Annotated in this window: 36 protein-coding genes; 11 read left to right on the top strand and 25 right to left on the bottom strand. The window is 66.2% G+C overall.

Annotated features, from left to right (window positions below):
• On the bottom strand, window positions 1-1,535 hold a 1,535-nt coding region (locus Q0326_RS05275; protein WP_298687856.1), incomplete at its 3' end, for a TonB-dependent receptor.
• A 330-nt stretch (window positions 1,536-1,865) separates the two neighbouring features.
• Complete coding sequence (locus Q0326_RS05270; RefSeq protein WP_298687854.1) at window positions 1,866-2,879, bottom strand: hypothetical protein; 1,014 nt, start codon at window positions 2,877-2,879, stop codon at window positions 1,866-1,868.
• Window positions 2,880-3,020: 141 nt separating this feature from the next.
• Between Q0326_RS05270 and Q0326_RS05265 the strand changes: the two genes are divergently transcribed.
• Entirely contained in the window at window positions 3,021-4,187 is a 1,167-nt protein-coding gene (locus Q0326_RS05265; RefSeq protein ID WP_363303723.1) for an FAD-dependent oxidoreductase, read from the top strand.
• On the opposite strand, the gene Q0326_RS05260 is transcribed toward Q0326_RS05265, so the two are convergent.
• The 4 genes from Q0326_RS05260 to Q0326_RS05245 all read right to left on the bottom strand — a co-directional run bounded on the left by Q0326_RS05260 (window position 4,184) and on the right by Q0326_RS05245 (window position 9,419).
• Window positions 4,184-5,014 (bottom strand): alpha/beta hydrolase, encoded by an 831-nt coding sequence (locus Q0326_RS05260; RefSeq protein ID WP_298687852.1) that lies wholly within the window; start codon window positions 5,012-5,014, stop codon window positions 4,184-4,186. The two genes, Q0326_RS05265 and Q0326_RS05260, sit on opposite strands and share 4 nt — an antisense overlap.
• Window positions 5,011-6,417, bottom strand: a complete 1,407-nt coding sequence (locus Q0326_RS05255; RefSeq protein ID WP_298687850.1) for an MFS transporter — start codon at window positions 6,415-6,417, stop codon at window positions 5,011-5,013. Before Q0326_RS05255 ends, Q0326_RS05260 begins: the two co-directional genes overlap by 4 nt.
• A gap of 139 nt (window positions 6,418-6,556) precedes the next feature.
• Entirely contained in the window at window positions 6,557-8,083 is a 1,527-nt protein-coding gene (locus Q0326_RS05250) for an MFS transporter (RefSeq protein WP_298687848.1), read from the bottom strand.
• A gap of 7 nt (window positions 8,084-8,090) precedes the next feature.
• Window positions 8,091-9,419 (bottom strand): NtaA/DmoA family FMN-dependent monooxygenase, encoded by a 1,329-nt coding sequence (locus Q0326_RS05245; RefSeq protein WP_298687845.1) that lies wholly within the window; start codon window positions 9,417-9,419, stop codon window positions 8,091-8,093.
• 405 nt (window positions 9,420-9,824) lie between these two features.
• Between Q0326_RS05245 and Q0326_RS05240 the strand changes: the two genes are divergently transcribed.
• From Q0326_RS05240 to Q0326_RS05230, 3 genes are all read left to right on the top strand, one after another.
• The gene (locus Q0326_RS05240; RefSeq protein ID WP_298687843.1) at window positions 9,825-10,931 is read left to right on the top strand and encodes an aldo/keto reductase; all 1,107 of its coding nucleotides are present in this window, start codon (window positions 9,825-9,827) and stop codon (window positions 10,929-10,931) included.
• Window positions 10,928-11,761, top strand: coding sequence for an alpha/beta hydrolase (locus tag Q0326_RS05235; RefSeq protein ID WP_298687841.1), 834 nt, complete (start codon window positions 10,928-10,930; stop codon window positions 11,759-11,761). Before Q0326_RS05240 ends, Q0326_RS05235 begins: the two co-directional genes overlap by 4 nt.
• 70 nt (window positions 11,762-11,831) lie before the next feature.
• Window positions 11,832-13,055 (top strand): MFS transporter, encoded by a 1,224-nt coding sequence (locus Q0326_RS05230; protein ID WP_298687839.1) that lies wholly within the window; start codon window positions 11,832-11,834, stop codon window positions 13,053-13,055.
• A gap of 167 nt (window positions 13,056-13,222) precedes the next feature.
• Here the strand turns inward: Q0326_RS05230 and Q0326_RS05225 are convergent, their stop codons facing one another.
• The 3 genes from Q0326_RS05225 to Q0326_RS05215 all read right to left on the bottom strand — a co-directional run bounded on the left by Q0326_RS05225 (window position 13,223) and on the right by Q0326_RS05215 (window position 16,702).
• Window positions 13,223-14,137, bottom strand: coding sequence for an alcohol dehydrogenase catalytic domain-containing protein (locus tag Q0326_RS05225; RefSeq protein ID WP_298687837.1), 915 nt, complete (start codon window positions 14,135-14,137; stop codon window positions 13,223-13,225).
• 285 nt (window positions 14,138-14,422) lie between these two features.
• Window positions 14,423-15,334, bottom strand: a complete 912-nt coding sequence (ppk2, locus tag Q0326_RS05220) for a polyphosphate kinase 2 (RefSeq protein ID WP_298687836.1) — start codon at window positions 15,332-15,334, stop codon at window positions 14,423-14,425.
• An 87-nt stretch (window positions 15,335-15,421) separates the two neighbouring features.
• Entirely contained in the window at window positions 15,422-16,702 is a 1,281-nt protein-coding gene (locus tag Q0326_RS05215; protein WP_298687834.1) for a hypothetical protein, read from the bottom strand.
• Window positions 16,703-16,909: 207 nt separating this feature from the next.
• Here Q0326_RS05215 and Q0326_RS05210 point away from each other — a divergent pair, with 207 nt between their 5' ends.
• The gene (locus Q0326_RS05210; RefSeq protein WP_298687867.1) at window positions 16,910-17,986 is read left to right on the top strand and encodes a nitronate monooxygenase; all 1,077 of its coding nucleotides are present in this window, start codon (window positions 16,910-16,912) and stop codon (window positions 17,984-17,986) included.
• A gap of 9 nt (window positions 17,987-17,995) precedes the next feature.
• On the opposite strand, the gene Q0326_RS05205 is transcribed toward Q0326_RS05210, so the two are convergent.
• The 7 genes from Q0326_RS05205 to cyoA form a co-directional block, all read right to left on the bottom strand.
• Window positions 17,996-18,529 (bottom strand): response regulator transcription factor, encoded by a 534-nt coding sequence (locus Q0326_RS05205; RefSeq protein WP_298687832.1) that lies wholly within the window; start codon window positions 18,527-18,529, stop codon window positions 17,996-17,998.
• The gene (locus Q0326_RS05200) at window positions 18,519-19,838 is read right to left on the bottom strand and encodes an ATP-binding protein (protein WP_298687830.1); all 1,320 of its coding nucleotides are present in this window, start codon (window positions 19,836-19,838) and stop codon (window positions 18,519-18,521) included. Before Q0326_RS05200 ends, Q0326_RS05205 begins: the two co-directional genes overlap by 11 nt.
• The gene (locus Q0326_RS05195; protein WP_298687828.1) at window positions 19,835-20,542 is read right to left on the bottom strand and encodes an SURF1 family protein; all 708 of its coding nucleotides are present in this window, start codon (window positions 20,540-20,542) and stop codon (window positions 19,835-19,837) included. Before Q0326_RS05195 ends, Q0326_RS05200 begins: the two co-directional genes overlap by 4 nt.
• Entirely contained in the window at window positions 20,539-20,901 is a 363-nt protein-coding gene (cyoD, locus tag Q0326_RS05190; RefSeq protein ID WP_298687826.1) for a cytochrome o ubiquinol oxidase subunit IV, read from the bottom strand. Before cyoD ends, Q0326_RS05195 begins: the two co-directional genes overlap by 4 nt.
• On the bottom strand, window positions 20,898-21,440 hold the full coding sequence (gene cyoC, locus Q0326_RS05185; protein ID WP_298687865.1) for a cytochrome o ubiquinol oxidase subunit III: 543 nt from the start codon (window positions 21,438-21,440) through the stop codon (window positions 20,898-20,900). Before cyoC ends, cyoD begins: the two co-directional genes overlap by 4 nt.
• A 101-nt stretch (window positions 21,441-21,541) precedes the next feature.
• Complete coding sequence (cyoB, locus tag Q0326_RS05180) at window positions 21,542-23,557, bottom strand: cytochrome o ubiquinol oxidase subunit I (protein WP_298687824.1); 2,016 nt, start codon at window positions 23,555-23,557, stop codon at window positions 21,542-21,544.
• Between the two features lie 12 nt (window positions 23,558-23,569).
• A complete protein-coding gene (gene cyoA / locus Q0326_RS05175; RefSeq protein WP_298687822.1) occupies window positions 23,570-24,655 on the bottom strand; it encodes a ubiquinol oxidase subunit II in 1,086 nt (361 codons plus the stop codon).
• A 118-nt stretch (window positions 24,656-24,773) separates the two neighbouring features.
• On the opposite strand from cyoA, the gene Q0326_RS05170 reads away from it, so the two are divergent.
• The gene (locus Q0326_RS05170; protein ID WP_298687820.1) at window positions 24,774-26,096 is read left to right on the top strand and encodes an MFS transporter; all 1,323 of its coding nucleotides are present in this window, start codon (window positions 24,774-24,776) and stop codon (window positions 26,094-26,096) included.
• Between the two features lie 163 nt (window positions 26,097-26,259).
• Here Q0326_RS05170 and Q0326_RS05165 read toward each other — a convergent pair whose 3' ends face one another.
• From Q0326_RS05165 to Q0326_RS05140, 6 genes are all read right to left on the bottom strand, one after another.
• A complete protein-coding gene (locus Q0326_RS05165) occupies window positions 26,260-26,673 on the bottom strand; it encodes a hypothetical protein (protein WP_298687818.1) in 414 nt (137 codons plus the stop codon).
• 46 nt (window positions 26,674-26,719) lie between these two features.
• Window positions 26,720-28,171, bottom strand: a complete 1,452-nt coding sequence (locus Q0326_RS05160) for an efflux transporter outer membrane subunit (RefSeq protein ID WP_298687815.1) — start codon at window positions 28,169-28,171, stop codon at window positions 26,720-26,722.
• Complete coding sequence (locus tag Q0326_RS05155; protein WP_298687813.1) at window positions 28,164-29,333, bottom strand: efflux RND transporter periplasmic adaptor subunit; 1,170 nt, start codon at window positions 29,331-29,333, stop codon at window positions 28,164-28,166. Before Q0326_RS05155 ends, Q0326_RS05160 begins: the two co-directional genes overlap by 8 nt.
• Window positions 29,326-32,553, bottom strand: coding sequence for an efflux RND transporter permease subunit (locus Q0326_RS05150; RefSeq protein ID WP_298687811.1), 3,228 nt, complete (start codon window positions 32,551-32,553; stop codon window positions 29,326-29,328). The genes Q0326_RS05155 and Q0326_RS05150 overlap by 8 nt, the downstream gene beginning before the upstream one ends.
• Window positions 32,554-32,693: 140 nt before the next feature.
• Entirely contained in the window at window positions 32,694-34,070 is a 1,377-nt protein-coding gene (locus Q0326_RS05145) for an ATP-binding protein (RefSeq protein WP_298687809.1), read from the bottom strand.
• Window positions 34,060-34,737, bottom strand: a complete 678-nt coding sequence (locus Q0326_RS05140; RefSeq protein WP_298687807.1) for a response regulator transcription factor — start codon at window positions 34,735-34,737, stop codon at window positions 34,060-34,062. The genes Q0326_RS05145 and Q0326_RS05140 overlap by 11 nt, the downstream gene beginning before the upstream one ends.
• 335 nt (window positions 34,738-35,072) lie before the next feature.
• Between Q0326_RS05140 and Q0326_RS05135 the strand changes: the two genes are divergently transcribed.
• From Q0326_RS05135 to Q0326_RS05120, 4 genes are all read left to right on the top strand, one after another.
• Window positions 35,073-35,588 (top strand): TadE/TadG family type IV pilus assembly protein, encoded by a 516-nt coding sequence (locus Q0326_RS05135; protein ID WP_298687805.1) that lies wholly within the window; start codon window positions 35,073-35,075, stop codon window positions 35,586-35,588.
• Entirely contained in the window at window positions 35,585-36,127 is a 543-nt protein-coding gene (locus tag Q0326_RS05130) for a TadE/TadG family type IV pilus assembly protein (RefSeq protein WP_298687803.1), read from the top strand. Before Q0326_RS05135 ends, Q0326_RS05130 begins: the two co-directional genes overlap by 4 nt.
• A 46-nt stretch (window positions 36,128-36,173) precedes the next feature.
• Window positions 36,174-37,709: a pilus assembly protein TadG-related protein gene (locus Q0326_RS05125; RefSeq protein ID WP_298687801.1), complete on the top strand. Its 1,536-nt coding sequence runs from the start codon at window positions 36,174-36,176 to the stop codon at window positions 37,707-37,709.
• A 465-nt stretch (window positions 37,710-38,174) separates the two neighbouring features.
• Window positions 38,175-39,086: a fatty acid desaturase gene (locus Q0326_RS05120; RefSeq protein ID WP_298687799.1), complete on the top strand. Its 912-nt coding sequence runs from the start codon at window positions 38,175-38,177 to the stop codon at window positions 39,084-39,086.
• Window positions 39,087-39,177: 91 nt separating this feature from the next.
• Here the strand turns inward: Q0326_RS05120 and Q0326_RS05115 are convergent, their stop codons facing one another.
• Complete coding sequence (locus Q0326_RS05115) at window positions 39,178-39,363, bottom strand: hypothetical protein (RefSeq protein WP_298687797.1); 186 nt, start codon at window positions 39,361-39,363, stop codon at window positions 39,178-39,180.
• A gap of 360 nt (window positions 39,364-39,723) precedes the next feature.
• On the opposite strand from Q0326_RS05115, the gene Q0326_RS05110 reads away from it, so the two are divergent.
• Window positions 39,724-40,443, top strand: coding sequence for a Crp/Fnr family transcriptional regulator (locus tag Q0326_RS05110; RefSeq protein WP_298687794.1), 720 nt, complete (start codon window positions 39,724-39,726; stop codon window positions 40,441-40,443).
• 12 nt (window positions 40,444-40,455) lie between these two features.
• On the opposite strand, the gene Q0326_RS05105 is transcribed toward Q0326_RS05110, so the two are convergent.
• Both Q0326_RS05105 and Q0326_RS18060 read right to left on the bottom strand, forming a co-directional pair.
• Window positions 40,456-41,763, bottom strand: a complete 1,308-nt coding sequence (locus Q0326_RS05105) for an Nramp family divalent metal transporter (RefSeq protein WP_298687792.1) — start codon at window positions 41,761-41,763, stop codon at window positions 40,456-40,458.
• A 151-nt stretch (window positions 41,764-41,914) separates the two neighbouring features.
• Window positions 41,915-42,427, bottom strand: a complete 513-nt coding sequence (locus tag Q0326_RS18060) for a formate/nitrite transporter family protein (protein WP_363303714.1) — start codon at window positions 42,425-42,427, stop codon at window positions 41,915-41,917.
• Between the last annotated feature and the right edge of the window lie 12 nt (window positions 42,428-42,439).

Here is a 42,439-nt window from a genome sequence, read left to right as displayed (position 1 = left end):
TCAAATCCGAGCGCCTCTCGCAACACTTTTCTGCCAACCAGGTGAGCAGTTACGGCGATGTTGATGTGGCCCTTGCGGTTGAAACCCTGGAGCTTGATCCCGCCTTCGTACGACCAGACCTTTTCGGGCTTGTACGGCGAGCCGAAATTGGCCGGGTCGGCGATCACGAGCGAATTGAAGCCACCGGCACGATAGCCTTTGGCGACCGTGCCGTAGATCATCGCGTCGCTGCTGATATCATATTGAAGATTGAAGCGGGGCGTCCAGACGCTCGCTTTGGTCTTCGTGTCGCTCGGCAGCAGCAGCGCGTTGGGGCCCGGCGCATTGGGCGAGGTGCCGTCGAAATATTTGCTGTCGTGCGAATGGCGGATGCCCGCCGAGAAGGTCAGATTGTCGAGCAGCTTGTAATCGGCCTGCGCATAAAAGGCGAGGCTCTTGGAGCGGGTCGCGAAGGTGGAGGGCAGGTAGCTGAGACCGAACGCTTCGAGATCGTCGTTCAGAAAGCTCTGCTGGGCATGCTCATTGTAATAAAATGCGCCGACGATCCAGTTGAGCTTATTGTCGAACCCCTTGCCCAACGCCTGGAGTTCTTCCGTAAACTGGTGCTGGGTACCGGCGCTGCTGCGAAAGAAGCCGGGGATCGTCGTATTGGTGAAGGGGCTTAGATAGCCACCGGAAAAGTCCAGCGCCCAGATGTCGTTCAAATGTTCATAGGCGGTAATCGAGCGCAGCGTCACGCCCCCGAGATCGTAGCCGATCTTTGCCGACAGGCTCTTTTGGCGCGTGTCCCCGATCGCGTCGCGGGGCGATCGCGTGTCGTAGAAGCTGTTCGAGGCCGACTTGCCGGTCGCCAGATCGAGCGGCACATAATAAAGGCCGTCGGTCAGGCTGGCGCCGTAGCGGCCGGTGATGACCGCTTCGAGATTGGGTACATCGATGATACCCAGCGCGACCTGGCCACCATATTTGCGATAGCGGCCGACTTTCTTGTCGAGCACTTCGTCATACTGCCAGCCTTCGTTGCGATCGTCGTAGAATCCCGAGGCGGCGACCGCGAGGTGACTGGCGATCGACGAGCCGATGCTCACCTTGGCCCGCGACTCCTGATAGCTGCCATAGCTGATGTCGGTGTTCAGCCAGGTCTTGCCATCCGGCTGGCGCGTGATCAGCTTGATCGCGCCGGTCATCGAGTTGCGCCCGTAAAGCGTGCCCTGGGGACCGCGCAGCACCTCGACCCGGACAATATCGGCAAGATCGTAATTCGCCGCGCTGAGGCGGGATTGGTAGACGTCGTCGATATAGAGCGCGACCGGGGACTCGGACGTGATCGTGCCGCCATTCTGCTCGAGCGCGCCGCGCATGCTGATCGTGATGGCGTTGGGGGACGCGCTGACCGGGGTAATGAGAAGACCCGGCGTGCTGGCGGCGATGTTCTCGACGCGCACCATCGCCCGCTCCTGCATCATCGCGCCGGTGAAGGCACTTATGGCGACCGGCGTTTTTTCCAGATTCTGTTCGCGGCGCTGAGCTGTCACGACGATGTCGCCGTTCGCCGTGGGCGATGTCTGCCCCGCCGGTGCGGGAGCCGCATCCTGTGCCTGAACGGGTGTCATCGATAAGCAGGAGAGTGACACGGTGGAGACGAGAAATAGAAGCCTTGACCTGCTCATCATGATCCCCCTTACCGGCTTTTGCCTGGACGGTTAGGGTGCGATGCAGCAATAGACGGGCGCAATCGGTAGGCGGCGGCTATTCGCTCTTCGGTTATTTGCGGAATGCCCGTGCGTTGCTTGCAGGTCTTCGCGTTGCGAATATGTGTTTTCTATCCGATAGGCGATCATTCCTATCGTCACTAAAGGTCGCGACTATCCGACAGGCGGAACGTCGGTCGATAGGACGCCGCCCCTCTTCATCTCGGCATCGCGCGACGCCGGTTCGTGAAAATCCAGGATCGCACCGTCGGGCGCGCGTACCGAAAAGGACAGGACAGGGCCGTAGGGCGCGGTTTCGACCAGGCCGAGGGGGGAATGGAATATCGCCCCGCGATCGGCAATCTCCTGCGCATAGGCGCGGATCGCCGAGACCGACAGCCGGAGCGTCAACAGGCCGACATTCGGCGCGACGGCACGGTCCGCATAATCCCGTCCTTCGAACCCGGCGATCTCGATGAGTTCGATCGAGCCGTCGTTCACACCTTCGGGATGCACGATGGCGACACGCCGTGCGCAGGTTCGCGCAGCCGGCATCGGTACGCCCAAGACGTCGGCGCCCGGCTCCACGGCATCGTCGATCGTCATGTCGACCATGGCCTTCCAGCCGAGCGTTCCGCAGTAGAAAGCCAGGGCGGCGTCGATGCTCCGCACCATCTGCGTCGAGTTGAAGATACGGGACATCGCCTCGAACGGCGGCAGCGCGAAGGACGGCGGCGTGTGCGGCTCGATGATGGCGAGCACGAGCCCGTCCGGGCCGATCGCGACGACCTGCGTCACGTCGAATTCGCCCATCACATAGTCGACGGGCTCGCCGAACGCGGTCCAGCCATACTCCTGCTGCAGCCGCCGGTAGGTCGATCGCACATCCCTGGAAAAGATATCGAGATCGAAGATGCCGCCGGTGTCCCATGTCCGTTGGCTGGGCCGGATCAGCGTGCGTTCCAGCCCATGGAAGCAGACGACGCGCAAGGCGCCGCGCGTGCCGCCGGGCGGCACGAGCAGGACCTGTTCGATCCGCGCGCAGCCCGCCGGCACCTGCCATGCCGCAGCCTGGCTTGCCGATGCGTCGGGCAGATCGACGCGGCGATAGCCTCCGAGCGCGACCAGCGGCGCGCAGGCGCGGTCAACGTCGAACACGCTCAGGATGACTTCCTCGATGCCGCTCAACCCGACCTCCTCCGTTCGCTCTTCCGCGCAGCTTCGCGCCCTGCATACCGCGCGTAAAAGGCCGCCGCCGCACTCTCCGCCTGTCGGCCACCGGCGTGCCGACGATGGCCGCGGGACGGGATACGGGAACAGTCTTCGCCGATGGCGAAGGCGGGAGACGGTGGAATGGGTCGTGTCACGATCGTTGGCGGGGGGATCGCCGGGATATCGGTCGCTTTGGCCATGCTCCGCGACGGCTGGACGGTGACGCTGTGCGAACAGGCGCCAGCCTTTGCGGCCAGTGGAGCCGGCCTCACGATCGCGCCCAGCGCGCGGGCCGGGCTTCGATTTCTCGGGCTCGAGGCGGCGTTCGAACAGAAGGCGGAGATGTCCTTTCCGCCGGTGATCCTCGACTGGGCGAGCGGCGCCGCGATGGCGCCCCCCGATATCGATCATAGGCATCTCGGCCAGACCCGCCGGCTCCTGCGCTCCGATCTCCATGCATTGCTGGTCGATGCGCTGCCGCGGGACGGCAGCTGTCAGATGCGGTTCGGCGCCCGCGTCGTCGACGTGGACGAGGGCGACCGCGCCGTCGCCGCGATCCTCGCCGACGGCAGCCGGATCGAGAGCGATCTGTTGCTGGGCGCCGATGGCATAAAGTCGCGGGTCCGCCGCTATGTCATCGGCGACGAGACACCGCGCTTCACCGGCTATGTCGCCTGGCGGTTCATGTTGCCCGCCGAGATCGCCGTACCGTTGCTGCGGGGACGAGCGGTGACGATCACGTGCGGCGCCGACGCCACCCTCACCTGCTACACGATCGGCAAGGGGCGATTGGTCAATTGCGTCGCGATCGTGCGCTCCGAGGGCTGGGGCGAAGAGGGGTGGAGCATCCCCGGCGACCCGGCGGAACTCGCCGCCCACTTCGCCACCGCGCATCCCGACGCACGCGCGATCGTCGCCGCGGCAGCGGAGGGCGCGCTGTTCACATGGGCGCTGTTCGATCGCGCCCCAGCGAGAGGATGGACGCGCGGCCGCGTCGCGTTGCTCGGTGACGCCGTGCATCCCGTGCTCCCCTTCCTGGGGCTGGGCGCCGGACTGGCGATCGAGGACGCGGTGATATTGGCGCGATCGCTGTCCGCCTATCCCCGCGCGGATGCCTTCCGCCGGTACGAGACGGGCCGAGCGCCGCGGGCCGCGCTGATCCAGCGCATGTCTGCCGATCAGGGCGACGCGTTCGCGCGGATCGGGGTGGAGCGCACGGTGGGCACGGCGCCCTTTTTCGATCGCTCGCTCTTCGACTATGATCCATCGACGGTGCCGCTTTAGCCGGGCAGGTCCGCCACGAAGTGCTCGACGGCCCTGGCAACGCCGGCCGGATCGGCGGTCGGCTGGAAATTGCCCCCCGCGGTGACGGCAACATGCGCATTCGGGAACAAGGCCGTGGCGCGATCGAAATGCACATGGAAGAAATCGTCGGGAGAGGTGAGCAGCAGCACCGGGTGGGTCACGCCACGGGCGGTCGCCGCTTCGTCGTATCGGGCGACGGCGCTGTACGCCTGCGGGCGACCGCGCCAGGCGCGCAGCATCGCCACGACCTCGTCATGGAGCAGTTCCACGCTGCAATCCGGATTGAAGCGGGCGGCATAATCCCAGTTCGTCTGCAGATGCTTCCCGTCGCGGCGCGGCGCGATCGGCTGGTTGTAATGCGCGGCGAATGCGGCGCGCTCTGCAGCGGTCATCAAGACGGGGCCGGCCAGCATCACGGACCGCACGCGCTCCGGCGCCTGTGCGGCGAGCGCCAGCGCGAGCGTGGCCCCGGTATGGTGGCCGAAGACGTGGACCGGGCCCGCCTGGAGCTGGTCCAGCACGTCGAGCATCACCGCGGCATAATCTTCGATCGACGGTGCGCCAGCGGGATCGAAGGAGCCGCCGAAGCCCGGCGTATCGATCGCAATCAGGCGATTGGGCAGCGTCAATGCCCGCATCAACGGCAGGTAGCAGGCCGACGACGACGCCGTCTGGTGCAGCAACAGAATGGGCGCGCCGGCACCCGCGATCTCGCGGAGGTGCACCTGGCCCGCCTGCACATCGACATAGCGGTTGCGGACCGGCCGCATTGCCTCGGAATCGCGCCCGGGGCGGGCGCCCGTCATGCCGGCAGACTCGCCACGGCGGCGCCCGCCATCGTTTCGCGGCGGACCGCGGCGAGATAGCCGGTGAAGGCGAGCGCGCTGAGCGTGAGGATTCCCGCCGGGATCAGCGAGTACAGCATGAGGATGCCCGTCATCGCCTCCTGGCTCTGCGCCTGTGCGCCGCCGGTGGAGGCGACGAACCCGCACAAGCTCATCACCACGCCGCCGATCAGCGGTGCGATCGCGAACGACAGCTTTTCGGTTGCCGAAAAGATGCCGGAGAACACGCCCTCGTTGACCTGACCGCTGCGCCGCCGGATCCGGTCGATCGTATCGGTCAACATCGACAGCACGAACAGCAGGAATCCCGAGTTGAAGAAAGCGAGCGGCAAGCCGCGCGCGAGCAGAATCACCTGCTGCGTGGAAAGCGGCCCGAGCAGAGGCAGGGTCGTCAGGACGTCGGTGCCGGGGCTGATCGTGAAGGCGGAAATGGTCAGCAGGATCCAGCCGATATTGGAAGCGGTGAAGCAGGCGGGGTTGCCGAAACGCCGCGCCAGCGCGAGCCAGATCGGCTGGCTGATCACGCTGCCGACCGACATGATCAGAACGAACGGGAGGATGAGGTTCACATTGCCGACATTGTAGAAGAATACGAACCCGATGACGGTATAGCCCGATGCCTGGCCGACGCATTGCAGCAGATAGGTGATCGTCAGCCACCGGAAGTCGCGGTGCTGGAACGCCTCGAACAGCTGGCTGAACAGCCCGCCCTGCTGCGCCGGGGTCGGCGTCCGGTCGATCAGGCGGGGCACGGTCAGCGCCGTCACGAGCATTGTCACGAGGCAGACGACCGAGAAGATCGCGGCCATCATGCGCCAGCCATGCGAACCGCCGCCGAACAGCGCGATCATCGGCTGCGCGAGCCCGACGCCGATAATCACCCCAAGGATCGCGAACGTCACCCGCGATGCGATGATCCTGGAGCGCTGCTGCGCGTCGCTCGACAGTTCCGACGCGATCGCCAGATAGGGCACCGAAAAGGCGCTGAAGCCGCACGAGGCGAGCAGGAAGATCGCGCTTACCGCAGCGGCGGCGGCCACCGGATTCGTGAAGCCCGACAGCGAGAACAGGCAGATGAAGCCGATGTTGGTCAGCAGCGCGCCGATGATCAGGAACGGACCGCGCCCGACACGCTCCTTGACCCGATCGGACCATATTCCCACCAGGGGATCGAAGATGATCAGCCACAGCTTCGGTATGATCACGGCGATACCCGCCATCCACGGCTCGACGCCCAGCAGCGTGGTCATGAAGATCGGCAGCAGCGCCGCCGGCGTGTCACGAAAAACCTGCGCCCCGGTCTGGCCGATGCCGTACCGGGCCAGCGTGGAGAAGGACAGGACGCGCGTATCTCGTTCCGGCATGCGGCGGATGTCCTTCATGGTACCGCGCTCCTGGAAGGCCGGTGCGCGTATTTGCTGCGAGTGCGAAGCTGCGACATTTGTCGCGTGCGGCTATGCCGTTCGCCGGAACTGTCCGGCAGTCGGATAAGCAAGCGCCCGTTCAGTCGATTTCCTCGTCGATGCTGCGCGCGGGCAAAAGGCACAGGCTGACGAGCAAGATCAGCGCCACGAGGAAGCAGGCGAGATAGACGCGTGCGATGCCGTCCGCATACGCCGATTCGACTAGGACACGCTCCGCAAAGGGCAGCGCCGCGAGCTTCGGCACGGCGTGCGGATCGAAGGCGAGGCCGCTACCGCGCAGTCGGTACGCGACATGCGCGGACAATATCGTGCCCAGCGCCGCGACGCAGGTGACACCGCCGGTCACGCGGCAGAAGGCGACCAGCGCGCCGGCAGATCCCGCCTTGCTCCGGCTCACGACCGTCTGCACGATCAGCACCAGATTTTCCGCGACCACGCCGAGCCCCCCGCCGATCAGCGCGACGCACAGCCCGATGAACAGCAGCGACGTGCCGGTCCCGATCGAGACGAGCAAACCGAAGCCTGCACAGATCATCGCGCCGCCGACGATCAGGACCGCCTTGTAGCGGCCGCGGCCCGAGATGAACCGAGCGGCGAGCAGCGCCGCGCCAACCGTGGCGACCGCTTCGGGAAGCGCCATGAGACCGGCGGTCTGCGGGCTGTATCCCCGCCCGATCTGGAGGTAGATCGCGAGGAAGACGGCCGACCCGAAATAGGCGAAGCCCGTGCCGGCCGCCGCGATCGTGCACAGCAGCACCGGTCGGTCGCGCAGCAGCTCGAGCGGCAGCATCGCGGCGGGGTGTCGCAGTTCGACCAGGATACCGGCCGTGAGCGCCACCAATGCCGCCGCAAGCGTCAGACCCGCTGGCAGCGACCCCCAGCCCCGATCCGGCCCGACGAGCGATACCCACAGCATCAGCGTGACAAGCCCGCCGGACACGAGCAGCGCGCCCGGCCAATCGATCCGTCGACTGCCCTGCGCGACGGGCGGCGGCAGACGGAGCGTGAACTGGGTCATCAGGATCGCGACGATCGCGGGCGGCACGCCGACGAAGAAGCAGGCCCGCCAGCCGAGATGCTGCGCAAGCACCCCGCCCAGCGTCGGTGCGCCGACGGTCGCGACGGACATCGCCGCGCTCCGGTAGCCGATCCAGCGCGCGCGGTGTCGCGGGGTGGTGATCTGCGCGGCGATCGCCTGCATGAACACGATGATGCCCGCCGCGCAGACGCCGATCCCGATACGACAGACGATGATCACCCATGTCGCACCGGCGAAGCCTGCGATCATCGACGAGACGACATAGCCCGCCACGCACAGCTGCAGCAGCCGCTTTTTATCCAGCATGTCCGACATGCGGCCCCAAAACGGGGTGCAGACCGTGATCGCCAGCATCGAAGAGGTGACGATCCACGTGTAGGAGGCCTGCCCGCCATGAAGCTCGGCCACGATGCGTGGCATCGCGGTGAGCACGACGAGGTTCGACAGACCAGCGACGAACAGCGAGAGCGTCAGCCCCGCCATCGCGAAATTCACGTCGCGACGGCTCATCGCGGCGGGGATAGGCGCGGTCTGCTCGGGGGTGATCGCGGCGGCGTTGATCGGCATGTGTCCGTCAGACCAGGAGGTTTTCGCGCATCGTGGGGCCGGCATATTCTTTGCGCATCAGCCCCCGATACTGGAGGACCGGGACGACCTCATGGACGAAGCGCGCGAAGCCGCCCGGCACGCCGGTTTTCGGGACGACCATGAAGCCGCCATTGGCGCCCGAGCCGAAATGGGCTTCTTCCATCTTGTCGACGATCTCCGTCGGTGTGCCCGTCCAGCCATCGTCGGACGTCAGCCATTGCTGAGAATATTCCGCGATCGTCGTCTTATCGTCCGAATTGCGGACGGCATCGTCGATGTAGCTCCAATTGGGGCCGACCCCGAGCTCCTTGATCTCGGCGACGGTGTCGTGGACGGTCCGCTGCGGATCGAGACGATAGCCGTCGACGCCCCACCATTGGCTCAGGAACACCATACCCATCTGTTCGGGGATGGATTGCAGCAGCATCGCGCGATTGTGTCGCGCCTCTTCCGGACCGGATACGACATCGAAGCGCGCGGACCAGAGCACGCCGACGTCGCGCGGGGTGCGGCCGGCCGCAATCGCCGCGTCGTCGAGCTTCTGGCGATGCGCGGCCATCTTGGGAATGTCGTAGGGGATGGCGAATTGCAGATCGGCATAGCGCCCGGCGAGCTTCATGCCCGAGGCCGAGGCGCCGGCCTGGATCTGGACGGGACGCCCCTGCGGTGAGGGCGCGCAGGGCAGCGGCCCCATCACCTTGAAATGCTCGCCCACGTGGTCGATCCGGCGCACCTTGGTGGGATCCGCGACGCGCCCGGTCTCGCGATCCCACAGCATGGCATCGGGATCGACCGAACCGTACAGCTTGTCGAGCACCTCGAGAAATTCCTCGGCGCGGCGGTAGCGCCATTCATGATCCGGCGTGGTGTCGTAGCCGAAATTCTGGGCTTCCTGCGGAAAGCCGGAGACGACGGCATTATAGGCGATGCGGCCGCGGGTGACGTGATCGACGCTGGCGAAGAGCCGCGCGACATTGAACGGATGATGATAGGTCATCGACATGGTGGTGACGAAGCCGAGATGCTTGGTCACGCCCGCCATCGCGATCGCCATCGGCAGGGGATCGTGGCGCGGCCAGGCGACACCCCATTCCACCGTGTCGTCGGGCGCGCCGTTGAACAGCGGCGTACCGGCGACATCCGCGAAGAAGGCGCCGTCGAAGCGGCCATGTTCGAGCAGGCGCGCAAGGTCGAGGTAGAGATCCGGGGATCCGTAGGGCGCATAGCTGTTCCAAGATCCCGGATAGCGCCATTTGCCCAGGGTATGGATCAGCGACAGATCAGCGACGAGGTGAATAAGCTCGGATTGCGCCATGAATGCCCCCTGGTCGATCACCGCCACCGTTGCGCGACGATCGGTTCGAGGATGCAGGCCGGTTCGGACCGACGAAGCCTGATTCCCAAGATTGACCGAGAGGCGGGCAAAAGCGCGGCCGATCGTGCCGAACCCAGTTCCGCAATCCGTAGGCGAGGCCATGATCGCCGGGCCGTGAGCCGGGCACCATGGTGCCGCCCGCGGCCATGACGGCACGGTACGCCAAGCGGCGACAGGAGGGGGCAGACCGCATCTTGTAGGACGGACCGTTCATCGGCGCGACGAGCAGAGGATCGTCCCCGGCATTCGCTGTTCGCCCATCGCCCTTGCGTGGCAGAAGCTGGGTTCGGACCGCCATTGTCGTTCGAAATCAGAACTATCCGACCAGCGGTCGAGTTCGGCAAAATGCCTCGCGAACCAGATCGCATCGATCATGATCCGGCCGGGGCGCGCGTGCCGCACACGACAGGGGATGCGATCATGCAATATGCGAGGCTGGGACACAGCGGGCTGATCGTATCGCGCTTGGCGTTCGGCGCCGGCTCGCTTGGGGTCGGCGAGACACTGCCGGGGCTGCGCAAGAATCTTGGCCAGGCGCAGGCCGATCGACTCGTCGCACGGGCGATCGACGCGGGCATCACGCTGTTCGATACGTCGGACGCCTATGTCGGCGGCCAGTCGGAGCTGCTGCTCGGCCATGCGCTCGGCAAGAAGCGCACGGACATCGTGCTCACCAGCAAATGCGGTCTGCGCGTCGGCACTGCGCCGACCGAAGCCGGGCTGTCGCGGCGGCATATCCTGGAGGCGGTCGAGGCCAGCCTTCGCCGGCTGGGCACGGACTGGATCGACGTTTATCACCTGCACAGCATCGATCCCTTGACGCCGCTCGGGGAGACGATGCGCGCGTGCGAGGCACTGATCGCGAGCGGGAAGATACGTTATCTCGCGGTGTCGAACTGGCCGGCCTGGATGGCAGCGACGTTGCTTGGGCTGCAGAAGCAGCATGGCTGTTCGCCGATCGTGGCGATGCAGCTCTATTATTCGCTCGTCGGGCGCGACATCGAGACCGAGCTTGTTCCCTTCGCGCAAGCGGCCGGGCTCGGGATGCTGGTCTGGAGCCCTCTCGCCGGCGGATTTCTGACCGGCAAATATACCCGCGCCGATCCCAATCCGGCCGGCGCACGCCGTTCCACCTTCGCGCAGCCGCCGGTCGATCTCGAACGCGGCTATGACGTGATCGACGCGATGGTCGAGATCGCCGCCGCGCGCGGTTGCACGCCGGGGCATGTCGCGATCGGCTGGCTGCTCGCCAAGCCGTTCGTCACCTCGATCATCTTCGGAATCAGTCGGGAAGAGCAGCTCGACGACAATCTGAAATCGGCCGACATGTGCCTGACCGACGACGAAGTCGCGACGCTCGATGCGTTGACGATGCAGCCCACCCGCTATCCCGACTGGCTGCTCCGCATGGTCCCCGATCCGCGGACCCGCAGCCTGCTGGGCCTGTCGTGATACGCGTCCGCCGGCGCTTCTTCGACCTCGGCGAGCGGCAGATCCACTATCGCTATAGAGACGGCGCCGGCGTGCCGATCGTCGCGCTGCATCATCTTCCCGGCTCGGCGCGGCAAATCGAACCGATCATCGCGGCGCTCACCGGCAAGACGGTGGTTGCGCCCGACCTCGCCGGCACCGGCGACAGCGATCCTCACCCCGGATCCGCGCCGACGATCGCGGACTATGCCGCCGATGTCGTCGATCTCGTTCGCGGCCTCGGCTACGGGCAGGTCGATCTGTACGGGTCGCATACCGGCGCATGCCTCGCCGTCGAGATTGCCGCCACGGTGCCGGATCTGGTGCGTCGCGTGATCCTGGATGGCGTGCCGATGTATGCCGAAGCCGAAGCCGAAGACTTGAAGGCGCATTATGCGCCGGTCATCGAGCCGGATATCAACGGCGTCCACCTCATCCTGGCGCACAATTTCTGTCGCGACCAAATCCTGTTCTGGCCTTGGTATGAGCATTCCGCGCAGGCGGCGCGACGGGCGGGCCTGCCGTCGCCGCGCGATCTCCATGGCTGGGTGCTCGAGGTGCTCAAGGGCCTTGGCGGTTTCCCGCTCGGCTATCGCGCGGTGTTCGGCTACCCGATGGCGGCGCGGCTACCGGCAGTGCGACAGCCGACATTGTGCGTGTCGGCCGCCGCGGACACACTGGCCGAAGCATCGCGCCGCGCCGCAGCGCTGCTTCCCGACGGCGACCTTGTCCTGATCCGCGACACCGGCGAGGCGATGGCGCCGCCGGCCGATGTCGCGGCCGCGATCCTGACCTTTCTCGCCACCGCATGATGGGCCGATGCGCGCCGCGACCGGTCGCGCCGCCAGGCCGCCATCCGCTGTCCTACGAAGGATCGAGACGATGACCGGAGCAGACGGATTTCTGGCGGAATGTCGTGCTGGTGGCGGGCGGATCATCGTCGCGGCGCTGGTCGGCGTCGGCCTGGGCCTGAGCGCGCTGCCCTTCTATACGCTCGGTGTCTTTGCGCAGCCGCTGTCGCAGGCCTTCCATTGGCCGCGCGCGCTCGTTCAGTCCGGCATCATTTTCAGCATGCTGGGCACCGTGTGCGTGGCCGGGCTGGCGGGATGGCTGATCGATCGGATCGGTGTCCGCCGCGTGGCACTGACAAGCCAGCTGGGCCTTGCCGCCGGCTTCTGCCTGCTGGCTGCGCAGAACGGCAGCCCGACGCTTTGGCATGCCAGCTGGTTTCTGCTCGCGGTGCTGGGCATCGGCACGACCCCGCTGACATGGTCGCGCGGGATCGCCGAATGGTTCGTGCAGGCGCGGGGCACGGCGCTCGGCATCGCGCTCGCCGGCACCGGCGTCACGGCGTTCGCGGCGCCGCCGCTGATCGGGATGCTGATCGCGTCGCAGGGGTGGCGGATCGCCTATCTCGCGATCGCCGCGGCGATCGTGCTGATCGGCATGCCCACGGTCTGGTTCCTCTTCCACGGCAAACGCGGATATGACGGACAGGTGCGGACCTCCGGGCAATCGGTCGACGGCCTGTCCTTCGGTACCGCGCTGCGCGGCTATCGGTTCTGGCTGCTGATCCTGGCCTTCGCCGCGATCTCCTTCGGGATCGGGGGCGCGATACCCAATCTCGTGCCGCTGTTGATCGATCAGGGCATCGCGCACGCCGCACTGTATGCGAGCCTGCTTGGACTCAACGTCATCCTGGGCCGTCTCGTCGCCGGATATCTGCTCGATCGGATCTGGGCGCCGGCAGTCGGCGCCGTCTTGTTGTCGCTTCCGGCCATCGCCTGCCTGCTGCTGGCGCAGCACAAGGCGCCCGCGATCGCCGCCGGGCTGATCGGACTGGCCGGAGGAGCCGAGTTCGATCTGATCTCGTTCCTGTGCGCGCGCTATTTCGGACTGCGCCATTACGGCCAAATCTATGCATGGCAATGGGCGAGCTTTTCGCTGGCGGCGGGCGCGGGCGCCGTCTCCTTCGCCCGCTCCTTCGACACGACGGGCAGCTATGCCACCGCCCTCTATCTCGCGGCCGTCGCGCTGCTCGCCGGTGGTCTGTCCTTGCTGGCGCTTGGCCGCTATCCGCGCCCGCCGGCATCGTCCGGCGCTTGAGATGCGCTACACACTCGTGGTGGATGGGCGGTCCGCGGCTGTCGACGTCGATCCGACACGCCGCTGCTCTGGCTGTTGCGTGACACGCTGCGGTTGACCGGCATCAATTCGGATGCGGCATCGCGACGGGCGGCGCCTCAGGTACGACGTCCCGTCGTCCCGCCGTATCAGGCCTTGTCGGGCACGGGGATCACCTTGCCCGCACGCCTCCCGTCGATCCCGGCGGCGTGCCGCAGTGCCGCCTGTATCTCCTCAAACGCATAGATCCCCGCTATCTCGGCATCCAGCACGCCGGACGCCATCACCGATTGCAGCACGGCCACCATCGTGGCGCGGCCGCCTGCCCCGATCCGGTCCATCGCGCGGTCCGTCATCATGCCCTGCAGCCGCACGTTCCGGAACATGACGTCCGCATAGGCAAGCGCATAAGGCTGTTCCGCGAGGAAACCATAGGCCAGCACACAGCCATCGTCGGCGACGCAGGCACCGAGCCTTGTCGTCGCGGTCCCGCCGATCGCGTCGAGCGCGAGGCATGGTCGACTCCCGGCGATCCGCACGATCCTCGCGGCAATATCGGCGCCGTCGACGAGGACAAGCCTGCGCCCTGCCCCTTCGAGCGGCGCGACCAGTTCGGGCCGCCGAACGACGTCGATGACATTGATCCCGGCGCTGGCGGCAAGCTGTGCGACATAGTGGGCGACGTTCGAATTGGCGGCGTTCTGAACGATCCAGTCACCCCGTTCGAGCCGGGCGTAGGCATGTAGCAGCAGGTAGGCGGTCGACAGGTTGATCCGCACCAGCGCGAGCTGTTCCGGGCGCAGCCCCTCCGGCGCGCGCCAGAGATCGCCGGATCGGATGGCCAGCACCTCGCTCCACGCGCCATAGGCCATCGGCAGGATGACACGGTCGCCCGGCGCCCAGCCGGTCACGTCGTGCGCGCAATCGATGATCCGGCCGACGCCTTCGAACCCCGGCACCCCGGGGCCCGGCGGCACGAACGGCAGTTCTCCGCGGATCGCCTTCAGATCCGCGATGTGAACCGGCGTCGCCTCCAGCCTGACGAGCACCATCCCGCCGTCCATCCGCGGCTGCGGACGCTCGACGAGCCGCAGCTCATCCCACGGCTCGCCGTTCCTGTCGTAAGCGAGCGATTTCATGGACTCGGATGCCTCTCGTCGCGCGCGCCGGGGCTGCCGCTGATCGCATCCCCGCCGCCATTCCGTCTCCGGACAGAGATGCGCGCCTGCGTCCGCGCGCCTAGGCGCCGCATCGCCTGTCCCCGCAGCGCGGATAGGCCAAGTGCGCTTCGACGCCGCGCCTGGCGCCCGATTTAATCAGCTCTCTAGGCCGAGGGATCTTGGCCGCAGTCAGTAGACCGCGGGCACATACATCTCCGCGGGGACGGGATGACGCTCATAATCGTCATGCCGGGTCCGCGGCGGGAGCACCACCGGCGGATGCTCGACGTCGCCATACGGAATTTGCGCGAGCAGATGGCTGATGCAGTTGAGCCGCGCGCGGCGCTTGTCGACGGCCTCGACGACCCACCACGGCGCCTCGGGGATATGCGTACGCTCGAGCATGACCTCCTTGGCGCGGGTATAATCTTCCCAGCGCCGCCGGGATTCAACGTCCATCGGCGAGAGCTTCCACTGTTTGAGAGGATCGCGGATCCGCATCGCGAAGCGGAACTGCTGCTCGTCATCGGTGATCGAGAACCAATATTTCACCAGGATGATGCCGGATCGGATCAGCATGCGCTCGAACTCGGGCACCGAGCGGTAAAATTCCTCCGCCTCGTCTGCGGAGCAGAAGCCCATGACGCGCTCGACGCCCGCCCGATTGTACCAGCTGCGGTCGAACAGCACGATCTCGCCGGCAGCCGGGAGATGCGCGGCATAGCGCTGGAAATACCATTGGGTGCGCTCGCGCTCATTGGGCGCGGGCAGCGCGGCGACACGGCAGACGCGCGGATTGAGACGCTGGGTGATCCGCTTGATCGCCCCGCCCTTGCCCGCTGAATCGCGTCCCTCGAACAGGACGACGACCTTGAGCCCCTTCTGCTGGACCCAGTCCTGCAGGCGGACGAGCTCGTGCTGGAGCTTGAACAGCTCCCGAAAATAGGACCGGCGATCAAAGTTGGCGGCCCCGTCATGCGCGGGGTGATCATCCGCGATCGCATCGAGGCGGCTCTCGTCGAGATCCATCTCCAGTTCCTCGTCGAAACTGTCCACCAGCTCGTCGCGGATCCGGTCGAATTCGGTCATGTCTGTCGTCATGCGAGCAGCCTAGACGGCCAAGATGTCGGTCCGGTGACGTCGCAGGCGGCGACAAGCTTTTTCACGGAGTAGCACGGCGCCGGGTCCTCACAGTGGGCGCCGCACCCCATGCACCACCCTTCCGCCCAACACAGCGTGGACTACATCCGCGGCCCGTTTGCTCGACTTGCGATCGTCGCTTCCCATCATATGCGCCACATATCCCGTTTGAATAGCGGAGAAGCTTGGGAAGCGGGCGAGCGCCCTGCCTAGGGTCGCATCGAGATGGTCGATATGGTCGACGACATCGCCCATCACCCAATGCCCAAAGCGCAGGTCGCTCCGCCAGTCGATTCCGTGGGGGTTGAGAAAGACGATGGGACGTGGGTGTTCGGCATATTCCACCGCCTGGCTTGATCCATCGCCAAGATAGATATCGGCCGCATTGGTGTAGGACTGGTCCACAAGCTTGAACGACGTCGAATCGACGTGGATGTTCGCGCAATCGAGATAGGGCCGCACCTTGCGGTCGAAATCGGGATCCTTCTCGATGAGGCGAATATGAGGCGCCAGCACGAGGTTGTAGGATGTCGATCGGGCAAAATAAGACAGGATCTGTTCGCCCATCTCCCACCAGCTCGATTTATGCGCGAGCCAGTGCGGGACATAGACGACGGTGGGCCGAGCTTCGTCGAACGGCAATGGCGCGGCGCACGCTGCGAGCTCACGCATATAGTCTCGCTTGATATACCCAACGATTTCGATCGGCGCATCGCGGTGCCCCGCCTCGTGAACGCGCGCCGCCATCCCGATCCCCGGCATCAGGATCCGGGTTGCGTAGCGGTTGCGCTTGGCAGCGAAGTTCGCATGGGGACCCGCGCCATGTTCGTTGTAAACGAACGCGGTTCCGGACGAGAACAGGCGCGGCACCCACAAGCTCGTCCGTTCGGCCACGACGGCAACGTCGTAGCGCAATATTTTGAGGAGGTTCAGCGCCAACAGCCAGATTTTGTGGGGAAGATCGGGCGTCTCGCGGCATCCCGACGGCATCGCGCGAAAGCCGCGCGCCCGGCGGATCTCGACATTTTTGATGCCAAGATAGGCCAGGGCGTCGCTGACGATCTCCTCGTGAATGCTGGTGATGACAAGAAGCGTGATGCGCGGGGGCGCGACGCGCCGAGCCAAGGCCAAGGCTATCGGGAGAAGATGCGGAATCAGGAAAAGCTCGCCAAGAAACAGAAAAACGACCGATCCACCCCGGGATCCGGCTGCGACGGCCTCGTCGTTTTCAAACCTTGCCTCTGCAACGGGCCGTATCTTTTCAACCATTCGTGAGGATGTATCATGGTTTTTGAGCGAAGCCTTAGCCTTTCTAAGCGAACGCAGCATTTCGGATAATCGTTATACGTGTCTATTTTTACAGCTTAATTTACAGAGTTACATCTGCCGTATAGGCGGAAAATCCGCCACGCGACGACGTCGTGCCGATCCGTCGCGATAGCCGACACGGCTATCCGCCTTCGCCTTGCCGCTTTGGTTTCCATCATGCGTCGCAGCGCGCATAAGCCCACCATCGTCCATTATCTGGGCCGCGACATGTCCTTCACCGATCGGTTCACGCTCGCCGTGCCGTTGATCCAGGCGCCGATGGCGGGCGTGTCGACCCCCGAACTGGCGGCAGCGGTTTGCGAAGCGGGAGGATTGGGGTCGATCGGAGTCGGCGCCACCGATGCGAGCGGCGCGCGCACGATGATCGAAACTTTGCGTGCCCGCACCGACCGCCCGTTCAACGTCAACCTCTTCGTACATGATCGTCCGCGGGCGGACCCGGTTCGGGAAGCAGCATGGCTTGAATGGCTTGCGCCGCTATTCGCCGAGTTCGGCGCGGTGCCGCCAAAGACATTGAGGAGCATCTACCCGAGCTTCGCCGACGATCCCGAGATGCTCGCGATGCTGCTCGATCGGGCGCCACCGGTCGTCAGCTTCCACTTCGGACTGCCGCCGGCTGACGTGCTGGCCGCGCTGCGCCTGCGCGGCATCTATCTGATGGCGACCGCCACCAGCCTAGCGGAAGCCGACGCGATCGAGGCCGCGGGGATCGATGCGATCGTGGCGCAGGGCATCGAGGCGGGCGGCCATCGCGGCATGTTCGACCCCGATGCGCGCGACGACGCGCTCGGTACGATCGCGCTGACGCGACTACTGGTGCGCCAATCGACGCTACCGATCGTTGCGGCGGGCGGGATCATGGATGGCGCCGGCATCGCGGCCGCGCTCGATCTGGGGGCGGCTGCCGCACAACTCGGCACCGCCTTCATCGCCTGCCCGGAATCCGCCGCCGACGATGCCTATCGGACCGCGCTGGCCGGCCCCCGCGCGTATCACACGACGCTGACACGGCGCATTTCCGGCCGCCCGGCCCGCGCATTGCCCAACCGCTTCACGGCGCTGCACGACCACTTCGAAGACCGGCTGCCCCCCGATTATCCCATCGCCTACGATGCCGGAAAGGCGCTGCATGCCGCCGCCAAGGCATGCGGCGAGCATGGCTTCGGCGCGCAATGGGCCGGCCAGGGCGCCCCGCTTGCCCGCGCGATGCCGGCTGCCGATCTGGTCCGGACGCTGCAGGATGAACTCGCTCGCTGCCGCACCGGATCGCGGCGGCCTGTGTAGCGGCAGGCGTCAGCGGAGCGGGCGCTTTTCCAGCTTCCGCGCCAGGGTCCGCCGGTGCATGCCGAGCCGCCGTGCGGTTTCCGAGACGTTGAAGTCACTGGCGGCCAGCGTCTTGTGGATACGCTCCCATTCCAGCGTCTTGATCGTCGTCTTCCGTTCAGAAATGGGGGCATTCACGTCGCCGGCGACCATCCCGAAGGCGGCTTCGATGTCGTCGGTATCGGCCGGCTTGGCGAGATAGGAGGTGGCGCCCAATTTGATCGCCTGCACCGCGGTCGCGATGCTGGCATAGCCGGTCAGCACGACGATGACGGTGTCCGGATCCTGCTCGTGCAGCGTCTGCACGCAGGCGAGCCCCGAGGCGTTGCCAAGCTTGAGGTCGACGACCGCGAAGTCCGGCGTCTGGGTCGCCAGCAAGGCTTCGAGCTCAACCGGGTCGGCCGCCAGCGCGACCCGGTAGCCGCGCCGCTCGAACGACCGTCCGAGCGTGTGCGCGAACGCGGAATCGTCTTCCACGACGAAAAGGAGCGGCTCAGCCGCCATCGAGTTGCTCCGTCAGCGCCAGCGTTTCGAGCGGGAAGCATAGCACGACTTCGGCACCGCCCCCGGGCCGATTGCGCGCGCTGACGTTTCCGCCAAGCTTGCGCATGACGTTGGCGACAAGGAACAGGCCGAGTCCGGCACCGCGGCGCGACTTTGTGGAATTATAGGGCGTGCCGATGCCCTCGAGCATCGCCGGCGCAAAGCCCGGCCCGCTGTCGGCAACGGTAATGGTGAGCAGGTCGCCCGATCGCGCGAGGTCAACGATGATCGCATCGGGCGATGCATCGGCGGCATTGTCGAGCAGGTTGTAGACGACCTGCTGCAGCACGGTGTCGGAGGCGATCGGCACATCGGCCCCGAAGCCGTCGCGATATGCGAGGCCGGAAAAGCTGCGCGCGATCCGCCAGTCGGCAACGACCCGCCCGAAGAAGGCGCGGACGGTGCTGGCCGCGGACGCTTCGCCGCGGGCCTCGCCGGCGGCGAGCAGGATGCCGGTGACGATCGACTTGCAGCGCTGTACCTCGGCCTGCATCTCGGTCAGTTCCTGCACGAGCTCCGGATCAGCGACGATGTGCGGCGCGCGGCGCCAGTCACCGAGGATGACGGACAGCGACGACAGCGGCGTGCCGAGCTCATGCGCCGCGCCCGATGCGAGCAGCCCGATCCGGACGATATGGTCCTCCTCATCCGCACGACGCTGCATGGCGACCAGATGCGCGTCGCGCTCGCGGAGGTTGCCGTTGATGCGGGTCACGAACAGCACCAACAGCACCGCCACCAGCACGAAGCAGACCCACGTGCCGCCGACATGGAGCTGGAACAGCGTGACGCCATAGCCTCGCGGCAGCGCGATCGGCCGGTAGGCGATGGTCAGCAGGCCAAACGCCGCGCTGGTGAAGATGACGACCACCCAGATCGACCAGCGTTCGAGCAACACCGATCCCAGCACGACCTGCAGCAGGAACAGCGATACGAAGGGATTGGTGGCGCCGCCGCTCAGGTAGAGCTGGACGGCGAGGCACATGATGTCGAGCAGCAGGGCGACGAGCAGCTTGGCATTGTCGACCGGCCGTGCACCGCGCAGCCACAGCATGCCGACCGTGTTGAGCAGGATGAGCGCGGCCACCACGCCCAGCATCGCCGCCATCGGCAGGATGATGCCGAACGCATAGCGCGTGACCAATATGGTCGCACACTGGCCGGCGATCGCAAGCCAGCGCAGCTGCACCAGAAGGAGCACGTTCTTGAACCCTGCAGCGTCGGGCGCGGCGGCCGCCGGACCGGCGATAGGCGCAGCCACGTCGGTCATTCCTCCGCGCCGTCGCCATGCTTGCGAACGAAGATCACGAAGGCGCCGGCAACCATCATCGCCAAGCCATACCATGTGATCGCATAGACAAGGTGGTTGTTGTAGAAGGCGATCACCGTCAGCCCGCCGACGGGTCCCCCGGGCGAACCGGAGGCGGCATCGGCGTCGATAAAATAGGGTGCGACGTCGTGGAGATGACGCGCCTTTGCGATCGCGCCCACGTCGCGCGAAAACCAGCGGTCATGCCCGGGGTCGTTGGACCGCAGGAAGCCGCCGCCGGGCTCGCTGATGCGCAACAGGCCGGTGATCGACAGGCTGCCCGGCGGAGGCGTCTGCGCCACGCGGCCCGGGACGAAGCCCCGATTGATCAGCACGGTAAAGCCCCGCGGCGTCGCGAGAGGTGCCACGACCCACCAGCCCGCACCGCGCTCGGTCGCCGCCTGGACGAACGCCGGGGGGACATCGAGGAAATGACCGGTGACGGTCACCCTTCGGTACTGCGCGCGTGCTGCATCGACCGTCGGCCATTCGGGCGGCCCCGGGGCTGCCACCGGCGCCGCATGGACGCGCGCGTCGACCGCGGCGATCAGGTCGAGCTTCCAGGCGCGCCGGTAGACCTGCCAGGTGCCCAGCGCCAGCAGGGCAGCGATGAGCAGCGCGGCGATCAGCCCCGCGATCGCCACCCGCGCCGACGGGCGGGTCACCCCTGGTCCTGGACCTGCTGCGTCGGCATCATGTTGCTGTTCATGTGATACATCACCCATAGCGACCCGCTGAGCGCGATGCCCACGATCACCAGCGTGAACAGCAGCGCCATGATCGACCAGCCGCCCTCGGCCCTGCGGTTCATATGCAGGAAGTAGATCATATGCACCACCATCTGCACCGCGGCGAACGCCATGATCAGCAGCGCGGTCGCCTGGGTCGACAGCGGCAGCGTCATCACCAGCCAGAAGGGGATCACGGTCAGCACGACCGCGAGGCCGAAGCCGATCAGATAGCCTTTGCGCGAGCCGTGCGACTCTTCGTCGTGCGCGCCGTGCGTGTCGATATGCGCGCTCATCGCAGCATTCCCATCAGATAGACGAAGGTGAAGACCCCGATCCAGATCACGTCGAGGAAGTGCCAGAACAGGCTGAGGCACATCAGCCGGCGGCGGTTGGCCGGGATCAGCCCCTTCCACTGGACCTGCACCATCAGCGTCACCAGCCAGACCAGCCCGAAGGTGACGTGCAGCCCGTGCGTGCCGACCAGCGTGAAGAAGGACGACAGGAAGGCGCTCGACCACGGTCCATGGCCTTCGCGGATCAGCCCCGTGAATTCGTACATCTCGATGCACAGGAAGGCCAAGCCGAACAGGCCGGTCACCGCCAGCCAGGCCTGCGTCGCGCGCTGCTTGCCGTCGGTCATCGCCAGCATCGCGAAGCCGTAGGTGATCGACGAGAGCAGCAGCATCGAGGTGTTGAGCGCGACCAGCGGCAGCTCGAACAGCTGCTTGGGGCCGGGGCCCCCGGCATAGCTGGTGCCGAGCACGCCGTAGGTCGCGAACAGCATCGCGAAGATCAGGCAGTCGCTCATCAGGTAGATCCAGAAGCCCAGCATCGTGCTGGCGCCCTCGGGATGGTCGTGCTCGTCGATCAGCAGGAAGATGTCGCGATCCTCGCCGGCAGGCGAGCCGGTGGTGTCGGTCACGGTCGCGGCGCTCATGCGACCGCTCCCGCGGCGAGCTGGCGGGTGCGCCGGCCCTCCGTCTCGATCACCTCGTCGACCGGGATGTGATAGTCGCGCTTGTAGTTGAAGGTGTGGCCGATCGCCGCGCCGAGCATGCCGACGAAGCAGATCGCCGCCAGCCACCAGACGTACCAGATCATGCCGACCCCGAAGCCGACGCTGAAGCCCGCGATGATCAGGCCCGCCCCGGTGTTGCGCGGCATGTGGATCGGCTTGAACCCTTCGGTCGGCCGAACGAAGCCGCGCTGCTTCATGTCGGCCCAGGCCTCGCCGTCATGGACGACGGGCGTGAACGCGAAATTATAGTCGGGCGGCGGCGACGAGGTCGCCCATTCGAGCGTGCGGCCGTTCCAGGGATCGCCGGTCGTGTCGCGCAGCCGCGCCGTGTTGCGGTCGCGGATGCTGACGTAGATCTGCATGAGCAGCGCGGCGATGCCGATCGCGATCAGGAACGCGCCGAAGGCGGCGATCTCGAACCAGATCTGCAGGCTCGGGTCGTCGAAGGTGCGCAGCCGGCGGGTGACGCCCATCAGGCCGAGCACATAGAGCGGCATGAACGCGAAGTAGAAGCCGCTCACCCACGTCCAGAACGAGACCTTGCCCCAGAACGGGTCGAGCTTGAAGCCGAACGCCTTGGGGAACCAGTAGTTGATGCCGGCGAACATCCCGAACACCACGCCGCCGATGATGACGTTGTGGAAATGCGCGACCAGGAAGAGCGAGTTGTGCAGCACGAAGTCGGCAGGCGGCACCGCGAGCAGGACGCCGGTCATGCCGCCGATCGTGAAGGTGAACATGAACGCGATCGCCCACATCATCGGCAGCTCGAAGCGCACCCGGCCGCGGTACATGGTGAACAGCCAGTTGAAGATCTTGGCGCCGGTCGGGATCGAGATCACCATCGTGGTGATGCCGAAGAAGGAGTTGACGCTCGCCCCCGATCCCATCGTGAAGAAATGGTGCAGCCACACGACATAGGCGAGCAGCGTGATGACCGCGGTCGCGTAGACCATCGAGGTGTAGCCGAACAACCGCTTGCCCGAGAAGGTCGACACGACCTCGCTGAACACGCCGAAGGCGGGCAGGATGAGGATGTAGACCTCGGGATGGCCCCAGATCCAGATCAGGTTCACGTACATCATCGGGTTGCCGCCCAAGGTGTTCGTGAAGAAGGCGGTGCCGGCGTAGCGATCGAGCGACAGCAGCGCGAGCACCGCGGTCAGCACCGGGAAGGCGGCGACGATCAGGATGTTGGTGCACAGCGACGTCCAGCAGAAGATCGGCATCTTCATCATGGTCATGCCGGGCGCGCGCATCTTGACGATCGTGCAGATCAGATTGACGCCCGACAACAAGGTGCCGACGCCCGCGATCTGCAGCGACCAGATATAATAGTCGACCCCGACCCCGGGGCTGTAGCTGATCCCCGAGAGCGGCGGCATGGCGAGCCAGCCGGTCTGCGCGAACTCGCCGACGAACAGGCTCATCATCACGATGATGGCGCCGCCCGCGGTCATCCAGAAGCTGAAATTGTTGAGGAAGGGGAAGGACACGTCGCGCGCACCGATCTGCAGCGGCACGACATAGTTCATGAGGCCCGTGACCAGCGGCATCGCCACGAAGAAGATCATGATCACCCCGTGCGCGGTGAAGATCTGGTCGTAATGATGCGGGTTGAGATACCCCTCCGACCCGTGGAACGCCATCACCTGCTGGGCGCGCATCATGATCGCGTCGGAAAAGCCGCGCAGCAGCATGACGATGCCGAGGATGACGTACATCACGCCGATCTTCTTGTGATCGACCGAGGTGAACCATTCCTTCCAGAGATAGGCCCACAGCTTGAAATAGGTCAGCGTCGCGAGCAGCGCGAGGCCGCCCATCGCGACGACGCAGAAGGTGCCGACGACGATCGGTTCGTGCAGCGGCAGCGATTCGAGCGTGAAGCGGCCGAAGATCGGGCTGACGTCGAGCGGAGAGGGGGTCATGTTGGTGGCCATTTAGAGAGCAGACTGATGCGGCGGCGTCGCGTGCGACGGCGCGGAGGGCGAGCGTTGGGCGATGTCGCCGGGCTTGCCCGGGGGCGCGCCGCCGGCGCGGCTGGTGGTCAGCGGCGACACCGCCTTGGGCCCGGCCGGCGTGCCCATCCCCTGCATGTGCGTCATGCCGGCGGTGTCGCTGCCGTCCTGCTTCATCATCGCGGACATGCACGGCGTACCGGGCTCGACGCACTGGCCGACGACCGCGTCGAACAGGCCGGGTGCGACATGCGCGAAGCGCATCACCGGCACCGTCTGGGTCGGCTTGACGAGATCGAGATAGCGCGCGCGGCTGAGGTCGCCGCCAGCGCCCTGGTTGCGCGCGACCCAGCCGGCGAAATCGGCGTCCTTCATCCCGTAGAACTGGAAGTGCATGCCGGAGAAGCCGGCGCCGCTGTAATTGGCGGAGATGCCGCGGTAGACGCCGGGCGTGTTGATCACGGCGTGGAGCTTGGTCTCCATCGACGGCATCGTATAGACCATGCCCGCGAGCGTCGGCACGTAGAAGGCGTTCATCACCGACGACGAGGTCAGTCGGAATTTGATCGGCCGGTCAACTGGTGCGGCCAGCTCGTTGACGGTGGCAAAACCATATTCGGGATAGATGAACAGCCATTTCCAGTCGAGCGCGACGACCTGCACCTCGAGCGGCTTGGCATTGGCCGGCACCGGCCGTCCTGCCGCGATCCGGCCGATCGGGCGATAGGGATCGAGCAGATGCGTCCCGGTCCACGTCACCGCGCCCAGGCAGATGATGATCAGCAGCGGCGCGCCCCAGATCATCAACTCGAGCTGGGTCGAATGATCCCAGTCGGGCGTGTAGGTCGCGTCCTCGTTGCTCGACCGGTAGCGCCAGGCGAACAGCGCGATCAGCGCGAGCACGGGGATGACGATCAGCAGCATCAGCGCCGTGGCGATCAACACCAGGTCGCGCTGCTGCAATGCGACGTCGCCCATCGGATGCATGACGACCATCCCACACCCGCCGAGAAGGGCTAAGGCGCTGAGCGGAGCGAGAAGACGGACGAGACGAGCAGGTTTAGACATGGCGCCCCGCTAGGCCAATGCGCTGCGCCGCAACATTGGACATTTTGTCCAATCCCCAAAGCGTATAAAAGGGGCCATGGGCGGCGGAACTGCCCGTCGCCCGCCAGAAAGCTTAGCCATGACCGCCTCGATCGCTCCCCACTCCGGCACCGCCGAACGCGACGCCCGCGCGATCAACACGCGGCACAGCGAGATCGCGCCGGGCGAGATCGCGATCGGCGTGATCATCGGGCGGACCTCCGAATTTTTCGACTTCTTCGTCTATGCGATCGCCTCAGTGCTGGTCTTCCCTAGTCTGATCTTCCCCTATCTCGACCGGCTGACCGGCACCTTGTGCTCGTTCGCGATCTTCTCGCTGGCGTTTATCGCGCGCCCGATCGGCTCGCTGATCTTCCTGTGGGTCGACCAGGCGATGGGTCGCGGCACCAAGCTGACGATCGCGATCTTCCTGCTCGGCGGTTCCACCGCAGCGGTCGCCTTCCTGCCCGGCTACGACACGATCGGGGTCTGGGCGGCATTACTGCTGGCGATGTTCCGGCTCGGGCAGGGCGTGGCGTTGGGCGGCGCCTGGGACGGTCTCGCCTCGCTGCTCGCGCTCAACGCGCCGGACAATCGCCGCGGCTGGTATGCGATGATCCCGCAACTCGGCGCGCCGCTCGGGCTGATCGTCGCGAGCGGTTTGTTCGCCTTCTTCAGCGCGACGCTGTCGGTCGCCGACTTTCTCGATTGGGGCTGGCGCTTCCCCTTCTTCGTCGCCTTCGCGATCAACGTCGTCGCGCTGTTCGCGCGGCTGCGCATCGTCTCGACCCCGGATTATGCGCAGGCGTTCGAGAGCCGCGAGCTGCAGCCCTCGGGCGCGATCGAGACGCTGCGCGGCGACTGGCGCACGATCGTGATCGGCGCCTTCGCCCCGCTGGCGAGCTTCGCGCTGTTCCATATGGTCACGGTGTTCCCGCTATCTTGGGTGACGATCTTCACGGTCCAGACCCCCGCCCACTTCCTCGTGATCGAGATGATCGCCGCCGTGTTCGGCGTGGTCTCGGTGATCGCGTCGGGATTCATTGCCGACCGTGTCGGCCGGCGCACGCTTCTCGGCGCGTCGGCGGCGGCGATCGCGGTATTCAGTGGCTTTGCGCCGCAGCTGCTCAAGAATGGCGATGCCGGCGAACTGGCGTTCATGATCGTCGGCTTTGTGCTGCTCGGCCTCGCCTTCGGCCAGTCTTCGGGCGCGGTGACCGCGAACTTCGCGCAATCCCGTCGTTACACCGGCGCGGCACTGACGTCCGACCTTGCCTGGCTGGTCGGCGCCGGCTTCGCGCCGCTCGTCGCGCTTCTCCTCGCGAGTCACTTCGGGCTGCTGGCGGCGGGCGCCTATCTGCTCTCGGGCGCGTTGGGCACGCTAATCGCGCTGGGGATTAACAAGGAACTTGCCGGTCGATAAGCGGGGGCGGGCGTACGTCGATTACGCCCCTTCCCTTTCGGTCGTCGGGCCGTCTCCGCCCGTCCCTCGGGATTGAAGGCGGGGCCGGCCCTATGCAATTGCCGACCAGGCGCCGCTTTTGTCGCGCCTTTGACCCTGGTCATGCACCGACAATATGGCCGGCTCAGTTCGATCCATGCCGGTCGACGTAGCGGTCGACCGTTACGTCCGCGACGGTGTCCGACGCGACGTGAAGCGCAACCGTCCAGCGGATGTCGTCGGCGGCGCCGTCGCTCAGATCATATTGGTGGTAGAGGCATGTGACGACGCCGGTCGCATGGCGGTCGGCACGACAGGTGGCGCCAGCGGCCTGCAGCCGCGCCTCGGCGATCGTGATCGGCGTACCGCGGGGCACGCTCGCACCGAACAGGCTGCCGGTCTGCCCCAGCAGCGCGGCGACCTGCGTCTTATCAAGCGCGGCATCGCGCGGGTAGCGCGCTTCGAGATCCTGGAAGCTTGGCGCGACCTGCGCGATGGCCATCGCGGGAGTTGCGGCGGCGAGACAGATCACGACGGCCTTGAGGATCGGACGGAGCATCGATGGAATCCTTTATCGGATCGAAGGGACAGGGTCGGATCGGTGATCAAGTCGGCGTCGTCGCCGGACCCTTGGCGGCGGCGAGCGCCTGCGGCGTCTGCCAGCCGCCGCCGGTCGCGCGGATCAGCCCGACGCTCGCCTGCAGGCGGCGTGTGGACAGATCGAGCGCGACGCGGCGCGTGCGCAACGCCGTCGTCTGCGCGGTCACGACGTCGAGATAGGTGACCGCCCCCTTCACGTAGCGGTTGAGCGACAGTCTTTCGGTCTGCCCCGCCTGCGTGACCGCGCGGTCCTCGGCCTGGGCTTCGTCGCCAAGATGGTGGAGCTGCGCGAGATTGTCCTCGACGTCCTGGAACGCCTGCAGCACCTGGCCGCGATAGGTCGCGGTCGCCTGTGTCCACGCCGCCCGGGCGACCGCGAGCTGCGCGCGCTTGCGGCCGCCGTCGAACAGGCTGAGCACGGCGCTGGGGCCGATCGACCAGAAGATGTTGGGCGCGGTGAACAGGCTCGGCAGTCCGGCGTCCTGGAAGCCGCCCTGGCCGCCAAGCGAGATCGACGGATAGAACGCCGCCTTGGCGACGCCGATCTCCGAATTGGCCGCCGCCATCCGCCGCTCGGCAGCGGCGACGTCTGGGCGGCGCTCGAGCAGCGTCGAGGGCAGCACGATCGGGACCGAGGGCAGGGTCAACGCGACGACCGCGGGGGTGATCGCGAAGCTCGAGGCGGGCGTGCCGACCAGGCTGGCGATGGCATGTTCGGTGAGCGCGCGTGCCGCCTCGACGTCCGCCAGCTGCGCCTGCGCCTCGGCGAGCTGCGTGCCCGAGCGGCCGGTGTCGATCCCCGAGGCGATGCCGCCCTGGAAGCGCCGCTCGGTCATCGCGTCGGCCTTGGCATAGGCATCGACCGTGGCCGAGAGCAGCGCCCGCTGCGCGTCATATCCGCGCAGCGTCATGTAGCTGGTGGCGAGCTCGCTCTCGAGGCTGAGCCGGATCGCGGCAAGGTCGTCCGCGCTCGCCTGTGCCTCGGCGCGGCCCGCGGCGACGCTGTTGCGCAGCCGGCCCCACAGGTCGAGCTCGTAGCTGACGCTGCCGCCGATCGATGCCGCGCCATAGGTGTCGGGTTGGCCGGTGCCGCGTAGCGGGCGGTTGTCCGACTGCCGGTCGCGCTCGACGTCGGTCGAGACGCCGATCTGCGGGAACAGCCCGGCGCGCGCCTGCGCAAGATAGGCGGTCGCCTCGTCGTAGCGGCCGAGCGCGCCGGCGAGCGTGGGATTGTCGTGGTCGATGCGGGTTTCGAGCCCGTCGAGCGTGGCGTCGCCATACAACGCCCACCATGGGCCACGCGCCGCGAGATCGGCAGGCTTGGCCTCGGTCCACCCCGCGGCCTCCTTGAAGGCGACCGGCGCGGGGGTGACCGGCGGATGATAGGCGGGCGCGAAGGAACAGCCGGCGAGTGCGGTTGCCAGCATCAGCGCTGCGGGCAGCGCGCGACTAGCCATGATCCTTGTCTCCGATCCGCACCAGCTCGCCCTGCGCGATCGAATCCGGCGGGCTGTCGACGACCTGGTCGTGCACGTTCAGCCCCGACGCGACCTCGACCATGCTGCCGAGATCGTTGCCGACAACGATCTTCTGCATGCGGACATGCGCGCCGGGACCGACCATCGCGACTTCGGTGCCCTGCGCGCGGAACAGCAGCGCGCTCGACGGGATCTGCACCGCATTGGCCTGCCCCGCGGCATTGTCGAAGGCGATCTGCGCATAGCCGCCGGGTTTGAGCACCCCGCCCGGATTGTCCGCAACGAGCTGGACCTGGAAGGTGCCCGACTGCGGATCGATCGCGCCCGAATTGCCGATGATCGTCGCCGGGAAGCTGCGGCCGGGATAGTCGGGGACGGTCAACTTGGCCGTGACCCCTGGCGTCATCCGCGCCGAATAGGCCTGCGGCACGCTGACATAGACGCGGATCTTGTGGACGTCGGCGACCGCGAACAGCGGCTGCTGGTTTGTGGCGCCGGGGCCGACCAGGTCGCCGATGTCCGCAGTGCGCGCCGTCACGACGCCGGCAAAGGGCGCACGCACCGTGGCGAAGGCCTTTTGCGCGAGCAGCCGGTCGAGATTCGCGGCAGCGCCCTGGACCGCGGCGGTCTTGGCGGCGAGATCGCCATTCTTCTCGTCCGCCTCCTGCTTCGACACCGAGGCGGTCGACAGCAGGTCGTTCCAGCGGTTGGCGGTGCTTCGTGCCAGACTCGCATTGGCGCGCGCGCTAGCGAGATCGGCACGCGCCTGGACGATCTGCTGGTCGAGCTCGGGCGTGTCGATCAGGCCAAGTTCGGCGCCAGCGGGCACCTGCGCGCCGATGTCCTTGTACCAGGCGTGGAGATAGCCGCCGACGCGCGCGAACAGCCGCGCGCCGTTCCACGCCTGCATCGTGCCCGGCAGCGTCAGTGCGTCGGCCGCGGACGGCGATGTCGCTGCAACCAGATGCACGGTCGGGATCGCGCGCGCATCGGACCAGCTCTGCGCGGTCGCGGTCTCGCTGGCCCGGCTGACCGACCCCGCGACGACCACCGCGCCGGCGACGATCAGCGCGACGACGCCGGCGACCTTGAGGCCTTTCGGCGCACGCGTCTCGGCAGGGCTTGGGGGGCCGTCAAACATGGGCGAGGTCTCCACGGGGCAGCTCGCGCGGCGCGGGATCGGCAGCGCGTGCATAGGTGCGATGGGCGAGGCTGAAGAGGACGGGGACGAAGACCAGCGTCGCGATCGTCGCGCAGACCAGCCCGCCGATCACCGCGCGGCCGAGCGGCGCGTTCTGCTCGCCGCCCTCGCCCAGGCCCAACGCCATCGGCGCCATGCCGATGATCATCGCGAGCGCGGTCATCAGCACCGGGCGGAAGCGCGTCGCGCCCGCCTCGGCGGCGGCGAGCAGCGCGTCGCCCGTGGCTTCCAGCCGCTCTCGCGCGAAGGTGATGACCAGCACCGAATTGGCGGTGGCGACCCCCATGCACATGATCGCGCCGGTCAGCGCGGGCACCGACAGCGGCGTGTGCGTCGCGAACAGCATCCAGACGATGCCGGCGAGCGCCGCGGGGAGCGCCGAGACGATCACCGCGGGATCGACCCAAGACTGGAAGTTGACGACGATCAGCAGGTAGATCAGTGCGACCGCGCCGATCAGCCCGAGGATCAGCCCGGTGAAGGCGGTGTTCATTGTCTGCACCTGGCCGCGCAGCGTGACGGTGCTGCCCTTGGGCAGGTCGTGCGCGGTCGCCTTTAGGACCGCGTCGATGTCGCCCGCGACCGCGCCGAGATCGCGGCCCTGCGTGGTCGCATAGACGTCGAACACCGGCTTCATGCCGTAATGCGAGACGACCGCGTCGGTGGTCGTCCGGTGCAGTGCGCCAACCGCGCCGAGGATCTGATAGGCGTTCGGACCCGATCCGGTGACCGGCAGATTGTCGAGCATCGACAGCGAGTCGGTGCGGTACTGCGGGGTCTGGACGACGATCGGATAGGCGATGCTGTTCTTTGGATCGAGCCAGAAGGTCGGCGCGATCTGCGCGCTGCCGGCGAGATTGGTCGAGAGCGCGCGCGTCACGTCGTTCTCGGTGATGCCGATGCGGTCGGCGCGGCTGCGGTCGACGTCGAACGCGAAGGCGGGATAGTCGGTCGCCTGCTGGAGGCGGACGTCGGCGATGCCGGCGATGCCGTGCATCCGGTCGGCGAGTTCCTGCGCATAGGCCTTGGCCTGGGCGCCGTCGGGGCCGTTGACCTGGACGTCGATCGGCGCGGGCGCGCCGAAGTTCAGGATCTGGCTGATGATGTCGGCGGGCAGGAAGGAAAAGGTCGAGCCCGGGAAGCTTTCGGGGAGCGCCTTGCGCAACTGCTGGACATAGGCCGCGGTCGGCTTGTGGCCCTCTTTCAGCGTGACGAGGATGTCGCCGTCCTGCGGGCCGATGCTGCCGCTGTTCGAATAGGCCAGGTTGATGCCGCTGACCGGCAGCCCGATATTGTCGACGATCGTCGCGATCTGGTCGGCCGGAATGACCTGGCGGATGCGCGCCTCGACATGGTCGAACTCGGCGGCCGTCTCCTCGATGCGCGTGCCGACCGGCGCGCGGACGTGCATGTCGATCTGGCCCGCGTCGATCGACGGGAAGAAGTTGCGCCCGAGCATCGGCACCAGCGCGAACGACGCGATCACCACCAGCAGGAAACCGGGCACGAACAGCCGCCGCCGTGCGAGCGCGAAGGCGAGGATCTCGACATAATAGCTCCGCACGATCTCGAAGCGGCGCTCGAAGCCGTGCTGGAAGCGGCGCAGCGGATTGCGCGTGTGCGGGCGTCCGGCCTGTGCATCGTGGCTCGCCATCACCTGCTCGGTGTGCGGCCCGGCATGCGCGCGCAGCAGATAATTGCTCATCGTCGGCACCAGCGTGCGTGACAGCACGAAGGAGGCGATCATCGCGAACACCACCGCCATCGCCATCGGCGCGAACAGGAAGCCCGCGATGCCGGGCAGCAGGAACATCGGCACGAAGGCGATGCAGATGCACAGCAACGAGACGAACGCCGGCTGGACGATCTGCTCGGCGCCGTCGAGGATCGCGTCGCGCACCGACTTGCCATGCTCGAGATGCCAATTGATGTTCTCGATCGTGACCGTCGCGTCGTCGACGAGGATGCCGACCGCGAGCGCTAGGCCGCCGAGCGTCATGATGTTGAGCGTCTGCCCGACGACGGCGAGCCCGGCGACCGCGGCAAGGATGGCGAGCGGGATCGAGGCGGCGATGATCACGGTCGAGCGCCACGAGCCCAGGAACAGCAGGATCATCAGGCTGGTCAGCGTCGCGGCGATCACGCCCTCGCGCACCACGCCCGACACCGCCGCCTTGACGAACAGCGACTGATCGGAGAGCGCCGCGATGTTCAGGCTCGCGGGCAGCGTCTGCCTGAGCAGCGGCAGCAGATGCCTGACGCCGTCGACGATCGCGATCGTCGAGGTCGAGCCCGATTTGAGCACCGTCATCAGCACCGCGCGGCCGCCGTCGACGCGGACGATGTTGGTCTGCGGCGGGAAGCCGTCGCGGACGTGCGCGACGTCGCGCATATAGACGGTGGCGCCGTCGACGGTCTTGATCGGCAGGTCGTTCAAGCGGTCGATCACGGTCGGGCTGTTGTTGAGCAGCACGTCATATTCATAGGCGCCGATCTTGCTCGTGCCGGCGGGGACGATCTGATTCTGCGCGGCGAGCGCGGTGCCGATGTCGGTCGCGGAAAGATGGCGCGCCTGGAGCGCGGCGGGGTCGAGATCGATCTGGATCTGGCGCTGCTTGCCGCCATAGGGCGTGGGCAGCGCGGCACCGGCGACGGTCGCGAGCGTCGGGCGGATGCCGTTCTGGCCGAGGTCGAAGATCCGCTGTTCGGAGAGCGTCTTCGACGAGAGCGCCAATTGCAGGATCGGCACGGTCGAGGCGTTATAGTTCAGGATCTGCGGCGGGGTGATCCCCGGCGGCATCTGCTTGAGCACGGTCTGCGAGATCGAGGTGACCTGCGCGGTCGCGGTGCGGATGTCGACGCCGGGCTGGAAGTAGATCTTGACCACGCCGACGCCGTCGAGCGACTGGCTTTCGATATGCTCGATGTCGTTGACGCTGTTCGACAGCGAGCGCTCGTAATAGCCGAGCACGCGCCCCGCCATGTCGCGCGGCGGCAGGCCGTTATAGGTCCATACCGCCGCGATCACCGGGATCTTGATGTCGGGGAAGATGTCGGTCGGCGTATCGGTCCAGGCGATGCTGCCGCCGAGCAGGATCAGGATGGCGAGGACCACGAACGTATAGGGCTTGCCGAGCGCTAGTTTGACGAGCTGAAGCATGGACATCCCGACGATCGAGCCGACGAAGGCTCAGGGTGTCGATGGCGCGTTCGGGGCGCAGGGGGGGATCCGCGTTGCGGCGCACCATCGACCGGCGCGTCAATCCGCCCGTTTGACCGTGCAGGCGAGTGAAATGAATTTCACTCCGGAATGGCACGCAATCCCGGGCGGTTGCAGACCAGGCGCGCGATCAGCCCGGGCGCGGCATCGTCGAGATGCAGCGTGAAGTTGTGCAGATGCATGATTGCGGTGACGACGCTGAGGCCGAGTCCCGCGCCGGCAATGTCGGCAGCGCCGGCGCCGCGGTGGAAGCGGCGCAACACAGCCTGACGTTGGTCGACCGCGATGCCGGGGCCGTTGTCCTGCACTTCAACCACCGCCGTCCCGCCGTCGTGGTGGACTCGCACGCCGACATGACCGCCCTCGGGCGAGAACTTGATCGCATTGTCGACCAGATTGCTGATCGCCTCGAACAGCAATTGCTCGTCGCCATGGGTCTGCGCGGGGGCGGCGACGCTGGCCTCGAGCAGGATCCCGCGCTCCTCGGCGAGCGGTTCGTAGAGGTCGCGCACGCGGTCGACCAGCATGCCCAGATCGACGGCACCGAAGCCGCTCCGCCGTGCACCCGCCTCGAGTTCGGCGATCCGCAACAGCGCGGCAAAGCGCTCGAGGACGATGCCGAGGTCCGCGGTCGCCGCCTCGGCGAGCGCGGCGACGGCGGGGTCAAGCCCCGGCGTCTGCAGCGCGCGGTACAAATGGTTGCGCACGCGGGTCAGCGGCGTGCGCAGGTCGTGCGCGATCGCATCGGTGACGCCCTTCACCTGCGCGACGACGCGACCGACCTCCTCGACCATGACATTGACCGTCCCGGCGAACAGATCGAGCTCGTCGCCGCGGCCGGCGAGCGGCATCCGCACCGCAAGATCGCCCGCCGCGATCGCCAAGCTGGCGCGCTGCATGTCGCGGACCCGGCGGAGCGGCCGCAGGCTGAGCGCGACGCCGATCGCGAGCACGCTGACCGCGATCGTGATGCCGCTGCCGACAACGATCCGCAGCACGCGGCGGCGCAGATCGATGATCGTGCTGATGTCGCGCGCGACCAGGATCGTCTCGCCGGCCATGGTGCGCGCCGCGCGCGCGCGCAATGGGCCGTGGATGCCTGGGCGTGCGCCGATATCGAAATCCTGTCTCAGCCGGACGACGGGCACAGGCTCCATATTGCCGACCCGCCGCTCGCCGCGCGCGGAGATCAGCAGGAAGAAATTGAGCCCGTGCGTACTGCGCATGATCTCGGCCTGCATCTGCGCGGGCAGCGCATCAGGCGGGAACTGCCGGAGCCGAGCGATCTCCTGCCGCAGCACGAGATCGGTGCGCGTGTCGAGTTCGCGTACGGACAGCACGTAGATCAGTCCGAGCAGCACGACGACGCCGACGGCGAACAGCAGCCCGAGCAACGCGGTGAGCCGGAAGGTGCTGGTGTTGCGGATGTCGCGCAGGCGCAGGCGCTCAGGCGGCATCGAGACGATAGCCCTCGCCCTTGATCGTCGCGATCGCCGAGGGGCGGCCGGGGCGATCGATCTTCTTGCGCAGCCGCGCGATATGGACGTTGATCAGGTTCGCGCCGGGATCGAAATAATAGCCCCACACCTGCTCGAAGATGATCTGCCGGCTCATCACCTCGCCGTGGTGACGCGCAAGGAATTCGAGCAGGCGAAACTCCATGTGCAGTAGCCGCACGGGTTCGCCGTCGACCAACAGCCGACGTCGGATGAGGTCGAGCTCGATTAGGCCCACACGCAATATGGCCTCGGTCGCAGGTTCCTGGTGGCGACGGAGCAGCACCTCGATCCGCATCGCCATCTCGACCGAGGCGAACGGCTTGACCAGATAGTCGTCACCGCCGGCGCGCAGACCCGCGATCCGCTCGTCGACGTCGGACAATGCGCTGATCATCAGCACGGGCACCGCGATGCGCCGCTCGCGTAGCCTGGCGACCAGAGACAGGCCGTCGAGGCTCGGCAGCATGCGGTCGAGCGTGATCGCGTCGAACGGCTCGCGGGTCGCGCAATCGAGCGCCTCCGCGCCGTCCGCGATATGTTTGACGTCGTGACCATGGCCGAGCAGCTCGGTCCGGATCTCGCCTGCGGTCGCGGGATCGTCCTCGATGATCAATATGCGGGCCATGCCGCAGGATAGACGTGCTTCGCCCCTGCGCAAAGCGGATCGCTGCAATGGTCGGATGCGGTCGCCCTTTCAGTCAGGGATCACGGCGGCGTGCACTTGCATCGCCCCGTTTTCCACGACGGTCTCGACCCGCCGCCCCGCATCCACCGCTCGTCCCGCCTGGATCGAACGCCCGGGCAGATTATTCATTTCTGTGCATTCTTCATTAGGCGGCCGACCGGCACCATCCAGGAATTGACCATGTATTAAGGGTCTTACGCCATCTTGGGCTCAGGAGACCCATGCGAATGCGTTTGGAAAACAGACAGCCCGAGCGTCGGTGGTGGCCGGAGTCCGTGCGGACGTTCCGGCGCGATGCGCGTGCGGCGACCGTCGTCGAGTTCGCGCTGGTCATAGCCCCTCTCATCGCGCTTCTGTTGGCGATCCTCGAGACGAGCTTGGTCTATTTCTCGCAGGAAGGCCTGGAAACGACCGCGGAAGCAGCAGGCCGGCTGGTGATGACCGGACAGGCCCAGAGCGCGGGCTGGTCGGCGTCGCAGTTCCAGACCCAAGTCTGCAACACCCTGCCCCCCTATATGAGTTGCAGCCAGCTGATGATCGACGTGCAGTCGTCGAGCTCGTTCAACAACGCCAATATCGGCATGCCGACGATCACCTACAATAGCAACAACGGCGCCGTCTCCAACGCCTGGCAGTATAATGTCGGCGCGGCCGGTGCGATCGTCGTGGTCCGCCTGATGTACATCTGGCCGGTGCCGACCGGACCGCTCGGCTTCAGCCTGGCCAACACGTCAAACGGCCGTCGCGTGCTGATGGCCACGTCGGTCACCAAGACGGAGCCCTATTCGTGACGCCGTTCAGCCTTGCCCGTCGCATCGCGCGCCAGGATGGCGGCGTCGCGCTGATCGAATTCGCCCTGTCGCTGCCAGTGTTGATGCTTCTCTATCTTGGTGGTTACCAATTGTGCGATGCACTATCGTGCAAAAGGAAGGTTACGATCACGACGCGTGCGGTCGCCGACCTAACCAGCCAGTTCACGACCGTGGCACCGTCCGATCTTACCGGCGTGATGGGCGATTCCGCCCAGATCATGACGCCGTATAGCGCGTCCCGTGCCTCGATCCAGGTATCCCAGCTCTATACGGACAGCAATGGCAACACCACGGTATCGTGGAGCATGGCGCAGAATGCCCAGCCTCTGGCGACGAACAGTGTGTACACGCTGCCGGCACTGATCAAGACGAACAGCAGCTATATCATCGTCGCCAAGGTCGTCTACGCCTACAAGCCCGCCGTATCCTTCGGCCTCGTCCCGAATCTTACCTTCGGCGACACGATCTACATGAATCCCCGAAACAGCAATTCGGTAACTTGCAATGGGTGCAGCTGATATGCATGACATGCGCGCTATCGCGAAATCGCTGTTCCGACGCCTGATGCGGGAGGAACGCGGCAACGTCCTGATGATCGTGGGACTGTCGATCATTCCGCTGACCTTCGCGACCGGTATGGCCGTCGACTATACGCAGGCGATGCGGCTGCAGACCCGGCTCAATGCCGCCGCCGATGCTGCGGCGTTGAGCGGCGTGACGCAGACCGCGATGACGCAGACCAACGGGACGGCCTGCGCCACGGCGACGAAGATGTTCATCGCCCAGTCGACCGGGCTGCCGGGATTGACGCTGAACACCGCCGATCCCGCGCAGCTGAAGATCACGCTGACCGACGCGAGCGGCACCTACGATTGTGCCTCCAACGCCGCCGCGCTCAGCAACAACGTGTCTCTGCGCCGCACGATGGTCGTGACCTATCGCGGACAGTCGGCCAATACGTTCGCGGGTATCCTGCGGATCCGCACGCTCACCGTCAAAGGCAGTTCGACGGCTTTTGCGCAGATCGCCAACATCGACTTCTATCTCGCGCTCGACATGTCGCAGTCGATGCTGCTGCCCGCGACGACCAGCGGCCTGGCGAGCATGGTGGCGAATACCCAGGGCCAGCAGGATGGCTATGGCAACAAGGGGTGCGCCTTCGCCTGCCACCAGGCCGAAACCAGACCCTATGACAGCAACGGCAATTCGCTCGCGACGGACATCATGAGCAATCCGCTGGTCACGCCCTCGTCCCCCGCGCCGACGGGAAACAACCCCGATACACGGCCTCGGATCGATAATTATGCGGTCGCACGCAACCTTGGCCTGACGCTTCGCACCGACCTTGTCGGCAATGCCGTGAGCGCGCTGATCAACGACGCCATCACGACGGAAGCCGCCAATGGCGCCACCTATCGGGTCGGCATCTCGACCTTCGATTACCAATATACGCAGCGCTGGCCGACCAGCGGCAATACGTCCAATGTCGCCAATTATTGGGTCGATTCAAACCTGCAGAACGTGCTCAACTATGCGCAGACGACAGGCGGGTCCAACGGCCAGGGCTGGAGCAGCCTGGTGACGCCCTATTGTCTGAACAACTATCGCGTCTGCGGCACGAACGACAATGATACCGACACCAGCTTGACCGCGGCGATCACCGGCGCCTTGGCGAACATGCCGGCGCAAGGCGGCACGGGCACCAAGACGAGCCCCCTGGCGGTGCTGTTCATCATTACGGATGGCATGCGCGACGAATCCAACAGCGGACGGCAACTCGGGCCATTGCCCTATAGTCTCTGCCAGCAGATCGCCGCGCGGAACATTCAGGTCGCGGTGCTCGAAACGCAATATCTGCCGTCTTCCGCATCGGACAATTGGTCGATCACCAACGTCCGCAATCCTTTCCTGAGCCCCACGAACAAGATTTCCCCCGCGCTTTATTCGTGCGCGGCCGGAACCCAGATCAACAGCTGGCCGCCGCCCGGCGGTACCAATCCGGGCGTGCTGTACTATCAGGTGACGACGGATGGCGACATTTCGGCGGCGCTGGTGTCGCTCTTCAACATGGCGGTCGCGCAGGCGCGGCTGACGGGCTGACGTCGATACCGGACATCGGCCGGTCCCGCTCCTATAGGCCGGGGGGACCATCGCGTCGCGTGCAGCGACTGGCTCATCGCGCAGGCCATATGCACCGCGAGGTCCGCCCGTCGATAGCGGGATCGCGAATGCTGCCACGTTGGTCCCTGACGCGTCGTCGCGTGGAAGACAGCGACGTGACCCCGCCGCGGAGCGTTGCGACTTTGGACGACCCTATGGCTTGCCCGTCCCGGCTCGCGTACAGGCCGGCACGGCGTCGCATGCGCGGCGCCTTGGTCAGGAATCGATTCCATCTCTTGCTATCCTCAAGCGACCCGCGATCACGCCCTGGTCGAGTCCCGTCGCAGCGAGACCGGTGAGGCACATGGCGGCCCCGCCCTCGATGTCCGCGCTTTCCTGAAGGCGGCCGTTCGGTTCCGAACCCCGAGCGGCAAGCGGGCGACAGTCGAACTCGCGATTACCGCGATGCCCTTTTTCATGCTCTGGCTAGCCGCGTCGTGGTGCCTTCAGGCCGGGATCTGGGTCGGCCTCGCGCTCACCGTTCCGGCCGGCGCGCTGCTTCTGCGGCTGTTTTTGATCCAGCATGATTGCGGTCATGGCTCCTTCTTCCGGCGACGGAGGGCGAACACATGGGCCGGCCGCATCCTCGGCGTCCTGACGCTGACCCCTTATGAATTCTGGCGTCGCACGCATGCGCAGCATCACGCGCGCACCGGCAATCTCGATCATCGCGGCGTCGGCGACATCGATACGCTGACCCTTGCCGAATATCTCGGCCTGTCGCGGTCGGCACGCTGGCGGTACCGCTTATATCGCAGCCCACTCGTACTGTTCGGGCTCGGCCCCGCCTATCAGTTCCTGCTGCGACACCGCGTTCCCGCCGGCATGCTGCGCGGCGGATGGCGCAATTGGACGAGCGTGATGATGACGAATCTCGGCGTCGCTGCGCTGTGGCTGGGGATGATGTACGCGGTCGGCCCCAAGACCTTTCTCCTCGTGCAGATACCGACGACGCTCATCGCCGCGACGCTGGGCGTCTGGCTATTCTACATCCAGCACCAGTTCGAGGAGACCTCCTGGCATCAGGACGAGGCGTGGAGCTTCCAGGAGGCCGCGCTGCACGGTAGTTCCTATTATGATCTGCCGCCGCTGCTGCGCTGGTTCAGCGCCGAGATCGGCGTGCATCACGTCCACCATCTCTGCAGCACCATCCCCTTCTACCGGATGCAGGCCGTGCTGCGGTCTTTTCCACAGCTCAAGCGGGTCGGCCGGCTCGGGCTTCGCGAGAGTTTCGGGACCATCCGTCTGACGCTGTGGGACGAGCAGCGGCGTCGGATGATCTCCTTCGCGGATGCAGGCGCAGCGCGGCCAGCCTGATACCGCGTACGCGCGATGAGCCCTGACACAGGAACGCCGCTCCCGGTTGAAAGCGGGCGCGGCGTCGGTCTTCGCGGGGTATCGCGAGCGGTCAGTCCTTGACTTCGTCGAGATCCGCAAGGTCGGTATCGAGATGTTCCTCGATCGCTTCGGCGATCAGATCGAGCTGCTCGGGGGTAGCGGACAGTTCGAGCTGGCTGCCATCCTCATCCTCGATGTTGAGGACATAGCCGTCGCCGGCGACCTCGATGGTGAAGTGTGCGAGTGCTTTTGCCACGATGATCTCCTCTGCGCCCCTCAACGCGCCGGCCCCGTCTCGTGTCCGTCAAATCCTTGTAACGTAAATCTTTCCTCACGAGCCCGTCGCAACGACGGCCGGTCTTTCGTGTGATCCCGGTACGCGTACAGGATGGCGTGCGCCTGGATGGCGCGGCGCCAAGCGACGCGATCTGCAGGACGTCATCGACGGCGGGCCATGAGCGATGCGACGCCGCCGAGGGGCTGGGCGCGCGGGCGCGCCTATCGGATCTCGGTCTGGGCACGCCTTCGCCCAATATCCGCCGGAACCGACACCGCCTGTGCAGAGTTCGCGCGCTCGGCGGCGCAGCGTATACCGGCAGGAAGCGGCGGAGGGGTCATGATTGATTATGCGCTTAACAAGTTGCGCGCACGGGACGAGGTCAGCGACACGGAAGAGGCCGTCCTCCGGTCGGCGATCTCGCACGTCATGCCGATCGGAAAGGACGTCACCTTTGTCCGGGCCGATGTCGCACTGACCAGTAGCAACATCCTGATCGACGGGCTCGTCTGCCGCTATCGCGACATGGCGAACGGCGAGCGCCAGGTGACCGAAGTCCATGTTCCTGGCGATTTCGTCGACCTGCACAGCTTCCCGCTGCAGCGACTGGATCACAGTATCATGGCGCTGGTACCGAGCCGGGTCGCGGTGGTGCCGCATGACGCCCTGCGCGCGATCACCGAGACGCAGCCGCATCTGACGAGACTGCTGTGGCTGGCGACAACGATGGACGCGGCGATCCACCGCGAATGGATGGTGTCGATGGGGCGCCGGAGCGCATTGAGCCGTGTCGCGCACCTCCTGTGCGAACTCCATGCCCGGTTCGCGGTGGTCGGACTGACCGACGGCAACAGCTACGCTCTGCCTCTCACGCAGATCGACCTCGCCGAATGCCTCGGTCTCACCGCGATCCACATCAATCGTACGCTCCGCGAATTCCGGCTGCGCAAGCTCGTTACCTTCCGCAGCCGGCGAGTCGTGATCGCGGATCTGCCCGCATTGCAGGACGTCGCCGAGTTCGACGACAATTATCTGTTTCTCGACAAGCGCCCACGATGAGCCGCACGGTGCCTATGGGATCGCGATGGCCTCCCGAAGCAGGCAGATGTCTGCCGCGACGATGAGCAGCAGCAAGCTCCACGCGACCGACTTGGCCGGCATCCCGGCGACGTGCCGGCCCATCAGGTCCGGCGCCCCGGTCAGGCGGATCAGTGGATAGACGGTGAACGGCAGCGCGATCGACAGGACGACCTGCGTGAGGATCAGCATCGTGCCCGTGGCGTGGCTGCCGAACAGCAGAACGCCGATCAATGCCGGGATCAGCGCCAGCCCGCGCGTGATCGCGCGCCGCTGCCAGGCCGCCAGCCGGAAAGACGTGAACCCTTCGAGCACGACCTGCCCCGCAATCGTGCCGGTGAAGGTCGCGCTTTGCCCCGAGGCCAACAGCGCGACCCCGAACAGGATCGCGGCAGCGCGTGCCCCGGTCAGCGGCGTCAGCAGCCGATAGGCCTCGGCGATGTCCGTGACGCCGTGGTGCCCCGTCGCATGGAAGGCCGCCGCCGCCAGCGCCAGGATCGCGGCATTGACGAAGATCGCCAGCCCAAGCGCTGCGAGCATGTCGATCGTGGCGAAGCGCAGCCCGCGATCCTTGGCGCTGTCGCTGCGGCCGAAGCGCGACCGTACCACCGACGAATGGAGGTAGAGATTGTGCGGCATCACCGTCGCGCCGATGATCCCTATCGCGACGTACAGGGCTCGCGGATCGCTCAGCACGTCCGAGGGCAGCAGGCCCGCGGCAACCTGCGCCGGGTCGGGGTGGACGAGCAGCAGCTGGATCACGAAGCACAGGGTGATCGTTGCGACCAGGCCGAGCGTGATCGTCTCGACGCGGCCGATGCCCTTGCCGCGCAGTCCGAGGATCAACAGCGTATCGAAGACGGTGACCAGCACGCCAATCCAGAGCGGCAGGCCGAACAGCAATTGCAGCGCGAGCGCACTGCCGAGCACTTCGGCAATGTCGGTGGCGATCATCGCGATCTCGGCGATGGGCCACAGGAACCAGGCGGCTGCGCGACCATAGCGCGCGCGCGTCAGTCGCGCGAGATCCTGACCGGTCACGATGCCGAGCCGCATACTCAGCGATTGGAGTTGCATTGCGGCAAGCCCCGACAGCAGGACGACGAACAGCAGCGCATAGCCGTAATGCGAACCGGCTTCGATGTCGGTGGCCCAATTGCCCGGGTCCATATAGCCGACCGACACCAGCAGGCCGGGACCGGCATAGCGCAGGACACCAAGGTAGCGGCGCCGGTGCCCGCGAACCGGGCGCGGCGCGGACGATACGGGACGGCGGTCCGCGACCGGCGGCGAACCGTGCATCTAGCGCGTCCTTGGAGGGAACGGGAAAGCTACCATAAAGTCCGATCGAGTGGCCAAGCCCAGCGGACGCTGGCCGCAGCATCGCCGCTGCCGACCGAACGTCCGTGGACCGTATCCGGCACCGCAGCGCCGCACCAAAAGTCGTGCGGAGTCAATCGACGGCGATCTCACTGCGAACCTGGCCATGCGCGATCACCGCGAACAGTCCGGTCCCGCCGATGATGTTGCCGACCAGCGCGGGCAGGATGAAGCCGCCGATCGCGCGCCACAGGTCGATCTTGCCAGCGCACCAGAGTAGCCATGCCTCGCCTGAGCCGGCCACGACATGACTGAAGCCGCCGATCGCAATGACATAGGTGATCATGACGATCACCCAGAATTCGCTGCCCCGTGCGTTGGGCAATATCCACGCGAGCGACGCGACCAAAAAGCCCGCAGGCATGCCGAGCAGCATCGTCTGCAGCGCGCCATGCGCGAGGATCGCACTCGAGACGGCGATCGCAGCGTCGCGTTGCGGACCCGAAACGATGACATTCCAAGCGATCAGGGCAGCGATGAACAACGTGCCGGCCATATTGGCAACGAACACCGTCCCCCACAGCCGAAGCAGCCGAACCAGATTGCGACCGGTCGGATGCGTCGCGACGGGCAGCACGGCCGTCACGGTATTCTCGGT

The organism is uncultured Sphingomonas sp., from assembly GCF_937859915.1.
Taxonomy (GTDB): domain Bacteria; phylum Pseudomonadota; class Alphaproteobacteria; order Sphingomonadales; family Sphingomonadaceae; genus Solisphingomonas.
Note: the sequence above shows the minus strand (reverse complement) of the source record. Positions and strands in the feature narration are given on the sequence as shown.

What these genes read in the sequence shown, in the direction of transcription:
- Q0326_RS05265 (WP_363303723.1), top strand. Translation starts at nt 3,021, where the DNA reads ATGGCGAAGGCGGGAGACGGTGGAATGGGTCGTGTCACGATCGTTGGC.
- Q0326_RS05260 (WP_298687852.1), bottom strand. Translation starts at nt 5,014, where the DNA reads ATGACGGGCGCCCGCCCCGGGCGCGATTCCGAGGCAATGCGGCCGGTC.
- Q0326_RS05255 (WP_298687850.1), bottom strand. Translation starts at nt 6,417, where the DNA reads ATGCCGGAACGAGATACGCGCGTCCTGTCCTTCTCCACGCTGGCCCGG.
- Q0326_RS05250 (WP_298687848.1), bottom strand. Translation starts at nt 8,083, where the DNA reads ATGCCGATCAACGCCGCCGCGATCACCCCCGAGCAGACCGCGCCTATC.
- Q0326_RS05245 (WP_298687845.1), bottom strand. Translation starts at nt 9,419, where the DNA reads ATGGCGCAATCCGAGCTTATTCACCTCGTCGCTGATCTGTCGCTGATC.
- Q0326_RS05240 (WP_298687843.1), top strand. Translation starts at nt 9,825, where the DNA reads ATGCCTCGCGAACCAGATCGCATCGATCATGATCCGGCCGGGGCGCGC.
- Q0326_RS05230 (WP_298687839.1), top strand. Translation starts at nt 11,832, where the DNA reads ATGACCGGAGCAGACGGATTTCTGGCGGAATGTCGTGCTGGTGGCGGG.
- Q0326_RS05225 (WP_298687837.1), bottom strand. Translation starts at nt 14,137, where the DNA reads ATGGACGGCGGGATGGTGCTCGTCAGGCTGGAGGCGACGCCGGTTCAC.
- ppk2 (WP_298687836.1), bottom strand. Translation starts at nt 15,334, where the DNA reads ATGACGACAGACATGACCGAATTCGACCGGATCCGCGACGAGCTGGTG.
- Q0326_RS05215 (WP_298687834.1), bottom strand. Translation starts at nt 16,702, where the DNA reads ATGCTGCGTTCGCTTAGAAAGGCTAAGGCTTCGCTCAAAAACCATGAT.
- Q0326_RS05210 (WP_298687867.1), top strand. Translation starts at nt 16,910, where the DNA reads ATGTCCTTCACCGATCGGTTCACGCTCGCCGTGCCGTTGATCCAGGCG.
- Q0326_RS05205 (WP_298687832.1), bottom strand. Translation starts at nt 18,529, where the DNA reads ATGGCGGCTGAGCCGCTCCTTTTCGTCGTGGAAGACGATTCCGCGTTC.
- Q0326_RS05200 (WP_298687830.1), bottom strand. Translation starts at nt 19,838, where the DNA reads ATGACCGACGTGGCTGCGCCTATCGCCGGTCCGGCGGCCGCCGCGCCC.
- cyoD (WP_298687826.1), bottom strand. Translation starts at nt 20,901, where the DNA reads ATGAGCGCGCATATCGACACGCACGGCGCGCACGACGAAGAGTCGCAC.
- cyoC (WP_298687865.1), bottom strand. Translation starts at nt 21,440, where the DNA reads ATGCTGGGCTTCTGGATCTACCTGATGAGCGACTGCCTGATCTTCGCG.
- cyoB (WP_298687824.1), bottom strand. Translation starts at nt 23,557, where the DNA reads ATGACCCCCTCTCCGCTCGACGTCAGCCCGATCTTCGGCCGCTTCACG.
- cyoA (WP_298687822.1), bottom strand. Translation starts at nt 24,655, where the DNA reads ATGTCTAAACCTGCTCGTCTCGTCCGTCTTCTCGCTCCGCTCAGCGCC.
- Q0326_RS05170 (WP_298687820.1), top strand. Translation starts at nt 24,774, where the DNA reads ATGACCGCCTCGATCGCTCCCCACTCCGGCACCGCCGAACGCGACGCC.
- Q0326_RS05165 (WP_298687818.1), bottom strand. Translation starts at nt 26,673, where the DNA reads ATGCTCCGTCCGATCCTCAAGGCCGTCGTGATCTGTCTCGCCGCCGCA.
- Q0326_RS05160 (WP_298687815.1), bottom strand. Translation starts at nt 28,171, where the DNA reads ATGGCTAGTCGCGCGCTGCCCGCAGCGCTGATGCTGGCAACCGCACTC.
- Q0326_RS05155 (WP_298687813.1), bottom strand. Translation starts at nt 29,333, where the DNA reads ATGTTTGACGGCCCCCCAAGCCCTGCCGAGACGCGTGCGCCGAAAGGC.
- Q0326_RS05150 (WP_298687811.1), bottom strand. Translation starts at nt 32,553, where the DNA reads ATGCTTCAGCTCGTCAAACTAGCGCTCGGCAAGCCCTATACGTTCGTG.
- Q0326_RS05145 (WP_298687809.1), bottom strand. Translation starts at nt 34,070, where the DNA reads ATGCCGCCTGAGCGCCTGCGCCTGCGCGACATCCGCAACACCAGCACC.
- Q0326_RS05140 (WP_298687807.1), bottom strand. Translation starts at nt 34,737, where the DNA reads ATGGCCCGCATATTGATCATCGAGGACGATCCCGCGACCGCAGGCGAG.
- Q0326_RS05125 (WP_298687801.1), top strand. Translation starts at nt 36,174, where the DNA reads ATGCGGGAGGAACGCGGCAACGTCCTGATGATCGTGGGACTGTCGATC.
- Q0326_RS05120 (WP_298687799.1), top strand. Translation starts at nt 38,175, where the DNA reads ATGCCCTTTTTCATGCTCTGGCTAGCCGCGTCGTGGTGCCTTCAGGCC.
- Q0326_RS05110 (WP_298687794.1), top strand. Translation starts at nt 39,724, where the DNA reads ATGATTGATTATGCGCTTAACAAGTTGCGCGCACGGGACGAGGTCAGC.
- Q0326_RS05105 (WP_298687792.1), bottom strand. Translation starts at nt 41,763, where the DNA reads ATGCACGGTTCGCCGCCGGTCGCGGACCGCCGTCCCGTATCGTCCGCG.